General features: G+C 65.6%; 59 protein-coding genes and 6 pseudogenes (1 of these 65 cut by a window edge). 33 read left to right on the forward strand and 32 right to left on the reverse strand.

The genetic code is table 11. The annotated features are described in order from the left end of the window. Nucleotides 1-513, reverse strand: partial view of a DUF4010 domain-containing protein gene (locus ADT71_RS29065; RefSeq protein ID WP_231636303.1) — the 5' portion only. It extends 441 nt beyond the left edge of the window; 513 of the gene's 954 nt are visible here — the first part of the coding sequence; its start codon is at nt 511-513; the stop codon falls past the left edge of the window. 167 nt (nt 514-680) lie between these two features. Between ADT71_RS29065 and ADT71_RS29070 the strand changes: the two genes are divergently transcribed. Continuing rightward, the gene (locus ADT71_RS29070) at nt 681-3,155 is read left to right on the forward strand and encodes a ligase-associated DNA damage response DEXH box helicase (RefSeq protein ID WP_197283156.1); all 2,475 of its coding nucleotides are present in this window, start codon (nt 681-683) and stop codon (nt 3,153-3,155) included. A gap of 91 nt (nt 3,156-3,246) precedes the next feature. On the opposite strand, the gene ADT71_RS29075 is transcribed toward ADT71_RS29070, so the two are convergent. The 4 genes from ADT71_RS29075 to ADT71_RS29090 form a co-directional block, all read right to left on the reverse strand. Further along, a complete protein-coding gene (locus ADT71_RS29075) occupies nt 3,247-3,681 on the reverse strand; it encodes a biopolymer transporter ExbD (protein ID WP_054442164.1) in 435 nt (144 codons plus the stop codon). Nucleotides 3,682-3,710: 29 nt separating this feature from the next. Continuing rightward, on the reverse strand, nt 3,711-4,244 hold the full coding sequence (locus ADT71_RS29080) for a biopolymer transporter ExbD (protein ID WP_185998401.1): 534 nt from the start codon (nt 4,242-4,244) through the stop codon (nt 3,711-3,713). Between the two features lie 113 nt (nt 4,245-4,357). Beyond that, nucleotides 4,358-5,131 (reverse strand): MotA/TolQ/ExbB proton channel family protein, encoded by a 774-nt coding sequence (locus tag ADT71_RS29085; protein ID WP_054442166.1) that lies wholly within the window; start codon nt 5,129-5,131, stop codon nt 4,358-4,360. Between the two features lie 68 nt (nt 5,132-5,199). After that, entirely contained in the window at nt 5,200-5,874 is a 675-nt protein-coding gene (locus ADT71_RS29090; RefSeq protein WP_054442167.1) for a TonB family protein, read from the reverse strand. 357 nt (nt 5,875-6,231) lie between these two features. On the opposite strand from ADT71_RS29090, the gene ADT71_RS29095 reads away from it, so the two are divergent. Both ADT71_RS29095 and ADT71_RS29100 read left to right on the forward strand, forming a co-directional pair. After that, the gene (locus ADT71_RS29095; protein ID WP_369818367.1) at nt 6,232-7,164 is read left to right on the forward strand and encodes a hypothetical protein; all 933 of its coding nucleotides are present in this window, start codon (nt 6,232-6,234) and stop codon (nt 7,162-7,164) included. Between the two features lie 24 nt (nt 7,165-7,188). After that, the gene (locus tag ADT71_RS29100; RefSeq protein WP_054442287.1) at nt 7,189-8,496 is read left to right on the forward strand and encodes a homoserine dehydrogenase; all 1,308 of its coding nucleotides are present in this window, start codon (nt 7,189-7,191) and stop codon (nt 8,494-8,496) included. 56 nt (nt 8,497-8,552) lie between these two features. On the opposite strand, the gene ADT71_RS29105 is transcribed toward ADT71_RS29100, so the two are convergent. Next, nucleotides 8,553-8,987 carry a hypothetical protein gene (locus tag ADT71_RS29105; protein ID WP_231636304.1) on the reverse strand — a complete coding sequence of 145 codons (435 nt, stop codon included), beginning with the start codon at nt 8,985-8,987 and terminating at the stop codon, nt 8,553-8,555. A 129-nt stretch (nt 8,988-9,116) separates the two neighbouring features. On the opposite strand from ADT71_RS29105, the gene glpX reads away from it, so the two are divergent. Then, on the forward strand, nt 9,117-10,100 hold the full coding sequence (glpX, locus tag ADT71_RS29110) for a class II fructose-bisphosphatase (protein WP_054442289.1): 984 nt from the start codon (nt 9,117-9,119) through the stop codon (nt 10,098-10,100). Nucleotides 10,101-10,298: 198 nt separating this feature from the next. Continuing rightward, nucleotides 10,299-11,234 carry a ribose-phosphate pyrophosphokinase gene (locus tag ADT71_RS29115; RefSeq protein ID WP_054442168.1) on the forward strand — a complete coding sequence of 312 codons (936 nt, stop codon included), beginning with the start codon at nt 10,299-10,301 and terminating at the stop codon, nt 11,232-11,234. Between the two features lie 94 nt (nt 11,235-11,328). Here the strand turns inward: ADT71_RS29115 and ADT71_RS29120 are convergent, their stop codons facing one another. After that, on the reverse strand, nt 11,329-12,141 hold the full coding sequence (locus ADT71_RS29120; protein ID WP_369818368.1) for a helix-turn-helix domain-containing protein: 813 nt from the start codon (nt 12,139-12,141) through the stop codon (nt 11,329-11,331). Between the two features lie 305 nt (nt 12,142-12,446). Between ADT71_RS29120 and hisN the strand changes: the two genes are divergently transcribed. The 14 genes and pseudogenes from hisN to ADT71_RS29190 all read left to right on the forward strand — a co-directional run bounded on the left by hisN (nt 12,447) and on the right by ADT71_RS29190 (nt 25,826). Beyond that, complete coding sequence (hisN, locus tag ADT71_RS29125) at nt 12,447-13,229, forward strand: histidinol-phosphatase (RefSeq protein WP_054442170.1); 783 nt, start codon at nt 12,447-12,449, stop codon at nt 13,227-13,229. Between the two features lie 23 nt (nt 13,230-13,252). After that, a complete protein-coding gene (locus ADT71_RS29130) occupies nt 13,253-13,672 on the forward strand; it encodes a gamma-glutamylcyclotransferase family protein (protein WP_255351708.1) in 420 nt (139 codons plus the stop codon). 173 nt (nt 13,673-13,845) lie between these two features. Next, the gene (rpmI, locus tag ADT71_RS29135; protein WP_021232722.1) at nt 13,846-14,049 is read left to right on the forward strand and encodes a 50S ribosomal protein L35; all 204 of its coding nucleotides are present in this window, start codon (nt 13,846-13,848) and stop codon (nt 14,047-14,049) included. A gap of 13 nt (nt 14,050-14,062) precedes the next feature. Further along, nucleotides 14,063-14,422, forward strand: a complete 360-nt coding sequence (gene rplT, locus ADT71_RS29140; protein WP_054442172.1) for a 50S ribosomal protein L20 — start codon at nt 14,063-14,065, stop codon at nt 14,420-14,422. Between the two features lie 214 nt (nt 14,423-14,636). Beyond that, on the forward strand, nt 14,637-15,452 hold the full coding sequence (locus tag ADT71_RS29145) for an AraC family transcriptional regulator (protein ID WP_054442173.1): 816 nt from the start codon (nt 14,637-14,639) through the stop codon (nt 15,450-15,452). Between the two features lie 111 nt (nt 15,453-15,563). Next, entirely contained in the window at nt 15,564-16,718 is a 1,155-nt protein-coding gene (pheS, locus tag ADT71_RS29150; RefSeq protein WP_197283157.1) for a phenylalanine--tRNA ligase subunit alpha, read from the forward strand. Further along, nucleotides 16,681-19,089 (forward strand): phenylalanine--tRNA ligase subunit beta, encoded by a 2,409-nt coding sequence (gene pheT, locus ADT71_RS29155; protein WP_054442174.1) that lies wholly within the window; start codon nt 16,681-16,683, stop codon nt 19,087-19,089. The genes pheS and pheT overlap by 38 nt, the downstream gene beginning before the upstream one ends. Nucleotides 19,090-19,149: 60 nt before the next feature. Further along, complete coding sequence (locus ADT71_RS29160) at nt 19,150-20,031, forward strand: aldose 1-epimerase family protein (RefSeq protein WP_132468703.1); 882 nt, start codon at nt 19,150-19,152, stop codon at nt 20,029-20,031. Nucleotides 20,032-20,047: 16 nt separating this feature from the next. Next, nucleotides 20,048-20,797 carry an SDR family NAD(P)-dependent oxidoreductase gene (locus tag ADT71_RS29165; protein WP_054442176.1) on the forward strand — a complete coding sequence of 250 codons (750 nt, stop codon included), beginning with the start codon at nt 20,048-20,050 and terminating at the stop codon, nt 20,795-20,797. Between the two features lie 232 nt (nt 20,798-21,029). Further along, nucleotides 21,030-22,564: pseudogene (locus ADT71_RS29170) on the forward strand (peptide chain release factor 3). Between the two features lie 127 nt (nt 22,565-22,691). Continuing rightward, nucleotides 22,692-23,395, forward strand: a pseudogene (locus ADT71_RS29175) (endonuclease/exonuclease/phosphatase family protein). A gap of 151 nt (nt 23,396-23,546) precedes the next feature. After that, nucleotides 23,547-23,885, forward strand: coding sequence for a P-II family nitrogen regulator (locus ADT71_RS29180; protein ID WP_054442177.1), 339 nt, complete (start codon nt 23,547-23,549; stop codon nt 23,883-23,885). A gap of 29 nt (nt 23,886-23,914) precedes the next feature. After that, nucleotides 23,915-25,261, forward strand: a complete 1,347-nt coding sequence (locus ADT71_RS29185; RefSeq protein ID WP_054442178.1) for an ammonium transporter — start codon at nt 23,915-23,917, stop codon at nt 25,259-25,261. A gap of 226 nt (nt 25,262-25,487) precedes the next feature. Further along, the gene (locus tag ADT71_RS29190; RefSeq protein ID WP_054442179.1) at nt 25,488-25,826 is read left to right on the forward strand and encodes a P-II family nitrogen regulator; all 339 of its coding nucleotides are present in this window, start codon (nt 25,488-25,490) and stop codon (nt 25,824-25,826) included. Nucleotides 25,827-25,847: 21 nt separating this feature from the next. Here ADT71_RS29190 and ADT71_RS29195 read toward each other — a convergent pair whose 3' ends face one another. Further along, nucleotides 25,848-26,276, reverse strand: coding sequence for a TIGR01244 family sulfur transferase (locus ADT71_RS29195; RefSeq protein ID WP_054442180.1), 429 nt, complete (start codon nt 26,274-26,276; stop codon nt 25,848-25,850). Nucleotides 26,277-26,578: 302 nt separating this feature from the next. Between ADT71_RS29195 and ADT71_RS35305 the strand changes: the two are divergent. From ADT71_RS35305 to queC, 6 genes and pseudogenes are all read left to right on the forward strand, one after another. Continuing rightward, nucleotides 26,579-27,219 (forward strand): annotated as a pseudogene (locus tag ADT71_RS35305) (cold-shock protein). 147 nt (nt 27,220-27,366) lie between these two features. Next, on the forward strand, nt 27,367-28,557 hold the full coding sequence (locus ADT71_RS29205) for an aspartate aminotransferase family protein (protein WP_054442181.1): 1,191 nt from the start codon (nt 27,367-27,369) through the stop codon (nt 28,555-28,557). 2 nt (nt 28,558-28,559) lie between these two features. Beyond that, nucleotides 28,560-29,483, forward strand: a complete 924-nt coding sequence (gene argF, locus ADT71_RS29210) for an ornithine carbamoyltransferase (RefSeq protein WP_054442182.1) — start codon at nt 28,560-28,562, stop codon at nt 29,481-29,483. Beyond that, complete coding sequence (locus ADT71_RS29215; RefSeq protein WP_054442183.1) at nt 29,480-30,388, forward strand: Hsp33 family molecular chaperone HslO; 909 nt, start codon at nt 29,480-29,482, stop codon at nt 30,386-30,388. The genes argF and ADT71_RS29215 overlap by 4 nt, the downstream gene beginning before the upstream one ends. A 228-nt stretch (nt 30,389-30,616) precedes the next feature. Next, entirely contained in the window at nt 30,617-30,934 is a 318-nt protein-coding gene (locus ADT71_RS29220) for a hypothetical protein (protein WP_082370637.1), read from the forward strand. Nucleotides 30,935-30,986: 52 nt separating this feature from the next. Beyond that, complete coding sequence (queC, locus tag ADT71_RS29225; RefSeq protein WP_054442185.1) at nt 30,987-31,682, forward strand: 7-cyano-7-deazaguanine synthase QueC; 696 nt, start codon at nt 30,987-30,989, stop codon at nt 31,680-31,682. A gap of 169 nt (nt 31,683-31,851) precedes the next feature. On the opposite strand, the gene ADT71_RS29230 is transcribed toward queC, so the two are convergent. The 20 genes and pseudogenes from ADT71_RS29230 to ADT71_RS29320 form a co-directional block, all read right to left on the reverse strand. Next, entirely contained in the window at nt 31,852-32,814 is a 963-nt protein-coding gene (locus tag ADT71_RS29230; protein WP_054442186.1) for an OmpA family protein, read from the reverse strand. A 191-nt stretch (nt 32,815-33,005) separates the two neighbouring features. After that, nucleotides 33,006-33,464: a DUF2793 domain-containing protein gene (locus ADT71_RS29235; protein WP_054442187.1), complete on the reverse strand. Its 459-nt coding sequence runs from the start codon at nt 33,462-33,464 to the stop codon at nt 33,006-33,008. A gap of 16 nt (nt 33,465-33,480) precedes the next feature. Then, nucleotides 33,481-33,693, reverse strand: coding sequence for a hypothetical protein (locus ADT71_RS34760; protein ID WP_231636305.1), 213 nt, complete (start codon nt 33,691-33,693; stop codon nt 33,481-33,483). Next, nucleotides 33,657-35,675 (reverse strand): phage tail protein, encoded by a 2,019-nt coding sequence (locus ADT71_RS29240; RefSeq protein WP_231636306.1) that lies wholly within the window; start codon nt 35,673-35,675, stop codon nt 33,657-33,659. Before ADT71_RS29240 ends, ADT71_RS34760 begins: the two co-directional genes overlap by 37 nt. Before the next feature lie 10 nt (nt 35,676-35,685). Beyond that, complete coding sequence (locus ADT71_RS29245) at nt 35,686-36,090, reverse strand: NlpC/P60 family protein (RefSeq protein WP_054442188.1); 405 nt, start codon at nt 36,088-36,090, stop codon at nt 35,686-35,688. Further along, entirely contained in the window at nt 36,087-36,908 is an 822-nt protein-coding gene (locus tag ADT71_RS29250) for a DUF2163 domain-containing protein (RefSeq protein WP_054442189.1), read from the reverse strand. The genes ADT71_RS29245 and ADT71_RS29250 overlap by 4 nt, the downstream gene beginning before the upstream one ends. Further along, the gene (locus ADT71_RS29255; RefSeq protein WP_054442190.1) at nt 36,905-39,250 is read right to left on the reverse strand and encodes a DUF2460 domain-containing protein; all 2,346 of its coding nucleotides are present in this window, start codon (nt 39,248-39,250) and stop codon (nt 36,905-36,907) included. Before ADT71_RS29255 ends, ADT71_RS29250 begins: the two co-directional genes overlap by 4 nt. Before the next feature lie 19 nt (nt 39,251-39,269). Beyond that, a complete protein-coding gene (locus tag ADT71_RS29260) occupies nt 39,270-39,848 on the reverse strand; it encodes a hypothetical protein (protein ID WP_054442191.1) in 579 nt (192 codons plus the stop codon). Beyond that, a complete protein-coding gene (locus ADT71_RS29265) occupies nt 39,838-40,053 on the reverse strand; it encodes a phage tail assembly chaperone (RefSeq protein WP_054442192.1) in 216 nt (71 codons plus the stop codon). Before ADT71_RS29265 ends, ADT71_RS29260 begins: the two co-directional genes overlap by 11 nt. Further along, a complete protein-coding gene (locus ADT71_RS29270; protein WP_054442193.1) occupies nt 40,050-40,382 on the reverse strand; it encodes a gene transfer agent family protein in 333 nt (110 codons plus the stop codon). Before ADT71_RS29270 ends, ADT71_RS29265 begins: the two co-directional genes overlap by 4 nt. Continuing rightward, nucleotides 40,379-40,786, reverse strand: coding sequence for a phage major tail protein, TP901-1 family (locus tag ADT71_RS29275; RefSeq protein WP_054442194.1), 408 nt, complete (start codon nt 40,784-40,786; stop codon nt 40,379-40,381). Before ADT71_RS29275 ends, ADT71_RS29270 begins: the two co-directional genes overlap by 4 nt. Before the next feature lie 26 nt (nt 40,787-40,812). Next, nucleotides 40,813-41,202: a DUF3168 domain-containing protein gene (locus tag ADT71_RS29280; protein ID WP_054442195.1), complete on the reverse strand. Its 390-nt coding sequence runs from the start codon at nt 41,200-41,202 to the stop codon at nt 40,813-40,815. Nucleotides 41,203-41,205: 3 nt separating this feature from the next. Beyond that, a complete protein-coding gene (locus ADT71_RS29285; protein WP_054442196.1) occupies nt 41,206-41,385 on the reverse strand; it encodes a hypothetical protein in 180 nt (59 codons plus the stop codon). Then, entirely contained in the window at nt 41,382-41,930 is a 549-nt protein-coding gene (locus ADT71_RS29290) for a hypothetical protein (RefSeq protein WP_054442197.1), read from the reverse strand. The genes ADT71_RS29285 and ADT71_RS29290 overlap by 4 nt, the downstream gene beginning before the upstream one ends. A 154-nt stretch (nt 41,931-42,084) precedes the next feature. Continuing rightward, a complete protein-coding gene (locus ADT71_RS29295; RefSeq protein WP_054442198.1) occupies nt 42,085-43,227 on the reverse strand; it encodes a phage major capsid protein in 1,143 nt (380 codons plus the stop codon). 65 nt (nt 43,228-43,292) lie between these two features. Beyond that, nucleotides 43,293-43,714: pseudogene (locus tag ADT71_RS29300) on the reverse strand (HK97 family phage prohead protease). Next, a complete protein-coding gene (locus ADT71_RS29305; protein ID WP_054442199.1) occupies nt 43,711-44,019 on the reverse strand; it encodes a DUF6127 family protein in 309 nt (102 codons plus the stop codon). Before ADT71_RS29305 ends, ADT71_RS29300 begins: the two are co-directional and overlap by 4 nt. Continuing rightward, nucleotides 44,016-45,197 carry a phage portal protein gene (locus tag ADT71_RS29310; RefSeq protein WP_054442200.1) on the reverse strand — a complete coding sequence of 394 codons (1,182 nt, stop codon included), beginning with the start codon at nt 45,195-45,197 and terminating at the stop codon, nt 44,016-44,018. The genes ADT71_RS29305 and ADT71_RS29310 overlap by 4 nt, the downstream gene beginning before the upstream one ends. 35 nt (nt 45,198-45,232) lie before the next feature. Further along, nucleotides 45,233-46,560: pseudogene (locus ADT71_RS29315) on the reverse strand (DNA-packaging protein). Further along, a complete protein-coding gene (locus ADT71_RS29320) occupies nt 46,553-47,059 on the reverse strand; it encodes a hypothetical protein (RefSeq protein WP_054442201.1) in 507 nt (168 codons plus the stop codon). The pseudogene ADT71_RS29315 and the gene ADT71_RS29320 overlap by 8 nt, the downstream one beginning before the upstream one ends. 190 nt (nt 47,060-47,249) lie before the next feature. Here ADT71_RS29320 and ADT71_RS29325 point away from each other — a divergent pair. The 3 genes and pseudogenes from ADT71_RS29325 (at nt 47,250) to ADT71_RS29335 (ending at nt 49,142) form a co-directional block, all read left to right on the forward strand. Then, nucleotides 47,250-47,887 (forward strand): annotated as a pseudogene (locus ADT71_RS29325) (YqaA family protein). A 77-nt stretch (nt 47,888-47,964) separates the two neighbouring features. Further along, nucleotides 47,965-48,540: a nuclear transport factor 2 family protein gene (locus ADT71_RS29330; RefSeq protein ID WP_054442202.1), complete on the forward strand. Its 576-nt coding sequence runs from the start codon at nt 47,965-47,967 to the stop codon at nt 48,538-48,540. A 53-nt stretch (nt 48,541-48,593) separates the two neighbouring features. Then, nucleotides 48,594-49,142: an NADPH-dependent FMN reductase gene (locus tag ADT71_RS29335; protein WP_054442203.1), complete on the forward strand. Its 549-nt coding sequence runs from the start codon at nt 48,594-48,596 to the stop codon at nt 49,140-49,142. Between the two features lie 47 nt (nt 49,143-49,189). On the opposite strand, the gene ADT71_RS29340 is transcribed toward ADT71_RS29335, so the two are convergent. The 3 genes from ADT71_RS29340 to ADT71_RS29350 form a co-directional block, all read right to left on the reverse strand. Further along, nucleotides 49,190-50,425: an aminotransferase class I/II-fold pyridoxal phosphate-dependent enzyme gene (locus ADT71_RS29340; RefSeq protein ID WP_054442204.1), complete on the reverse strand. Its 1,236-nt coding sequence runs from the start codon at nt 50,423-50,425 to the stop codon at nt 49,190-49,192. Nucleotides 50,426-50,436: 11 nt separating this feature from the next. Next, nucleotides 50,437-50,676, reverse strand: coding sequence for an acyl carrier protein (locus ADT71_RS29345; protein WP_054442290.1), 240 nt, complete (start codon nt 50,674-50,676; stop codon nt 50,437-50,439). A gap of 114 nt (nt 50,677-50,790) precedes the next feature. Further along, a complete protein-coding gene (locus ADT71_RS29350; protein ID WP_054442205.1) occupies nt 50,791-51,153 on the reverse strand; it encodes a response regulator in 363 nt (120 codons plus the stop codon). A gap of 129 nt (nt 51,154-51,282) precedes the next feature. On the opposite strand from ADT71_RS29350, the gene ADT71_RS29355 reads away from it, so the two are divergent. Genes ADT71_RS29355 through ADT71_RS29375 form a run of 5 tightly spaced genes read left to right on the forward strand, consistent with a single transcriptional unit; the run spans nt 51,283 to nt 54,502 of the window. Further along, complete coding sequence (locus ADT71_RS29355) at nt 51,283-51,492, forward strand: DUF3572 family protein (RefSeq protein ID WP_054442206.1); 210 nt, start codon at nt 51,283-51,285, stop codon at nt 51,490-51,492. Continuing rightward, entirely contained in the window at nt 51,489-52,151 is a 663-nt protein-coding gene (locus ADT71_RS29360; RefSeq protein WP_054442207.1) for a hypothetical protein, read from the forward strand. Before ADT71_RS29355 ends, ADT71_RS29360 begins: the two co-directional genes overlap by 4 nt. A gap of 2 nt (nt 52,152-52,153) precedes the next feature. Continuing rightward, nucleotides 52,154-52,618 (forward strand): RidA family protein, encoded by a 465-nt coding sequence (locus ADT71_RS29365; protein WP_054442208.1) that lies wholly within the window; start codon nt 52,154-52,156, stop codon nt 52,616-52,618. After that, nucleotides 52,599-53,369 (forward strand): glycerophosphodiester phosphodiesterase family protein, encoded by a 771-nt coding sequence (locus ADT71_RS29370; RefSeq protein WP_054442209.1) that lies wholly within the window; start codon nt 52,599-52,601, stop codon nt 53,367-53,369. The genes ADT71_RS29365 and ADT71_RS29370 overlap by 20 nt, the downstream gene beginning before the upstream one ends. After that, nucleotides 53,366-54,502, forward strand: coding sequence for a GNAT family N-acetyltransferase (locus ADT71_RS29375; protein WP_054442210.1), 1,137 nt, complete (start codon nt 53,366-53,368; stop codon nt 54,500-54,502). The genes ADT71_RS29370 and ADT71_RS29375 overlap by 4 nt, the downstream gene beginning before the upstream one ends. 19 nt (nt 54,503-54,521) lie before the next feature. Here the strand turns inward: ADT71_RS29375 and ADT71_RS29380 are convergent, their stop codons facing one another. After that, entirely contained in the window at nt 54,522-54,872 is a 351-nt protein-coding gene (locus tag ADT71_RS29380; RefSeq protein WP_054442211.1) for a sel1 repeat family protein, read from the reverse strand. Between the last annotated feature and the right edge of the window lie 144 nt (nt 54,873-55,016).

Consider the following 55,016-nt stretch of genomic DNA (forward strand, 5'->3'; position numbering starts at 1 on the left):
CGGCCCGAAGTTCCGGTCCGGCAGCAACGGCAGGATGACGAGCGCGATGAGCGCGAAGCGGGCGATCGAGAGCACCTCGCGCTGGCTCAGGCGATCGATCCAGCCATGGAGCTGTTCCCGCATGGCGAGCAGCAGGACCATGACGACCGCGATCGCGGTGCCGATCAGGCGCTCTCCCATGCCCACGAGCAGCCCGCTCACCAGGGTGAGCAGGGCCACCACGCCCGAGGTTCCGCTCACGCGGTCGTTGACGCGGGCATCGCGGACGTAGCCGGCGATCACCAGCGCGGCGGCGGCAGCGATGAGCACGGTGGCAGGGCCGGGGGCATCGGCGAACATCACGCCCGCCACGCCTCCCGCCAGGGCAAGCAGGGCAAAAGTGCGAATGCCGGCGAAGCGCGTGCCGTCCGCCTGTTCGCGGGTCGCCCAGCCGCGCTGCAGGCCCACCAGCAGGCCGAGGGCAAGGCTGACGGCAAGGGCGATCAGGTGGCTGAAGTCCTGTCCGGTCGGCATCGGCGCGCGATCTCCTTGCGAGGGATGGGAATTCATCGGCCAAGCCCGCCCGGCGCGCAAGAAGATTGGACCTGCAACCTCGATGCGGGCTCGGGCTTTCCTCTTGGGCGCCGATATGCTCCACCTCGGATGATGTTCCAGACCGTGTTCTCCTCGAGACCGAAATCGTGACCGGCGGACCGCCGGTGCCTGTGGAGATAGCGGAGTGGTTCTCTGCGCGCGGCTGGCGGGTGCGTCGCCACCAGATGGAGATGCTGGGAGCCTCGGACCGGGGGAATCATGCATTGCTCGTCGCCGATACCGGCGCGGGCAAGACGCTGGCGGGCTTCTTGCCGACCCTCTCGGCGTTCTGCCCCTCGCGGCTGGGCGGTGCCAGGGCGCCGGATGGGCTGCACACGCTCTACGTCTCGCCGCTGAAGGCCCTTGCCCATGACGTGCAGCGCAACCTGCTCACGCCGGTGGAGGAGATGGGCCTGCCTATCCGCATCGAGACGCGCAGCGGCGATACGCCCTCGGACCGCAAGGCCCGCCAGCGGGCGCGGCCGCCGCATGTTCTGCTCACCACCCCGGAGTCGCTCTCGCTCCTGCTGAGCTATCCGGAGGCGCCGGAGCTGTTCGCCGGGCTCAAGCGCGTCGTCATTGATGAAATCCATGCCTTTGCCACGGGCAAACGGGGAGACCTGCTGGCATTGGCATTGTCCCGGCTTCAGGCGCTGTCGCCGGAACTGCAACGGGCCGGGCTGTCGGCGACGCTCGCCGATCCCGATGCCTTTCGCGGTTGGCTGGCACCATGGGGCGATATCGACGGGGTCGAACTCGTGGAGGGGGAGGAAGGGGCCGATCCCGACGTCTCGATCCTGCTGCCGCAGGAGGAGCGCATCCCATGGAGCGGTCACGCGGCAACCTGGGCGGTGCCGCAACTCATCGAACAGATCAAGGCGCATCGCACCACGCTGATCTTCACCAACACCCGCTTTCTCGCGGAGTACATATTCCAGGAAATCTGGAACGCGAACGAGGACAATCTGCCGATCGGAATCCACCACGGCTCGCTCTCGAAGGAGGCACGTCGCAAGGTGGAAGGCGCGATGGCGGAAGGGCGCCTCAGGGCCCTTGTCTGTACCGCCAGCCTCGATCTAGGTGTCGATTGGGGTGATATAGATCTCGTGGTGCAGATGGGTGCGCCAAAGGGCTCCTCGCGCCTGCTGCAACGCATCGGACGCGCCAATCACCGGCTGGACCAACCGAGCAAGGCGTTGCTGGTGCCGGGCAACCGCTTCGAATTCCTGGAGGCTTTCGCGGCCCGGGAGGCGGTTCAGGAGGGCCAGCGCGACGGTGAGGGCTTCCGCCCCGGTGGGCTCGACGTGCTCGCGCAGCACGTCATGGCCATCGCATGTTCCGGCCCTTTCCGGGAGGAAGACCTGCTGCGGGAAGTGCGCTCCTCGCTCGCTTACGCATGGGTGGACGAGGCCATCTTCGCAAGGGTGCTCGATTTCGTGGCGACCGGTGGATATGCCTTGCGATCCTACGACCGGTTCCGCCGTATCGTGCGGGAGAAGGATGGCACTTCAGGCTGGCGCTGGAGGCTCACCCATCCCGAACATGCCGCGCGGCATCGGCTCAATGCCGGGATTATCGTCGATGCGGAGATGCTGGATGTTCGGTTCCGCAACGGCCGTTCGCTGGGACGGGTGGAGGAAGGATTCGGTGCCAGCCTGAAGCCCGGCGATACCTTCCGTTTTGCGGGAATGGACCTCGAGGTGGAAGCCCTCCGCGATCTGGAACTGATCGTACGGGCCGCCCGGCGTTCGGCGACCATTCCCAGCTACATGGGGCAGCGGATGCCGATCTCCACGCATCTCGCTGATCGGGTACGCGCCATGCTTTCCGACCAGGCAGGATGGGCACGGTTCCCGGATGATGTCCGCGAATGGCTGGAGGTGCAGGGCTGGCGTTCCCACCTGCCGGCGCCGGGCCGGCTGCTGGTGGAGAGCTTTCCGCATCGGGGCCACGCCTACACGACCTATTACACGTTCGAAGGCTGGCCGGCGAACCAGTCGCTGGGAATGCTCATAACCCGGCGCATGGAAGACCGGGGGCTGGGCCCGCTCGGCTTCGTCGCCACGGACTATGCGCTGGTCGTCTGGGGGCTCAAGGCCGTGGACGACCCGGCGGCGCTGCTGTCGCCCGACATCCTCACGCATGAATTCGTCGACTGGGTACAGCAATCCTACCTGTTGCGCCGCGCCTTTCGCGAAGTGGCCGTCATATCGGGCCTCGTCGAACGGCAGCAGCCCGGGAAGCGCAAGTCCGGCCGGCAGGTCACGTTCTCGACCGATCTCATTTACGACGTACTTCGCAAGTACGAGCCGGATCACCTGCTGATCGAGGCTGCCTGGGCCGATGCGCGCGCCCGCATGACGGACGAGGCCCGCGTGGTGGATGTTCTGGACCGGGCCGCGCGTGAAATCGATCACGTCCACCTCGATCGGATCAGCCCGCTTTCGGTGCCGGCGCTGTCCATGATCGGGCGCGAATCGCTCCCCTCGGGCTCGGCTGACGAAGACCTGCTGGTGGAGGCGGAAAGCCTTGCTTCGCTGGCCATGAGAATGGATCCCGTGGCCCTGCCGGAGGAAGAGTAGAGCCCAACCCTGGAAGCTTTCGGGCAGCAAAAAAGGGGCGGATTGCTCCGCCCCTTCATTGGTCCTTGAGAGACCGGTTCCGCTAGTCGGCTTACTTGCCGAAGTCGCGGAACTGTTCGTTGCCCACGAAGCCGAACTTCGTGACTTCCGCAGCCTTGATGACCTGCAGCACGGAGGCCGAGAGTTCATAGCTGGCTTGCGGCTCCGGCTGGTACTGCAGCTCGGGTTCGACCGGGTAGCTGAGCGACTGCTTGAGCAGCTTGGCCAGACCCGGACCGTCAACCTGTGTGCCGTTCCAGAGGATCTTGTCATCCGCGGTGAGCACGACCTTGTTACGGATCGGGTCGACCGGCGGAGGATTGTTGTCCGGAGGAGTCGCGACCGGGAGATCGATATCGATCGAGTGGGTCGCAACCGGGATGGTGATGATGAACATGATGAGGAGCACGAGCATGACGTCGATAAGCGGCGTCGTGTTCATGTCCATCATCGGCGAGCCATCATCGCTACCGCCTGACATTGCCATGGAAAGTTACTCCTGTTCCTGCCTGAACGTCAGCCGTTCGGATCAACCGGGTTGGTGATGAAACCAACCGTCGGATAACCCGAGATCTGGACGTTGTAGATCGCACCGGCAACGCAGCGCCACGGGGCGTTGACGTCACCGCGAATGTGGACCTGCGGCACGAGATCGGGGTTGGCCTGAAGGGCCTGCGGGCCACCTTCGCGCTTCACGATCGCATCGAGACGCTTGAAGGCCTGGTCGCGCAGTTCCTGCGAGGTCACCGGCGTGATGTTGTTGAAGTAGACGCGGCATTCGCCGTTGCGCGAAGCACCGGCATAACCGGGTTCACCCGCAGCCTTGCCGGCATCGTCGGTGGTCGAAACGGTGAGGAGAAGGTTTTCGACCTTGTCCTTCGATTCGACAGCCTCGATGATCGGAATGCGCAGCTTTTCGATCGTCTGGATCGCAACCGGAACCGCGATCAGGAAGATGATCAAGAGCACCAACATGACGTCGACGAGCGGCGTAGTGTTGATTTCGGACATCGGTTTTTCGGCACCGCCTCCGCCCGTGGATATCGCCATAGTCTTATCCTAATCCTTGCGTTGCCTTGGGGAGGCGACGGACGCGCATGCAACGCACCGTCGCCTGGCCCCTTGGACGCGCGGCCGCTTGTGCGGCGCGCGTCCCGTGCTGCTTACGGCTTGGCCGGGGCAGCGGCGGGCTTGGCCGGAGCGGCGGCGGGCTTCGCCGGAGCAGCAGCAACGAGGGGCTTCACGGCGCCACGCGAGTTGATGTTCGCGAGAACGTCGCTCGAGAAGCCGGTCAGCAGTTCTGCAATGCGCTTGTTGCGGCTCTGCAGGTAGTTGTAGGCCAGAACGGCGGGAACGGCGACGATCAGGCCGAGTGCGGTCATGATCAGCGATTCACCGACGGGGCCGGCAACCTTGTCGATCGAAGCCGAACCGGCGATGCCGATGGCGATCAGGGCGCGGTAGATGCCGACGACGGTACCGAACAGACCGATGAACGGTGCGGTTGCGCCGACGGTGGCGAGGAACGGCAGGCCCTGTGCAAGGCGAGCGTTGATCGAAGCTTCCGAACGCGCGAGCGAAGCTTGCATCCAGTCATGGGCTTCGAGCGAATCGGTCATCTTGGCGTGCTGGTCTTCAGCGGCGATGCCGTCGTCGACGAGCTGGCGCCATGCGCTGTTCTTCTCGAGCTTGGCTGCGCCTTCGCGAAGGGTCGGGGCCTTCCAGAAGGTGGTGCGCACTGCGTTGAACTGGCGCATGATCTTGGCCTGCTCGAACCACTTGGTGAACAGGATGTAGAACGAACCGAACGACATGATGCCCATGATGATGACGGTGGCATACGAGATGAAACCACCGGCCTGAAGGGCTTCCATGAAACCGAACTTGTTCTGCGGCGCGGCATCGCCCGCGGCGGCAAGGATATCAACGATAAGCATGCGATTTACCTCTCAAGAAGAATGCAGGGACCGATCCGGGCGCGGGTGTGGGCCCGACCAGTCAGAAGTTAGTTGAGCTTGTAGACGATCGCCGTCGAAGTGCTGCCCGCGATCGGGTTGCCGGCATCGTCAAGCGCGGGGTTGTAGCGCGCATAACGGGTCATGCCGTCGCAAGCCGCTTCGTCGAGATCGGGGCTACCGCTCGAAGAAGTGACGGAGCAACTCGTGACCTTGCCGTCGGGACCGATCGCAACGCGTACACCGACGCGGCCTTCACGCTCTTCACGAGCAGCCTTGGTCGGGTAGTTGTTCTGAATGCGGGCAGCCCAGCCAGCCTGACCCTTCGGCGAAACGCCGCGAGCCTTTGACGGTCCGGGAGGCGCAGCCGGCGGTGCCGGCGGTGCCGGGGGCGCCGCGGTCGTGATCACCACCGGCGGTGCCGGCGGAGGTGTGATCACCGTCTGCACCGGCGGCGGTGCCGGGGCGATGTTGATCGGCGGCGGCGGCGCTACGATCGGAGGCGGCGGGGTATTTTCCTGCGGCTCCGGCGGCGGCGGCGGCGGCTCTTCCTCCTTCGGTTTCTCTTCCTTGATGTCGACTGTGGTCACCTTCTTGATGACCTGTTGCGCAGCCTGGTAGGCCAGGCCCGTGACGAGCGCATAGCCTACAAAGACGTGGATCAGCGCAACAATGACAAGCGCGGTAATCTTGTTACCGCTCATTTGCTGGTCAGCGTAAGCCATTCAAACGCATCACTCCATTACCAAGCCCCGGAAAAGCCCGAGCCGGACGTGTCCAAGGGCGCCCATGGCCCTCACCCAGAGGCAAGGTCCATGACGAAACTCCAAATTACCCACCCTGACGGCTGACAGTCAGCCTTTCCGTTGACATTTTACGGGAGGCGAACCGTGGGACTTTTTAGTTTTTTGGCCCCATTTTGCGAGTTTCTTAGCCGGGCAGTTGCACATGTGCAACGCCTTATCGGCACGTCAATCGTTAACGGTCAATTCAGCGCGGATAAGTTCCAATCGAAAAAGGGGGATTTTGTGGCCGAGCCCCAAGCCGCTATAGGCTGGCCTTTTCCACGGAGTTTGCCTCGCATGTCATCGAAGTTGCACCGACTTGTCGCGAATCTCGGGGGAGTTGCGCTGGCCGTGCAGGCAGTTCCGGCCCTGGCGCAGTTAACCGCATCCGCGCCCGCAATGGATGCATCCGGCCCCACTTTCGCCGACATAGCCGATCTCGCCGAATCGGCTGGACTCGTGGTTAAGGCGCAGGTCCGCAAAATGGTCCGTGTCGAGGATGAACGCGCGCCGGGACGGGCGCCGGGAATGGGGCGATTCTATGTCACGGCCCAGACCCGTGCGCTGATCGCCGGCAAGGCCCCGATCGGCGAATCGCTCGTCTATCTGGTCGACCTGCCGCTCGATTCGAGGGGCAAGGCACCGAATCTCAAGAAGCAGGACGTTCTGCTGTTCGCACGCGCCGTTCCGGGGCGGCCCGGAGAGCTTCAACTGGTGACGCCGACCGCCCAGCAGCTCTGGACCGATCAGGCGGAAGCGCGCGTGAGGGGCATTCTCAAGACGCTGCTCTCTCCCGACGCGCCTGTGCACATCACCGGGGTACGTGAACTGCTCTATGTTCCGGGCAATCTTGCGGGACAGGGGGAGACGCAGATTTTCCTCAACACCCGCGAAGGCGCGGCTGCTTCGATCACGGTCCATCACGAGCCGGGCTCGCCTCCGGCCTGGGGGGTGTCCTTCTCCGAGCTGGTGGCGGACATCGGCAATCCGCCACAGCCCGAGACCATCGAATGGTATCGGCTCGCCTGCTTCCTGCCGAACAATCCGCCGCCTCGCGCCAATGTTTCCGAGGGGATCGAGGACGCCGTCAGGCCGATGCCGACTATCGCACGGTTCTGGGCGAACTCGGCCCATGCCGCAGGACGCTCGGGCAGGGTTGAGCCGGGCCGGCGAGAGGTTTCGCCGATGGGGAGCGCGAAGGTACTGGAATTTCGCCGTGGGCTCCCCTAGGTGCCGCTCCCGAAAGGGAACTCCATGGTTGAACCGCTGAATATTGCGCTGGCCGGTCTGGGGACCGTCGGCACGGGTGTCGTCCGTCTCATCGAGACCAATGCCGAACTGATTGCCCGCCGTGCGCGGAGGCCGATTCGCATTGCCGCCGTCAGCGCGCGTGACCGTACGAAGGATCGCGGTGTCGACCTTTCGCGCTATGACTGGGTAGACGACCCCGCTGCGCTTGCCGCTCGCCCCGATGTCGATGTGGTGGTGGAGATGGTCGGCGGCTCGGACGGTCCTGCACTGGCGCTGGCGCGCAATGCCATCGGCCAGGGCAAGGGCCTTGTCACCGCCAACAAGGCGATGATCGCGCACCATGGCCTGGAACTGGCTTCCGCTGCCGAAAAGGCCGGGGTTGCGCTCAAGTTCGAGGCGGCGGTGGCGGGCGGAATCCCGGTGATCAAGGGCCTTAGCGAAGGCGCTGCAGCCAATGCCATAGAACGGGTCTACGGCATACTGAACGGCACCTGCAACTACATCCTGTCCACCATGGAGGATACCGGGCGCGACTTTGGTGATGTTCTCGCCGAGGCCCAGCGCATGGGTTATGCAGAGGCCGATCCGACCTTCGACGTCGAGGGCATCGACGCCGCGCACAAGCTCTCTATCCTGGCTGCGATCGCCTTCGGATCGCGTCTGCGCTTCGATGCGGTGGAGACGACCGGCATTTCCCGCGTGAAGGCTGCCGACATCGAGCAGGCGCGTTCGCTGGGCTATGTGATCCGCCTGATCGGCATGAGCGAGGTTGACCGGGCAGACGGTTCCAGCCGCCTGTTCCAGCGGGTCCATCCGCATCTGGTGCCGTTCGACCATCCGCTGGCCCATGTCGATGGTGCGACTAATGCGGTTGTCGCCGAGGGCAATTTCATGGGGCGCCTGCTGTTCCAGGGTGCCGGTGCCGGTGACGGGCCGACTGCCAGCGCCGTCGTTGCCGATATCATGGATATCGCGCGCGGTGAGAAGGGGGCGGCGTTCTCGATGCCCGAGGGCGAACTGGAGGCGATGGAGCCGGCGCCGACCGGGCACCGCCGCGGACGGTGCTACATCCGCTTCACCGTGCCGGACCGTCCGGGCGTGCTGGCCAACATCACGGCGGCCATGCGCGATGCCGGCGTCTCGATCGCCAGCATGATCCAGAAGGGCGAGGCCGAGCAGGCTGGCGAGGCGATCCTTGCCATCGTCACGCATGATGGCCCCGAATCGGCCGTGAACGAAGCGCTGCGCATCCTCGACGGATCGGACAGCCTGACCGCCCGGCCGCTTGTGATGCAGATCATCGAGGGGTGAGAGAATGAACGGGCGCCATGATGCGCCCGTTCGCTCCCGCCAGTCTTTCGCGCCCTTCAGTGCGCGCGCATCTCGCCTTTGGCGATCTTGTCCGCGTCCGAGCCTGCCGGCGCCTCCGGGATGGAGGACAGATCGATCAGGTAGGGCGTTTTCGGACAGGGCGGCACGAGGCACATCCCGCCCATCGTGGCCTTGCCCCTGAAGATGCCGTTGCCGGCAACGTCGGGCGGATGGAGCCTGCCGTCGTTCAGCGCTTGCGGCGATTCCGGATCTTCCTGCGAAGTGGACGGGATCCGGTACTTTTCCTCGTCCGGGGCGCAGACCACGATTTCACCCGGACGGCCTTCGCGCAGGCAGCGCTTGCGGGCCGATTCCGGCGTTATCCGGCCTCCCTGGGACATCATCTTCTGCGCCACGGCGCGATCTTCATCGGATATGGAGGGGGTGTTGGAACCGGCGCCTGAAGTCGTCGTGGCGCCGCCGGTATTCACCTGTGCGATCGCCGGAGCGGGGGCTGACAATGCGATTGCGAATAGTATCCGCCATCTTCTCGACAATTGAAATTCCTCTGTCTAAGCCGCTCCCCGAACCTTTCCTCCTCGGATTAATCCGGAGTGAACATGCCTGAAAACAAGACTCCTGCAAGTAAAGTTCTCGACCGCGTTCTCGTGCTCGAAATGGTCCGTGTAACCGAAGCGGCGGCGATCGCAGCCTCGCATCTCATCGGTCGCGGCGACGAGAAGGCTGCGGACCATGCCGCAGTCGAGGCAATGCGCAAGGCTTTCGACACGCTTTACATGGACGGCACCGTCGTCATCGGCGAGGGCGAGCGCGACGAGGCGCCGATGCTGTTCATCGGCGAGAAGGTGGGCGGCGCCCCGGATCGCGGTCCGAAGATCGATATCGCGCTCGATCCGCTGGAAGGCACGACGATCACCGCCAAGGCAGGCCCGAACGCGCTGGCGGTCCTTGCCGCTGCCGAAGAGGGCGGCCTGCTGAACGCTCCCGACGTCTACATGCAGAAGCTGGCGGTCGGCCCCGGCTATCCCGATGGCGTGATCGACCTGCGCAAGACCGCGACCGAGAACGTCGCGGCGGTGGCGGCGGCCAAGGGCGTGAAGCCGGAAGAGATCATCGTCTGCGTGCTCGATCGTCCGCGCCATGCCGATCTGATTGCGGAGCTTCGCGACATCGGCTGCGGCATCCACCTGATTCCCGATGGCGACGTGGCCGGCGTGATCGCGGTGACGGACGAGAACACCACGATCGACATCTACATGGGCTCCGGCGGTGCTCCGGAAGGCGTGCTGGCGGCAGCCGCCCTGCGCTGCGTCGGCGGCCAGATCCAGGGCAAGCTCCTGTTCCGCAACGATGACGAGCGCAGCCGCGCCCGCAAGTGGGGCATCGAGGATCTCGACCGGATCTACACGCTCAAGGATCTCGCCAAGGGCGACTGCATTTTTGCGGCCACCGGCGTTACCGATGGTTCGCTGCTCTCCGGCGTCAAGCGCCTCAAGGGCGGCAAGATGACGACGGAGAGTGTCGTCATGCGGGCCAGCTCGGGGACGGTGCGCTGGATCAAGGGCGAACACCGTCACGGCTGACGGCGTGATGGATGGGCGCGGGGCGCTTTTCCAATCAAGCACTTGTACATTCGAAAGGCCGGTTCCGGGATATCCGGGGCCGGCCTTTTCGCGTTGGCTTCACGGTGAAAAGCGCCGCTTTCTATTGCAATCCGATGACTCATGGCTAGAGGCGGGCGCGTTCAGCCATAGCCCAATCGGCCGTCTCGGGGATTCGCAATGAAGATCATGTCCGGCAACAGCAACCTTCCGCTCGCTCGTGCGATCGCGGGGTATCTCGAACTGCCGCTCACCGATGCGGCGGTGCGCCGCTTCGCCGACGAGGAAATCTTCGTCGAAATCCACGAGAACGTGCGCGGCGAGGATGTCTTCATCGTCCAGCCCACCAGCTATCCCGTGAACGACAATCTCATGGAACTGCTGATCGGCATCGACGCGCTGCGCCGCGCTTCGGCCAAGCGCATCACGGCGGTCATCCCCTACTTCGGTTACGCCCGCCAGGACCGCAAGCCCGGCCCGCGCACGCCGATTTCGGCCAAGCTGGTCGCCAACCTGATTACCGAAGCCGGCGCCGACCGTGTGCTCTCGGTCGATCTGCACGCTGGCCAGATCCAGGGCTTCTTCGACATCCCCACCGACAACCTCTTCGCGGCCCCCGTCATGGCGGCGGATATCCAGGCCCGCTACGGCGACCAGTCGCTGATGGTGGTTTCGCCTGACGTCGGCGGCGTGGTGCGCGCCCGTTCGCTGGCCAAGCGCCTCGACAATGCGCCGCTCGCCATCGTCGACAAGCGTCGTGACCGTCCGGGCCAGTCGGAAGTCATGAACATCATCGGCGACGTGAAGGGCCGCGCCTGCATCCTGATCGACGATATCATCGATTCGGGCGGCACGCTCTGCAACGCCGCGCAGGCCCTGATGGACGAAGGCGCCACCAGCGTCACCGCCTACATCACCCACGGCGTGCTGTCCGGTGCGGCGGTTTCGCGCGTCACCAACTCGGCGCTGAAGGAACTGGTCATCACCGATTCGATCCAGGCGACCGAAGCCGCGCAGCAGTCGGACAAGATCCGCATCCTGACCATCGCGCCGCTGATCGGCGAGGCGATCCGCCGCATCGCCGACGAAAGCTCGGTTTCGAGCCTGTTCGACTGATCGGCAATCTGCCTCCCTCGGGAGGCGATTGTCACACGTGGAACGTTGCTATCAAAAACGCTCCGCACGCGCCGGAGGCGTTTTGCGTTCCGCGTCACTCCCACGGCCTGCTCTGTCCGGGCCTGAGCCGCTTCAGCGCTTCCAGCCGCCGGGACTGGCGCGATTCCAGGGCAATCGTCAGGATCGGCTGGGGCGTTATCACGAACTGGCGGGGCGATATCCCGAACAGCTCGGTGAATTCGTGGATGAGGTGGCTCTCGTCATAGTAGCGCAGGGCGATCTCGTCCGCTTCCTCCCTGTCGGCCACACCGCGAAGGCAGCTTGCCATGTCTAGCGCGCGGGCCCGGCGCAGGACCTGCTTGGGCGCCATGCCGAAATCGCGGCTGATCACGCGCTCCAGCTTGCGTCGTTCCACGCCGCATTCGATCGCGGCCCTGCCCACCGTCATGGTCGGATCGCGGTAGCAGATTTCTTCGAAGCGGGCGGTGACCGGATCGGGCGCATCGCAGCCGAGCTCCAGAACCCGCGCACGGATGATGTCCTCGATGGCCTGGAGCCAGTCCTCCGGTTCGCCATCCGGGGGAAGCATCGAGAGTATCTGGTCCGAGGGCATCGCGATCGCGTCGGTCGGGACGATGCGGTCGACATATTCGGCGATATGCGGACCGCGCAGCGCGGTACAGGCGCCCGGCCGGAAAGCCATCCCGACGCTGATGAAGCTTCCCGTCATCGCGATCGGCATCCGGCGGGAATGCGGACCGAAGAACATCGCCCCGTTTCCCGCCTCCACGCGGCCGTCGGCGGTCCGGGCTTCCCACAGGCCGGCAAGCTGGACGCGCAGGAATGCCGCGTCGCACAGCAGGCCGCAGGAAACGGTGTGATCCACCGGCGCCGCAATCCTGGTCACGTAGAGCCGTGAGAGTCCAGGGGGCGAGGTCCGGCGCCGAGCCCGGTTGTAACTGATCGGCTGACCCTCTCGGGGCAACCCTTGTTCCGGCGCGATCGACCTGTCGATTGCCGGACGCATTCTGTAGTGCATGCCCTGCCCGTCTTGAGTGACGCTCCCCGCTCCGGAAAACTAGGTCCCTCGCGCTTCGGCTGCAATGTGGGAAAACCATATAAGAGGCGAAAACGCGTGCTGTTTTCTCCCATTTCCGGGGTTTTTTCGATGGTCCCTTGACCAGTCCGCGCGGCGACGGGCAGAGCGGGGGCATGAAACTGGATAACGACATTGCCCTCGCCCTGCGTCTCGCCGATGCCGCCGGTGACGCGATTCGCCCGCATTTCCGATCCGGCGTCGGTATCGAGCGAAAGGGCGATGCCTCGCCCGTAACCGTGGCCGACCGTTCCGCCGAGGAAGTGATGCGGCGCATTCTCAAGGCAGAAGTGCCGCGCGACGGTATCATCGGCGAAGAGTTCGGCACGGAGGAAGGCTCGTCCGGCCGGACCTGGGTTCTCGACCCGATCGACGGTACGGTCTCGTTCATTGCCGGAAGGCCTATCTTCGGCACGCTGATCGCCTTGCTGGTAGATGGCTGGCCCGTGCTCGGGATCATCGACCAGCCGATCCTGCGCGAACGCTGGGTGGGCGCGAGCGGCTTCGCCACCACGTTCAATGGGCAGGAAGTGCGGACCCGTTCGTGCCGGGAACTTTCCGAGGCCATGCTGGCGACGACCGGTCCGCATTATTTCGATGACCATCAGGGCGAGCATTTCATGGCGCTGGCGGCGAAGACCGACCACAAGCGCATGGTCATGGGGGGGGACTGCTACAACTACGGCCTGCTCGCCTCCGGCCATCTCGACGTGGTGTGCGAAGCGGGGCTCAAGATTCACGACTGGGCGGCGCTGGTGCCGGTGGTCGAGGGTGCGGGCGGCACCATGTGCGACTGGAACGGCGAACCGCTCAACGCGCAGTCGGACGGGCACGTCCTGGCGCTGGGCGATCCTGCGCGGCTTGAGGATGTCGTCGAAGCGCTGGACTGCCACCACTGACGCGGGAGGGGCGCACGCTGCGGCTGTTCGTCTACGGCACCCTGCAGCCCCACGCCGGTACGCGGATGGGGCGCTGGGTTGCCGAACGGATGGTGCGCGGGGAACCGGCCAGCGTGCCGGGGCACATCCATGCCGTCTGCGGCGGCAACGGCTGGTTTCCGGCGCTCGTGCCCGCCAAGTCCGCGGCACGCGTGCGCGGAACGCTTTGCGAGCTTGCCCTGAGGCCCGGCGACCTGGCGACGCTGGATCGGTACGAGGGGCGGGAATATCGCCGGGCCAGCCTGCCGGTGCGGACGCAGGAAGGGCGCCGGACCCGCGCGGGGCTTTATCTCTGGCGCATCGAACTTCCCGGCGGATCGCGGCCCATCCTTGGCGGAGACTATCTCGCCTGGCTGGAGCGGACCGGACGGCAGGCATTCACGACACCGCGAAACGGCGCCTGACGGCGGGCGCACGCTGCAGGCGTTGTTGCAGGGGTTGCCATCCGGCCCTTCTCCAACTAAAGGCCCGCGCTTCAATCGACACGGTTGAGTCTTTACCAAAGAGATTCGCGCGTCCGCCTGGCGAAAAGGGCTGCCATGGCTGACCGGACGTGTCCCTGTGAAAGGAGACGAAAATGCCCAAGCTGAAGACCAAGAGCGGTGTGAAGAAGCGCTTCAAGCTCACCGCCACCGGCAAGGTGAAGCACGGCGTTGCCGGCAAGCGCCACCGCCTGATGAGCCATAACGGCAAGTACATCCGCCAGAATCGCGGCACCGAAGTCATTTCCGACGCCGATGCCAAGACGATCAAAAAGTGGGCGCCCTACGGGCTCAACTGAGGAGTACTGACCGATGAGCCGTATCAAGAGGGGTGTTACCACCCGCGCCAAGCACAAGCGTCTTCTGGAACAGGCCAAGGGTTACCGCGGCCGCCGCAAGAACACGATCCGCGTTGCCCGTCAGGCCGTCGAAAAGGCCGGCCAGTACGCGTATCGCGACCGCAAGATCAAGAAGCGGACCTTCCGCGCGCTCTGGATCCAGCGTATCAACGCTGCCGTCCGCGCCGAAGGCCTGACCTACTCGCAGTTCATGCACGGCATCAAGCTTGCCGGCATCGAACTCGATCGCAAGTCGATGGCCGACCTCGCCATGAACGAGGGTTCGGTGTTCTCGACTGTGATCGCTCAGGCGAAGGCCGCTCTTCCGGCCTGATCCGATGAAGACCGGCGCTGGCCGCCGGGCTTCTCGATCGCGAAGAACATGATTCGGGGGCGTGGGTGCGATGGCATCCGCGCCCCGAATTTTTTGCCCTTCGAAGTATTTGCGCTCCTGTCGAAGTGGCTTTACGACCGGGGATGGGGGGTTTTCTGGTGCGAAGAATAGACAGGGAATGACGGCAAGAAGGGTGGTAATACAATATTGTCCAGTGCCTTCCGGGCTGGATCGCTACGTTTCGGTGCTGTTTTATTGCGAAATCGATCTGGGCGAGGGGGAGCGTCTTCATGACGTATTGTTTCCCGATTGGGCCAGTTTGCGATTTCACTACGGTGCCAGCATCGAGGGGACGATGCGGAGCGGATCGTCGATTGCCGGCTGCCGATTTACCGTAGCGGGGCCGCGTTCGGAAGAAGTGCGCTTCTCGATGGGGCCTGCGCGGCAGTGGGGCTTTCGCCTGACGCCATTGGGATGGGCCGCCCTGGTCGGCGTATCCGCCGATCGCTATGCGAACGTGCTCGCAGATGGCGATCAGGACGAGGCTTTCGCCCGGTTGCGGCCGCTTTACGATCTCCTCGCACACGAAGAATCTCCCGGTGAGCAACTCGATCTGCTGATCGCATTCCTGGAGGCGGTTCCCCGCCGCGTCGTGCCCCATGAGGGGCTGATTCTGGCGCTTTGCGATGCGCTGACCGATACGGAAGTGCGCTCGGCAACCGATCTCGCGGCCCGGGTGCGCGCGCATCCCCGCATGGTGGAGCGTATCTGCAGGGCGGCGTTCGGCTTCACGCCCAAGCTCCTGCTGCGTCGCCAGCGCTTCCTGCGCAGTATCGAGCAGTTCACTCTGGAACCCAAGCGCAAGTGGATCGGTGCGATCGACGCGGCCTATCACGATCAGGCGCAGTTCGTTCGCGATTTCCGCGCATTCATGGGCATGACCCCGCGGCAATATGCGCAGCTTGAAAAGCCGGTTACAGGCCCCCTCATGCGAGAGCGGGCCCGCCATGCGCGGCTCATGGGAAGATAGCGGCCTTTTCGGCTCGATGATGGTCGCGGGACTTACCCTCGGCGTTGCGATTTGCCCGCCGGCCCCCTAAGGACCGCGCTTCCAGATTCAGCAACAGTCAGGCAGACACCAGTGGACTACGCAGCAACCGGCCAGGAGGCGCTCTCGCGGATTGCGGAAGCATCCGATCTCGAAACGCTGGAGGCCCTGCGTGTCGAGTTTCTGGGCAAGCAGGGCTCGATTTCCGGCCTGCTCAAGACGCTGGGCAAGCTCGATCCCGAAGAGCGCAAGGTCGAAGGACCGAAGATCCACGCCCTGCGCGAAAGCGTGAGCGATGCGCTCGCCGCCCGAAAGGATGCGCTGGAAGGCGCCGCGCTGGAAGCCCGGCTTGCTGCCGAGACCATCGACCTTTCGCTGCCCGCACCCGAAGCACCGCGCGGCACCGTCCACCCGATCTCGCAAGTGATGGACGAGATTGCCGAGATCTTCGCCGACCTCGGCTTCTCGGTCGCCACCGGACCGGAGATCGAGGACGACTGGCACAACTTCACCGCGCTCAACATGCCGGAAAGCCACCCGGCGCGCGCGATGCACGACACTTTCTATTTCCCGGACCGCGATGCGCAGGAACGCGAGATGCTGCTGCGCACGCATACCTCGCCGGTGCAGATGCGCACGATGCTCAAGCAGGGCGCGCCGCTGCGCATCATCGCGCCGGGCCGGGTCTACCGTTCGGACAGCGACGCCACCCACACGCCGATGTTCCACCAGGTCGAAGGTCTGGTGATCGACAAGGACGTGCACCTCGGCCACCTCAAGTGGACGCTGGAGACGTTCCTGAAGGCGTTCTTCGAGCGTGAGGACATCGTCCTGCGCCTGCGCCCCAGCTACTTCCCCTTCACCGAACCTTCGGTGGAAGCGGATATCGGCTTCACCCTGATCGACGGCAAGCGCGTGATCGGCGGCGACCCGTCGAAGGGCGAGGGCGGCTGGATGGAAGTGCTCGGCTCGGGCATGGTCAACCGCCGCGTCATCGAATTCGCCGGGCTCGATCCCGACGAATGGCAAGGGTTCGCCTTCGGCATCGGCATCGATCGCCTGGCCATGCTGAAGTACGGCATGGACGACCTACGCGCCTTCTTCGACGGCGATGTGCGCTGGCTCTCCCACTACGGTTTCTCCGCCCTCGACGTGCCGACCCTTTCGGGCGCGTCGGCACTCCGGCCTGAGCGCGGGAAGGATCTAGAAAATGAAGTTCTCGCTTTCCTGGCTCAAGCAGTACCTTGAGACCGACGCCTCGCTTGAGGATATCGCCCTGAAGCTCAACGCCATCGGCCTAGAGGTCGAAGGCATCGAAGACCCCGCCGCCAAGCTTTCGGGCTTCCGCGTGGCGAAGGTGCTCACCGTCGACAAGCATCCGCAGGCGGACAAGCTGCAGGTCCTCACCGTCGATACCGGTGAAGGCGTACTGCAGGTGGTCTGCGGCGCGCCGAACGCGCGGGCTGGCCTTGTTGGCGTGCTGGGCCTGCCCGGTGCGACCGTGCCCGCCAACGGCATGGTGCTGAAGGTCGCTGCCGTGCGCGGCGTCGAATCGAACGGCATGATGTGCTCCACGCGCGAACTGGAGCTGGGCGAAGATCACGACGGCATCATCGAACTGCCCGAGGACGCGCCGGTCGGCACGCCTTTCGCGGACTACCACGGCGCCGATCCGGTGATCGAAGTGGCCATCACCCCGAACCGTCCGGACTGCATGGGCGTCTACGGCATCGCCCGCGATCTGGCTGCTGCCGGCCTCGGCACGCTGAAGCCGATCGAGGTGCTGGACATCGCCGGCAGCTTCCCCTGCCCGGTGGACGTGCGCACCGACGATGCCGAGGGTTGCCCGGCGTTCCACGGCCGCGTGATCAAAGGCGTGAAGAACGGCCCCTCGCCGCAGTGGCTGCAGGATCGCCTGAAGGCGGCCGGTCAGCGTCCGATCTCGGCGCTGGTGGATGCCACCAACTACCTGATGCTGGCCTATGGTCGCCCGGCCCACGCCTATGACCTGGCCAAGCTGAACGGCGCCGTCGTCGCGCGCCGGGCGAAGGATGGCGAAACGGTCGTTGCGCTGAACGAGAAGACCTACACGCTCGACGCCGAGATGACCGTGATCGCCGACGATTCGGGCGTGCACGACATTGCGGGCATCATGGGCGGCGAGCATTCGGGCTGCGGGGACGAGACCACCGACGTCCTGCTCGAAATCGCTTATTTCGATCCCGAGCGCATCGCCCGGACCGGCCGCAAGCTCAACCTCACCTCGGACGCGCGCAGCCGTTTCGAGCGTGGGATCGATCCGAATTTCCTCGATACCGGCCTCGACCACCTGACCCAGCTGATCCAGACGCTGTGCGGCGGTGAGGCTTCGCAGGCGGTGCGCAGCGGTGCAGCGCCGAGCACGCCGAAGATCGTCCACTTCGATCCGGCGCTGACCGAGAAGCTGGGCGGCGTCCGCATCGAAGCGGCTGAGCAGCAGCGCATTCTGGGAAGCCTCGGCTTCTCGGTGGTGGCCGAGCAGGCGAACTTCGACACGTCGTGGGCCGTTACCGTCCCCGGCTGGCGCCCGGACGTGGATGGCGCGCCCGATATCGTCGAGGAAGTCGTCCGCATCCACGGTCTCGACAAGGTGACCAGCGTGGCCCTGCCGCGCGCTGACGGTGTCGCCCGTCCGACCGCCACGCCGACGCAGGCGCTGGAACGCCGTGTTCGCCGTGCGGCTGCTGCGCGCGGTCTGCACGAGGCGGTAACCTGGTCGTTCCTGCCCTCAGCCGAGGCCGATGCCTTCGCGGATGGAAACGCCCTGTGGTCGCTCGCCAACCCGATCAGCGAGGACATGAAGGTCATGCGGCCGTCGCTGCTGCCGGGCCTGCTGATGGCGGCCAAGCGCAACCTCGATCGCGGCGCTTCGTCGCTTCGCCTGTTCGAACTCGGCCGTCGCTATCTGCGCGGAGAGGGCGGCGCGAGCGATGAGCGTCTGGCGCTGGGCTTCGTGCTGGCTGGCGAGAAGGTCGCGCGCGGCTGGGCGACGGGCAAGGCGACTGCGTTCGACGCCTACGACGCCAAGGCCGAAGTCACGGCACTGCTGGCCGAAGCCGGTGCTCCGGTGGAGAAGCTGCAGGTCATGGGTGAGGCCGGTCCGCAGTTCCATCCCGGCCAGTCGGCCACGCTGCGCCTTGGCCCCAAGAACGTGCTGGCGCGCTTCGGCATGCTGCACCCGACTGTCGCCAGGCAGTTCGACATCGAAGGTCCGGTGGCGATTGCCGAGATCTATCTCGACGCGATCCCCGGCAGGAAGGGCGCCGCAACCTTCGCCCGTACCCGCTACGCGCCCCCGGCGCTGCAGGCGGTGACTCGCGACTTCGCGTTCCTCGTCCCGGTCGAGCAGGCTGCGGGCGATCTCGTCCGCATGGTTGCCGGTGCAGACAAGGCGAATATCGTCTCTGCCCGCCTGTTCGACGACTTCCGTGGGGCAGGCGTGCCCGAAGGCCAGAAGTCGCTCGCGCTCGAAGTCACTCTCCAGCCGCTCGAAAAGAGCTACAAGGAAGAAGACTTGAAGGCGATCAGCAGCAAGGTGACTGCCGCCGCCGCCAAGCTTGGCGCCGTGCTGCGCGGTTGATGCATTACGTCGTCCCGGACCGGGTCCGGGAGACGCTTCTGGAGTGAGCCGGTGACCGACATGGAATTCGTGACCATTTCTTCCGGCGAACTCACCGCGCGGGTCACCCCGTTCGGGGCCGAACTCTGGTCTCTGACCGACCGCTTCGGCCGGGAATACATGACAGACGCCGATCCGGCGTTCTGGACCGGACATGCGCCGATCCTGTTCCCGATCGTCGGCGCGCTGAACGGTAATCGCTATCGCCTCGATGGCCGCGAATACGAACTGCCCAAGCACGGCTTCGCGCGCCATTCGTTGTTCGACGTGGTCGAAACCGCGGCCGATCGCGCCGTCTTCCGCCTCCGCGACAGTGCGGCAACCCGCAAGGTCTATCCTTTCGCCTTCGCGCTGGATCTGGAATTCCGCCTCGAAGGCATGTGCCTGCACACCACGGCGACGGTGATCAACGCCGGAGACGGGGCCATGCCGTTCAGCTTCGGCTATCACCCCGCTTTCGCCTGGCCGCTGCCGGGCGGCGCCGCCAAGGCCGATCACACGATCGCTTTCGAGCAAGCGGAGCCCCAGCCGATCCGCCGCATCGACCTGCCGACCGGTCTCGTCCAGCCCGAACCTGTCGCCACTCCGGTCGAGGGGCATCTGCTCATGCCCGAAGCCGCGCAGTTCGAGACCGATGCCCTGATCTGGGATCGGCTTGCCAGTCGCTCGCTCACGTTCGGCACGCCGGGCGGGACACAGCTTGCCGTCGCTTTCCCGGATATGCCGATGCTGGGCATCTGGCAGAAGCCGGGCGCGAACTATCTTTGCATCGAGCCCTGGCAGGGCATGGCCGACCCGCTGGGTTATTCCGGCGATTTCCGCGCCAAGCCCGGCGTGCTTTCGCTCGAACCCGGCATGAGCCGGAGCTTCCGCATGGACGTCAGCGTCCTGACCGCCGACTGAAGGAGACCTATTTCCGATGAAGACCGCACTCGTAACCGGGGCTACCTCCGGCATCGGCGAAGCCTGTGCCCGCGCATTCGTGGTGGCGGGCTGGCGTGTGATCGGCACCGGTCGCCGGACCGAGCGTCTGGACGCGCTGAAGGCCGAACTGGGCGCGGACCAGTTCCACGCCGCCATTTTCGACGTGCGCGATGAAGCGGCGCGCGATGCTGCTCTGGCCGCCCTGCCTGCCGAGTTCGCCGGGATCGACTGTCTCGTCAACAATGCCGGCCTCGCGCTCGGCACCGAACCGGCACAGAGCGCGTCGCTCGAAAGCTGGAAGACGATGATCGATACCAACGTAACCGCGCTGGTCTCGCTCACTCACAAGCTTCTGCCCGCGCTGGTCGCGCGCAAGGGCGCGATCGTCAACTTGTCCTCGGTGGCGGCGACTTACCCTTACACGGGCGGCAACGTCTATGGCGGCACCAAGGCCTTCGTGCACCAGTTCTCGTTGGGCCTGCGTTCCGACCTCGCGGGAACGGGCGTGCGCGTGACCTCGATCGAGCCGGGCATGGTGGAGACCGAGTTCACCCTCGTGCGGACCGGCGGCAACCAGCAGGCTTCGGACAACCTCTATGGCGGCGCGAATCCGATGACGGCCGAGGATATCGCCGGAACCGTGCTCTGGGTGGCGACCCTGCCGCCGCATCTCAACATTAACACGCTGGAACTGATGCCGGTGAGCCAGTCCTTCGCCGGCTTCCAGGTCGCGCGCGAGGGCTGACTTCCTCTACTTTCGTCATTGCGAGGAGGCGAAGCCGACGCGGCAATCCAGAGCGGCGTAACGCGCCCTGGAATGCTTCGCTACGCTCGCAGTGACGAAGGTTAGGTGCAGGGGGCGAGTACAGGGGCCGAGCGCGGGGCAGGAAACGGTCCACTCCGCAGGCCGTAGTGAGGGGGGCTCCCCCTTTTTTCCGCCCTTTCCATCTGGCCCCGCGCCCACTAATAGCGCGCCGATGAGCAATGTTCCCCACCAGTCCCGGCGCACTTTCGCGATCATCTCGCACCCTGACGCCGGTAAGACCACCCTGACCGAGAAGCTGCTGCTGCAAGGCGGTGCCATCCATCTGGCAGGACAGGTCAAGGCACGCGGCGCGCGCGGCGCGCGCGGTCTGACTGGATGAAGATCGAGCAGCAGCGCGGCATCTCCGTGACCAGCTCGGTCATGACGTTCGAGCGGGACGGGATCACCTTCAACCTGCTCGACACGCCGGGCCACGATGACTTCTCGGAAGACACCTACCGCACGCTCACCGCAGTCGATTCGGCGATCATGGTGATCGACGCGGCCAAGGGTATCGAACCGCAGACCCGCAAGCTCTTCGAGGTCTGCCGCCTGCGTTCGGTGCCGATCATCACCTTCATCAACAAGGTCGACCGCGAAGGCCGCGCCTGCTTCGACCTGATGGACGAAGTGGCGGACATGCTGGCGCTGGACGTCTGCCCGATGTCCTGGCCTGTCGGCATGGGCGGCCTGTTCGAGGGTATCCTCGACATCGCCAGCGGCAAGATCAGCCGCCCCGAAGGGCCGAGCAAGGAATTCCTCGGCAAGGTCGACGAAGGCGCGGCGCTTCCCGATGCCGTCGCCGAGGAGCTGGAACTGGCGCAGGCCGGCTATCCCGAATTCGATGTGGAGGCCTATCGGGGCGGCGACCTTACGCCGGTCTACTTCGGCTCGGCGCTCAAGAACTTCGGCGTTACCGAACTGATCGACGCGATCGAGAAGTTCGCGCCCCCGCCGCGGCCGCAGCCTTCGAACGAAGGCACGATCGAGCCGGACAACAAGGAAGTCACCGGCTTCATCTTCAAGGTCCAGGCCAACATGGACCCGATGCACCGTGACCGCATCGCTTTCATGCGTCTGGTCTCGGGCACCTTCAAGCGCGGCATGAAGCTGACGCCCTCGGGCCTTGGCAAGCCGATCGCGGTCCATTCGCCGATCCTGTTCTTCGCGCAGGACCGCGAGATCGCGGACAATGCCGAGCCGGGCGATATCATCGGCATTCCCAATCACGGCACCCTGCGCGTGGGTGATACCCTCTCCGAAAAGAACCAGGTTCGCTTTATCGGCCTGCCGAACTTCGCGCCGGAAATCCTGCGCCGCGTCGCGCTGAAGGACCCGACCAAGACCAAGCAGCTCCGCAAGGCGCTCGATGACCTTTCGGAAGAAGGCGTGATTCAGGTCTTCTACCCGGAAATCGGCTCGCAGTGGATCGTCGGCGTGGTCGGCCAGCTTCAGCTCGATGTGCTGATCAGCCGCCTCGAAGCCGAGTACAAGGTGGAAGCCGTGCTCGAAGCTTCGCCGTTCGACACGGCCCGCTGGATCAAGGGCGACGAAAAGACGCTGCGCGACTTCGGCGAAATCAACAAGATGAACCTCGCGAAGGACCGTGACGGCGATCCCGTGTTCATGGCCCGCTCGGCGTGGGACGTGAACTATCAGCAGGAACGCAACCCGGACATGACCTTCAGCGCCACGAAGGAACGCTGAAACCTTTCGTCGTCCCGTCTCCGCAGCCTGCGCTTTCGCGCGTGCGGGCAAGTCCGGGACGACGGACAGGGAACCTCATGCTATTCCGGCGGATTGCTACGCTATCCCATTCGCCGGAAGTCCTTCGTTGCAGATCAAGTTCGCCAGCTACAACATCCACAAGGCCGTCGGGCTTGACCGGCGCGCGATCCCGAGCGCATTCTGACGGTGCTGCGCGAGATCGATGCCGACATCGTGGCGCTGCAGGAAGTGGATCGCCGGTTTGGCCGCCGGATGAGCGCGCTGCCGCTGGAGGTGATTCACGGGGCAACCGATTATGTCCCGGTGCCCCTGTCGATGAAGCCGGACAGCCTGGGCTGGCACGGCAATGCCCTGCTTGTGCGCAAGGGCATCGAACTGCTCGAAGCCAAGCCCGTGGCCCTGCCGGTTCTCGAGCCGCGCGGCGCGATCCGTGCGGATCTTTCGGTTCATGGGCGGAAGGTTCGGGTGGTCGGCATGCACCTCGACCTGTCCGGTCTGCGCCGACGGTTGCAGGTGCGAAGCGTGCTGTCCCATGTCGGCGCCTGCGATGAACATGTGCCGACCGTGATGATGGGCGATTTGAATGAATGGTCCAGCCACGGCGGCTGTTTCCGAGAGTTTCATGCCCCCTGGCAGGTGCTGGTACCGGGTCGGAGCTTTCCTTCCCGCAGGCCTCTGGCAAGGCTGGATCGCATCATCGTATCCGAACAGTGGCGGATTCTGGGAACAAACGTTCACCACAGCCCCCTTGCGGCGATAGGATCTGACCACCTGCCGGTCTTTGCGTCGCTTGAGTTGCCTAAAAAATAGGCAACTGCTCAGGAATCGAGCGATGCGTCATGCTGCACTTGCGTTGAACGGAGCGATCAGGCCCTTGAATCCCGTCGTTTGGTAAATTGGCACGGCCTTTGCATTCACTGTTTGGAGCCGGCGCGGGGCCGGTGACAAACAGGGGATAGGCATGAAGTTCATCATAGCCATCATCAAGCCCTTCAAACTCGACGAAGTGCGAGAAGCGCTGGGCGCGATCGGTGTCGCCGGGATGACCGTTTCCGAAGTGAAGGGCTTCGGGCGCCAGAAGGGTCAGACGGAAATCTATCGTGGGGCCGAGTATTCGACCAACATGCTCCCCAAGGTGAAGATCGAAGTGGCAGCGCCCGACGATCTGGCGCCGAAGATCGTGGAAACGATTCAGCAGGTTGCCAGCACCGAAGCCATTGGCGACGGCAAGATCTTCGTCCTCGACCTGGCCTCGGCCGTGCGCATCCGCACCGGCGAATCCGGCGATACCGCGCTTTGACCGGCGCTTCCGACAGGAGGGAAACCACGATGAACCGCAAAATTCTTTGCGGCGCCGGCGCTCTTGGTGCGTCGCTGTTCGCCGCCATGCCTGCATGGGCGCAGGAAGCCGCTGCCGCGGCCGCGCCCGTCCCCAATCCCGGTAACAATGCCTGGATGATGACCTCGACCATCCTGGTCCTGCTCATGATCCTGCCCGGCCTCATGCTGTTCTACGGCGGCCTCACCCGCTCGAAGAACATGCTTTCGACGATGACGCAGATCGGCGCGGCCGCTGCGCTCGCGATGCTGATCTGGGTCATGTACGGCTACGGCCTCGCTTTCGGTCCGGAAGGCAATGCCTTCATCGCCTGGGGCAAGTTCTTCCTCGCCGGCGTCACGCCTGACAGCACGGCGGCGACCTTCACCAGCGAAGTCATCAGCGAATACGTCTTCATCAGCTTCCAGATGACCTTCGCCGCGATCACCGTCGCGCTGGTCCTCGGTTCGACCGTCGAACGCATCAAGTTCTCGGCCGTGATGGTATTTGCGGTCGTCTGGCTGACGATCACCTACTTCCCGATCGCGCACATGGTTTGGGCAGCTGGCGGCTTCCTGTTCGAAGGCAAGATGTTCGGCACCGAACTCCCTGCCGCTCTCGACTTCGCCGGCGGTACCGTCGTTCACATCAATGCCGGTGTCTCGGCGCTCGTCGCCGCGCTGATCCTCGGCAAGCGCAAGGGCTACCCGAACGAGCCGATGCCCCCACACTCGCTGACGCTGACGATGGTCGGCACCGGGCTGCTGTGGGTGGGCTGGTTCGGCTTCAACGCCGGTTCGGCTCTCGAAGCCAATGGCTCTGCCGCCCTTGCCATGATCAACACTTTCGTCGCCACCGCTTCTGCGGGCCTGTTCTGGATGCTCGCAGAGCGTCTCAGCGGCCACAAGGGTTCGGCTCTCGGTTTCTGCTCGGGCATCGTGGCGGGTCTCGTCGCCGTTACCCCGGCAGCGGGCAACTCGGGCCCGTTCGGAGCGATCGTTCTGGGCGCCGTCGCTTCGATCATCTGCTTCTTCGCGGTCAGCAAGCTCAAGCCCGCTCTCGGCTATGACGACGCCCTCGACGCCTTCGGTGTCCACGGGATCGGCGGCATCGTCGGCGCCATCGGCACCGGCATCGTCTATGCGCCTTCGCTGGGTGGACCCGGCGGCGCCGACTTCTCGATGGGTTCGCAGGTCGCAACGCAGATCATCGCCGTTCTCGTCGCAATCGTCTGGGCCACCATCGGCACCGTCATCTCGATCTACGTTGCCAAGGCAGTCACCGGCCTGCGCGTCGCTCCGGAAGTCGAGCAGGAAGGCCTCGACATCGGCGAACATGGCGAGCGTGCCTACAACTAAGTTTCAAATCTCCTAGAGCTTGGCGGCGGCGGATACTTCTTCCTCTCCTTACATCCGTCGCCGCCTCCCGGTGTTCCTCCTGCGAACACAAACTCAAGGGCCGGAGCCAGCCGCTCCGGCCCATTTTTCATTCTTTTTATTGTCGCGGATTTGCCCAGATTTGTCTTTGTCGCGATGCCGACAATGTGTGATGTTCTGCCCACAGCCTTCCACCGGGAGATCGGGCGTGAAGTACATCATCGCGATCATCAAGCCGTTCAAGTTCACGGAAGTAAGGGATGCCCTCTCGGCCGCCGGCGTTTCAGGGCTAACGGTTTCTGAGGTAAGCGGCTTCGGTCGGCAGAAAGGTCAGACCGAAATCTACCGGGGGGCGGAATATGCCTCGAGCATGCTTCCGAAGCTGAAGCTGGAAATCGCGGTTTCCGACGCTTTTGCGGTCACGGTGATCGAGATCGTCAAAGCAGCCGCAAGCACCGACGAAATCGGTGACGGCAAGATCTTCGTTTTCGATCTGGCAGACGTGCTGCGAATCCGGACCGGCGAACAGGGCGACATCGCGCTCTGAACACCGGAAACCGGCGTCGGGTCACTTCCCGGCGGACAGCATGTCGATGAGTTGGCGAATCGGGGAAACGTCGTAACCCGCAGCGGCCGCCTTCGAAGCAATCACGGCAGGGCTGTCGCCTGCCTTGGCGCGGGCAAGCGCCCAAAGCAGAGTCGAGCGCGTACCCGAACGGCAGTAGGCCAGAACCGGACCTTCCGCAGTATCGAGCGCATCGGCCATGGCATCGACCTGAGCCTGGCTGAAGCCGCCGTGGCCCACGGGAATCGCGACATAATCGATCCCGGCTGTAGCGGCTTCGGCGGCGATGACGTCCCCTGCGACCTGGTCTTCGCTTTCGCCCTCGGGACGGTTGTTGATGATCCGCACGATCCCCAGAGCTTTCGCCTCGGCGATGGCATCCGTTCCGATTTGCGGGCTCGCGAACACGGTCTCGGTGATCTGGCGGAACATGGGCGCGATTCTCCGGTGTCGAATGGTGTTTGTGGGCACCGGTTCGGCCTGAAATGAGCGCTCGTCAAGCTCCCAATTCCGACGAAAAGCAAGGTGGAATGCACGGAAAACGCGATATTTCGTCCCTGGCGCGGGAGAATGGGACGTAAATGTGTTCGCCATGTGGCAGAACCTCGTGTATGAGTCCGGCCTGCAGGTAAAGGTCCGGGGCTTTTCTCGGCTGTTTGCCTGACGGTCGGCGCGGTTCGTCCACGTGTCCGGGTGTATGCTTTTTGGGGCGCAGCGAAGGTACGTTCGTAAACATGGGTTTTGACAGAGGTCGTCGCGGAAGGGGACGCGACAAGCGCGATAGCTTCGGGGAGAACGAGTTCGATCCGTTCTTTGCCGGGCAAGATCGCTTCGGTGGCGGTGACCGCTTCGGTGGCGGCGATCGTTTCGGCGGTGGCGGTATGCCCGCTCAGGTCGTCGGCCAGGGTCGCGGCGTCGTGAAGTTCTTCAACGGAGCGAAGGGTTTCGGCTTCATCCAGCGCGATGAAGGCGGCGAAGATGTGTTCGTTCACATCAGCGCTGTCGAGCGTGCCGGCCTTGAAGGCCTGGCCGAAGGCCAGCAGCTCGAATTCCAGCTCGTCGATCGTGGCGGCAAGATTTCGGCCAGCGAACTCGTCGTTGTCGGCGACGTGATTCCAGTCGCCAAGCGCGAGCCTGCACCGCAGCGTCAGCTGACCGGTGAAAAGGCCAGCGGCACGGTCAAGTTCTTCAACTCCATGAAGGGCTTCGGCTTCATCACCCGTGATGATGGCCAGCCGGACGCATTCGTTCACATCAGCGCAGTTGAGCGTTCGGGCTTGGCGGTCTGAACGAAGGCGATCGCGTGGAGTTCGACATCGAGGTCGATCGACGAGGCAAGTACTCGGCGGTCAACCTGGCGCCGCTCCAGGGCTGATCCTGCCTGCAACGCCCCCGGTGTTTGACCGGGGGACTGCAAACACCTAAAAGCGCGCAAATGGCGGTCCGGTTAGGGCCGCCATTTGTCGTTTCCGATTCACGTTTTCACGTTCACGTCACTGATTCGTTATCGAGGAATTCCATCATGTCGATCACTCCGCTGATGCCCGTGTATCCCCGGTGCGGCGTTCGGCCCGTTCGCGGCGAGCATTGTCACCTCATCAGTGAAGACGGTCGCCGATTCCTCGATTTTGCAAGCGGGATAGCGGTCAACCTGCTGGGTCATTCGCATGAAGGCCTGATCGGTGCGATCCAGAAGCAGGCCGAGACGCTCATGCACGTTTCGAACCTTTACGGTAGCCCCCAAGGCGAAGCGATTGCCACCCGCCTGACCGAACTGACCTTCGCCGATACGGTGTTCTTCACCAACTCGGGCGCCGAAGCGGTCGAATGCGCTATCAAGACTGCGCGTGCTTATCATCAGCACGTCGGCAACGATCACAAGTTCGAGCTGATCACGTTCAAGAATGCCTTCCACGGCCGGACGATGGCGACGATCAGTGCGTCCAATCAGGACAAGATGCACAAGGGCTTCCTGCCACTGCTGCCCGGTTTCAAATATGTCGAGTTCGACGATCTGGAAGCCGCAAAGGCCGCTATCGGCCCGAATACCGCAGGCTTCCTGGTTGAGCCGATTCAGGGCGAAGGCGGCATCCGCATCGCTTCGGACGAATTCCTCCAGGGCCTGCGCGCACTTTGCGATGAGCATGACCTGATGCTGGTGTTCGATGAAGTTCAGAGCGGCGTCGGTCGTGCCGGTACGCTCTACGCCTACGAGCAGTACGGGATCGTGCCCGATATCATGTCTACCGCGAAGGGCATCGGCGGCGGCTTCCCCGTCGGCGCCTGCCTTGCCACCGAAAAGGCCGCGCGCGGGATGGTATTCGGAACGCATGGTTCGACTTATGGCGGTAATCCTTTCGCCATGGCGGCGATCGGTGCGGTGCTCGACGTCGTGGCCGATGAGGCATTCCTTGCCGATGTGCGCGCAAAGGGCGAGCGACTGCGTTCGCGGCTCGAACAGTTCATCGGCAACTATCCCGATCTGTTCGATTCGGTGCATGGCCGCGGCCTGTTCATCGGCATGAAGCTGAAGATGGAGCCGCGGGCTTTCGTTGCCCATATGCGTGACAACCATCAGGTGCTCACCGTTTCGGCCGGTGACAATGTGGTCCGCGTTCTGCCGCCGCTCGTCATCGACGACAGCCATATCGACGAATTCATGGAGAAGCTGTCCGCCGCGGCGGCGAGCTACCAGCCCCAAGAGGTCGCCTGAAGATGCGGGATTTCCTCAATCTGAGTGATGCCGGCGGGCCTGCGCTCGCCGCGATGATCAACGATGCGATCGACCGGAAGTCCGCGCGCAAGGCCTGGCCGAAAGGCCAGGTCGACGCCGATGCTCCGCTTGCGGGCCATGTGCTTGCCATGATCTTCGAGAAGAACTCGACCCGCACGCGCGTCTCGTTCGACATGGCGATGCGTCAGCTCGGCGGCAGTGCGCTCATTCTCGAAGCGGGCAGCACCCAGATCGGTCGCGGCGAGACGATCGCCGATACCGCCCGCGTGCTCAGCCGGATGGTCGATGCGATCATGATCCGTACCGACGATCACGCCAAGATCGAGGAACTGGCGCACTATGCCGAGGTTCCGGTTATCAACGGGCTGACGGATCTTTCCCACCCCTGCCAGATCGTTGCCGACTTGCTGACGATCGTCGAGGGCGGCTTTGCGCTTCCGGGGCTCCAGCTGGCCTGGCTTGGCGATGGCAACAACGTTGCCAACTCGCTGATCGAGGCGGCAGGGCTGATGAAATTCACGATCCGCATCGGCGGCCCTGCGGGCTACGAGCCGGATACTGAATTCATCGCGCGCGCTCGTGCGGCGGGCGGCGAGGTCATTCTGACGCAGGACCCGGCCGAAGCGGTTGCAGGTGCCCAGGTCGTGGTTACCGATACCTGGGTGTCGATGGGGCAGCCGGGCGGCGAGAAGCATGTTGCAGCCATGCAGCCCTATCAGGTCAATCAGGCGCTGATGGCGGCTGCGAATCCGGGCGCCATGTTCCTCCACTGTCTTCCCGCCCACCGCGGCGAGGAAGTGACGGATGACGTGATCGACAGCACTCAGTCCGCAGTATGGGACGAGGCCGAAAACCGCATCCATGGACAGAAGTCCGTGCTGCTGTGGGCGCTTGGCAAGCTGTGAGCGACGATCTTCTCCCTCGGGACGACGATACCGGCTTCGATCGGGTGCTGGCGTTCACCGTGCCTTCGCGCCATGCGCGCGGTCGTGTGGTGCGCCTTGGCCCTGTGCTGGAAACGGTACTCTCGGCCCATAGCTACCCCAAGGCGGTCAAGCACGTCCTGGCCGAAGCATTGGTGCTGACGGCCCTGATGGGGTCGCTTCTGAAGGAGGAGGGCGCTCAGCTGACCTTCCAGGCGCAAGCCGAAGGCGGAGCTGTGGATCTGCTCGTTTGCGACTATCGGGGCGGCGAACTTCGCGGTTATCTGCGACATGACCCGGTTCTGGCCGAGAAGCTGGAAGAGGACTGCTCGCTCGAAACGATCTTCGGCAAGGGCTATCTTGCGATCACCTTCGATCTGGACGTCTCGAACGAGCGCTACCAGGGCGTGGTGCCGCTTGAAGGCGCATCGCTTGCCGAAGCCTGCCAGAGCTATTTCGCCCAGTCCGAGCAGGTTCCGACGGTGATCCGCATTGCCGTCCGTTCCAATGGCCCGCGATGCGTTGCGGGCGGCCTGCTCGTCCAGCATTTCCCGGATGGCGAGGAAGGCAAGGAGCGCCTTCACGTCAAGGAACAGCACCCCGATTGGGAGCATGTCTCGATCATGGCGGGCAGCGTTCAGGCGGGAGAACTGGTCGATCCGGTGCTCAATCTGGAGCAGCTCGTCTGGCGCCTGTTCCATGAAGAGGATATTATCCGGGTGGAGCCGCTGGCGCCGTTGACGCGGGGCTGCCGATGCTCGGTGGAATACTACCAGAATATCCTTGGACGGTTTCCCGAGACCGAGCGGGCGGATATGCGCGATGAAACCGGTATGGTTCCGGTAGATTGCGCGTTCTGTTCGAAGATATTGCACGTCCCTGTCTGAACATATCGGGCCGTTGCGGACCTGTCGGTGCGGGGCATGCTTGTCTTGCCGGTCGGGAGTACCGATATGGGGCGGATGACCACGGGTAAAGCACGAGGTCTTGCGCCAACGCGCGCGAGGGGCCGCAAATTCGACTGGACGAAACGCAGGGCAGCGACGGTAGCATTGGCAGCCGGGGCATTGCTGCTGCTTGGATCGGGCGCGCAAGGGCAGAAGCGATCGCTTGCGATGCTGGACCAGCTGGAGCCGGGCTCCTGGGAACTGCGTGAGCACGGCGAGAGCAGCGTCACGCGCAACCTTTGCATCGGAAATGGCAGGCAGCTGATTCAGCTCCGGCATCAGGGGATTCCTTGCCGCGCGGTCGTGGTTGAGGACACGGCGAACGAAGTCGTCGTCCAGTATACCTGTCGCGGGCAGGGCTATGGCCGAACGCGGGTTCGGCGTGAGACCAATGGGCTGATCCAGATCGACAGTCAGGGGATCGTCAGCGGACTTCCCTTCGTTGTCACCGCTGAGGGACGGCGGACCGGTTCCTGCCGGAACTGACGCTGCCGGCTGGTGGTTGTCATCGCTTCGGCGAAGGCTTAGCGAAAGAACCATGCAGGATACTTCAACGCTTTCAGGCCGCAAGGCGGTCGTCCTTCTCTCAGGAGGACTGGATTCGATGGTTTCGGCGGGGCTCGCACGAGAGGCGGGCTATTCCATCAATGCGCTGACGATCGACTATAACCAGCGTCATCGGTGCGAAATCGATGCCGCCGGCAAGATCGCCGCTTTCCTTGGCGCCGAACGTCATGTCGTGCTTCCGCTCGACTTGCGCCAGTTCGGCGGGTCTGCGCTGACGGACGATATCGAGGTGCCGAAGGATGGCGTCGGTCCCGGTGTTCCGGTGACGTATGTTCCCGCGCGTAACCTCGTTTTCCTGTCGCTTACGCTGGCTTGGGCCGAGGCGATCGGGGCTTCCGATATATTCATCGGCGTGAACGCGCTGGACTATTCGGGCTATCCCGACTGCCGTCCCGAATTCATCTCGGCGTTCGAGAACATCGCGACCCTGGCGACCAAGGAAGGCGACGAGGGCACGAAGTTCAGCATTCACGCGCCGCTGCAGTTCCTCGGCAAGGCGGATATCGCCCGCGAGGCGGATCGCCTTGGGCTGGATGCCGGCATGAGCTGGTCGTGCTACGACCCGCAGCCGGATGGCCGCGCCTGCGGAGAGTGTGACAGCTGCCGCCTGCGAAAGGGCGGCTTTGCCGATGCGGGGCTGATCGATCCTACACCTTACGCCGCCTGATCTTTTTCAGAGCTGAAATTACGAACGCTCCGCCTGACCCGCGGGGCGTTTTCGTTTGTGCGGCCGGCCCACGGATGCCCGGGCTGCCGGGAACATGCTGGCGCAAGTTCCATAAGAAAAGGGGGCCGGATTGCTCCGACCCCCTGATCTGTAACCGTTGCCGGTTCGCTTACATGCCCGAACCCGGACCGTAAGTGATTTCGACGCGGCGGTTCTGCAGCTCGCGCACGCCGTCAGCAGTCGGAACGCGCGGGTTGGCTTCACCGAACGCCTGGCTCGAGATCGAGCCGTCCGGAATGCCGTGGCTGGTCAGATACGCGCGGGTAGCGTCGTTACGACGAGCCGACAGGCCAAGGTTGTACTTTTCGGTACCCGAACGGTCGGTGTAACCGGCCAGCATGATCGGAACGCTGTTGCAGTTGCCATAGGCACTGATCGCGCTGTCGAGAATGGTGGCGGCTTCCGGCGTGATGTCCGACTTATCCCAGTCGAAGAACACGATGTACGGACCCTTGTTGCATTCCACAACCGGCGGCGGAGCTGCCGGTTCGCCGAAGTTGTACGCCAGGGTGCCCATGAGCGAGTGCGAACGCCAGCGGGTGCTGACCGACGAACCGTCCACGTCGACGAGGTCGACATTGGCGACGTTCATGAAGCGATACTTCAGGCCCACGTCCCAGTGGCTGCTGATCGGAGCGCGAACGCCCGCGATAGCCTGCCATGCGAAGCCGGTGTCGGAATCGTCGATGAAGTCGGCATCGACGCGAGCGACGCCCGCACCACCGCCGACGAAGCCCTGAAGACCGTCATCGGGACCGAAATCGAGCAGGCCGTTGACCATGAACGACAGGTTGCTGGCGTCACCGCCGAAGGACTTGACCGGAGCCTGGCGATAGCTGGCTTCGGTTTCAAGACGGAACGGACCGAAGTCGTAACCGAGAACGGCGCCGCCGTCGAAGCCGGTCTTGAAGTCGGCAGTTGCGGCATTGCTGACGCCGTCGACCTTAAGATCAGCGTCTTCGACGATCATGCCGCCGAAGTCGAGTTCAAGATACCACGACTTGTCACGCGCAAGCGCGGGCGTGGCGATAGCTGTCGAAGCCAGCGCCAGACCAAGGACGAGTTTCCTCATACGTTTCCCCTACTAAGAGATTTGGAGCCACCGAGTGCGTCGAGTGTCTACCCCCTCAGCATTGCGTGTGCAAGCGCACATTGAAAGCGACTGTTGCAAGAATGTCGCGATTTCGGAGGGTTGGTGCCGCCTCGTGACCCCATTTATTGGAAATCGACTGCACTGTTCCTACCCCTGTTCAATGTGCCGCGTCATGCTGACGGGAAGATACCCAAGGCTTGCAGGGCAGCAACCAGTTGACCGATCACCGCCCGAGCCTGAACATCAACTGTCGATCCGCCAAGTGGTTCCATGGGAAGGGAAGCTTTTCTCCATGAGCCCCAAAATAGTTGCTCCTGCCGGGTCGACAGATCGAAGACGCGCATTCCGTCCCGTGGTTTGACGAAAATCCAGTTTCCGCCCTGAAATGTGGCAAGCGTGCCCGCCTGCCCGTTCCAGGCCCCGCTCGCTTCCATGCCGACCAGCCAGCATTCTCCCTCCGAGGGGGAGGGAGGCGGGAGATCGGTTTCGCCCTCGATCGCGGGGTGCAGCAGCATGTCGCAGCGGGCCAGGGCTTCGTTGACGAAGACCTCTTTCTGGGACTGGCCGGCATAGAGAAACGGCAGCGAGAATCGCGCGCTGGCGCTGTCGAAAGTGATGGTATCGCTCATGCTGGGCTCCTTGGGATCAGTTCAGCGAAAGGACGGGAAGGGGTTCGGAAAGGGCGTGGGTTCCCTGCTGCCTCACGCGCAGCCATTCGCCGGGGGCTCCCGCGGACAGGCGTGCCACGAGGTCGGGGGCGAGATCGATCGAAGGGGCGGCAAGGGTCCACGTGGCCAGCGGGCTCCCGATCGCACCGAACGTCACGAGATAGCTCTCCGTCTGTTCGACCAGGGGCACGTCGAGCCCGTCCTGCCATGTCCAGTTGCCCCGTGCGCGGCGTGTCCACGCCGCGCGCAAGGTGCCGTCCGCCAGTCTTGTGACACGAGGGTGGACCGGTGCCAGCGGGCGCAATGTGATGCCTTCAAGGCGGATCGGGACGGCGACCGGCTCGGGATCTCCGCGCCCTGCCGCCACGATCGGCGTTCGCTGCCGGTTCCGACGATGGCCGGATCGAGCGCGACGGCCTTGCGGTCGAGCAGGACGAACGGTTCGCCGGGCAGGTGCGTGCCGATTGCGGTTTCCGTTCCGCCCCTTCCGCGCAGAAAGCCGGTGAGCCGCCAGGTGCCGCCGCCAAGCGGCAGGGCGCCGGCGAACTGGATGATTTCGTCACCCACGAGGGCAAGGTTGGCGCCTTCCGCGAGCTGGCGTAGCGATGCCGATGCCAGTTGCAGGTCCGCCCCTGTCAGGCGAACCTCCAGGGTGGAGGCGCGATCGAACAGCAGCGCGCTTGCCGGTGGAAGCGCCGTCGAGGCCGTGCCGACGATCGAGCGCATCCGGCCGCTGGGGCCGAGCGGCAGCAGGCCCCCGTCGCCGCGGTCGGCAAAGAGCGCCGCACCGCTCCAGTTTGCAGTGGAGGAGGACAGTGCGGCAATGGGCCGGGCGCTGTCTGGCGTGCCCGTCGCGGCATCGTAGGGAAGTTCGAGCGCCACGAGCGCGGTCTGGCCGGGGGGGAGATCCGGCTGGGGGTTTATCCGTCCCGGGTCGGTTGCAAGCCGTGGCGGAGCGTCTGCTCCGGTCGGCACGCGGCGGGTGGCGGAAATCTCGATGCCGCTGTCTCGCCACTCCCACGCCTCTACGCGCCACAGGCCGGGAAGGCCGGGAAACGTCACGGAGGCACCGGGCGCGACATCGCAGTCGAGTTCGCTGGTCCGCCAGGAAATGCGGTCCCTGCTCCAGTCGATCCTTCTGCGGATGCGTTCGATCAGGCTGCGGGCGGTGGCGGCATCGAGCGCGGCCGGAAGTTCCAACGCGCGGGGTTCTCCGGCAATGGCGCGGCCGGTGGCATGTTGCACGCCGGGCAGATAGTCGCGGTCGCGGTCGAAATAGCGCAGCACCGACAGCGGCTGTTCGCCGGGGGCGGCACGGCTGCGGGAAAAACCCGTCGCGGCGCCGAAATCGCCGTCCTGGGCGGATATCGCGGCTTCGGTGAGGGCGATCGGGCTCGTCTGCAGCCGTTCCCTGGCAATCACCAGACGGTCCCGCCCGGCATCGGTGCAGAGCGGCTCGACCTGGGCAATGACCTGCAGGATATCCGCCAGCGACCCGTCACAGCTCAGCCCGCCGAAGCTTTCGAGCGGGACTGCCGCGTCGATATCCTCCACCAGATCGCCGATCACCCCGGAGAGATCGAAGCGTTCGTCGGCGATGACCTCGAAAGTCAGCGCGGGGATGTGGTTGTAATATTCCGAAAGGTCGAGATCCTCGAACACCACGTAGGCCAGATCGCGGTGAGCGGGACAAAGGGCTTCACCCTCTGCCGCAAGGATCAGCGGATCGCAGGCCTGATCGCCGTGCCCGGTATGGATGCGCAGCGTACCGCCGACCTTGAGGTCGCCTTCCGCGCCGCGCAGCAGTCTGCCGTCGGCCCAGATGCGGCCGAGGGCCAGGATCGGGCGGCTGGAGAGTGCCACGGCAAAGCTGGCCGAATAGCTGTAAGTGGTGACGGAGGGAGCGCCCTTGCCGCCGCCCAGCGTCTCGCTGTGCTCGGTGAGTTCCGCCGCCCAGATCATCTGGCCGGCAACGCGCATCCGGCCGAAATGACGGGGGAGGGGCTGGCCGTAGCTGGAAGTGGTCACTTCCAGTTCCTTGAGCCTTGCACCCTGCCGGTTGGGAGATCCGAAGATCGCGGCATCGAACTGACTGCCTACGAGCGAACCGATCGCACCGCCGACCGGGCCGCCCAGCGCCGTGCCTACCGTGCTGAAAACGAGCGTTGCCATGTCTTGTCCTTCAGGAAAGGGAGCCGAAGCGGGCACGCCAGTGCCCGGTGAGCGGCCATTCACGCGGGAGCGGGGCGATTACGACGCGGCGCAGGCCCGCATGGGCATGAACGATGCGCGCCTCGCCGAGCGCGATGGCGAGATGGTATTGGCAGGGGCCGGGGCGCAGCATCAGCACATCGCCCGCCGCGATTCCGCCGGTGGCAGCTTCCAGCCCCAGCGCGGCGGCAACGGCATCTGCGCGGTCGATCCGCATGGCGCGAAGGCTGTAGCCGTTGGGAACGGCCATGGGCCTGCCCGCGGCGACCGCGACGAGGCCGAGGCAATCGAGCCCGGCCGCCGGATCGCGGCCATGAAGTCGAAACGGCACGCCGATCAGTGCCCGCGCCGCCCCGGCCAGATTCTCGCCAGTCATTGCGAGGGCGAGGGGTAGCGGGTGAGCAGGTCGTTTCCGGGAAGATAGGGTTCGCCGCGAAAGTTCACGGCATTGCCGAACCGTTCCGCGCAGGTGCCCAGCGTATGATCGCACCCTTCGCGCAGGAAGGCGCGGGTGCCGGGCGGAATACTCCCGTCCAGCGGGACATCGAGGATCAGCCTGCCGTCTTCCCCGCCTACGATGCCCATCCGCACGCCCGCTTGCGGCCCTTCGAGCCACCGCAGCGTGCCGCCAGCGAACAGGTCCGGAGAGGCCGGTTCGGCAAAGGAGACCGTATTGCTGGCGGTATCCACCAGTGCGACGGCCAGTTCGCGGGTGAAGCGCTGGGGATCGAGATTGCATCCCGGCCCGCAGAACCCGGCGCGACAGGCGGGGCTTGTGCGGGGGACCGGATCGCGCGCCAGTTCCGCCTTGCGCGACGCGAGTTCGGCGGAGAACGCACCGTCTTCCTCGGCAACGGCGCCGATCGTGCCGGTGTAGAGGGTTTCGCGTTCCAGCGATTCCCAGTCGATCAGCCCGATGCGGACACGGGCACCGTCGAAACGCCCGGTGGCCAGATCTTCCGTGGAAATCTCCTCATGCGTGATCGTGCCGCGCACTTCGGCGCTGTCTGCCTCGAAGCCGGCGGACTTGCGGATCGATGAGGGAACCATGCCGGGTGACGCCCGATGCGTGAGACCGTCGAACCAGAGATCGGCATCGTGCGTGGTGAAGCCCAGGGTTACGCCGTCACGCCGGTCGATGCGCCAGAAGGTGGCGACCGTTTCCAGGTCGCCCGAGAACCACTTGCGGCTCATGATGCCTCCCGGATTTCGACGACGGGCACGCTCGGCGCCTCGCCTGCCGCGAAAGCAGCGCCCGCGACTTCGAGCTGGTCTTCCGCAAAGCGCACCGGCACGTCGAACAGGAAGCCTGCCCGGACGGCCGCGCCCAGGGGCGGCGGATCGTCGAAGGCGATCACGCCTTGCGGTTCGAGCGTCCAGTTGCCGACCTGCACGGCGCCGCCGATCGAGACGAGCAGGGTGTCGAACAGCGGCCGGGTCACGCGGCGGACCTGTTCGGCGCTTCCTTCGCCGTAGCGCTTCACGAGCGGGAACCGGGCGGTGATGCCGTCACCGATGCCGAGCGGCTGGTCGAGCGGGCTTGGCGTGCCGACCATGCCGTTCGAACTGTAATCGCTCGGATCGCGCAGGCGAAAGCCGCGCGCGGGGCCGCGACGGGCGCGATAAAAGGCGATCAGTTCGCCCAGTTCCGCTTCGGAACGCACGCCGGGGCCGACATCGAAGCGCAGGCGGGCGTTGGACCAGAGACTGTTGCGCCGTTCGAAGCCGGATGCGGTGACGGAGATCGAAGTGGAGAACTCCGGGATCACCGTGGCATCGCGGCCCAGCGCGAGGGGATAGAGCACGTCGTCGAAGGCCTGCATCTGATCGGCTCCTGAGGCTTGCGGAGAGAGGGGGGGAAGGCGGACGAAGCCGTCGCGCGCGACCTGGGGCAGTGCCCAGACCACCACTTCGCGCGGCGAGCGGGCGAGGGCCTCGTCCAGCCCGGCGTCGATGCGGCGCCACTGGTCGCCTTGCGCCGGCGTCAGCACGAAACCGGCGAGGTAGTCCTGCTCTTCGGGGGGATAGCCGAGCCGCTCGTTCACTGCGGCATAGGCGGAACGGCGCAGGGTATCGGCACCGGCGGTGAGCCAGTCATAGTCCTCCACCTGCAAACGGTCGAAGGCGGGCGAGGCCCAGCCGACCGGGAGATTGGCACGGCGCATCTCGGGCATCGCTGGGTCGAGCAGGGTGGGCGTGAAGACCAGCGCCAGCGCTTCGACCGGCGCCGGAGCGGCGGCAGCGCGGACCGCATCCACGAGATCGGCGGTGGACTGCGCAAGAAGGGCACCGGCTTCGTCCAGCAAGGCCTTTTGCGCGGTATCCAGAGGGGCGCGCATGTCGGGAATGGCGGTAGGCGCACCGCCAAGCCGGGCGGTCGCCTCGGCATCGTAAAGGCAGATGCGGCCGTCCGCGAAGCACCACCACCAAGGTTCGCCGACCTGGAACCGCACCGCGGCGCCTGCCTCGGTCATGAGCTGCGCGAAAGCGGCGCCGACCGATTGCAGCCAGCCCATTGCGGCACCGTTCGCGGGGGAGAGCAGGGTTGAGGGCGGGTCCCATCCGGTCAGCGCCGGATTGCCCTCCAGGTCGCGCTGCTTCCACGCGGGGGGGCAGTGCTGGTCGAGCAGTTCGTAGGACAGCGAGGCGATCGGGTTGAAACCGAGCTTCACGCATTCCGCGAAGAAAGTGCGATGCCAGACCCGCGTCGGCGCGTTGAGCGGGTCGCCCCCCATGCCGGCGAGATAGGCTCCGTCTGCGGAAGCGAGCCGGAAGTAATGGCTCATGCCCAGATAGTGGACCACCGAGCCCCGGTAGCCGAGCTGGCGCACGCCGCGCAGGAGCCGGGCGGGGGTCTGCACGCCCTGATCGTCGAATCCGGTCGCCATGGCGAGGCCGTTCGGCGGGAGGATGACGTCGCCGATCTCCAGCATGGCGCGCGCGCCGTCCACCGCGATCTCGCTCAGTTCGATCCAGCCTTCGGCCTCGGCCGGCAAGGGGGCGGTGCTGCCGTCGTAGCCCGGCGGACAGAAGGAAATGAACATGCGGTCGATCGCATGGGGCCATATGCGCTCTGCTTCGGCAGGGAGCGCGAAGCCGGCGTCCAGCTCCGAAAAGCGCAGGCTGATCCGGGCATCCTCACCCGTCCCCTCGGCATAGTTCCAGAGCCGGACGTACCAGGCACGCGGGGCGCCGCTTGCGTCCTGTCCCTCTATCGTCAGGGTCGGACCGTTCCCGGCGTCGAGCGGGATCACCCCCGAGGAACGCCAGCGGAAGCTGAGCGAGGTATGGGCGTAGTCGCGGTCGGCCTTGTAGGCGAGCAGCGGGTGGTCGAGCCGGTCCTCGCTCTCCCAGATCAGTCCGCCGAGGTCGCCCTTGCGCAGGAACGCGGCGTCCACCCGTAGGGAGTCGGGGCCGGTCGAGATGACGGAGGCCATCATCGGGCGCGGGAAGTTGACGGTCCAGAAGCGCGGGTCGAAGCGCCTGATCCAGTCGCTCTCCTGTCCGTTGCGCTTGTCAGCAAGCCAGAATGCCATGTCGGGTGCTCCGGTGAGATCAGCGGCTGGAAAGGGCGCGGCGCACCGCGCTGGCGACCTGGCGGGACGAGCGCTGGAGCGATTGCGGCGTGCTGGCGCCGCGCGGCCCGGTGAGGTTGATGGCCACTTTGACGTCGCGGGCGCCGGTGCCGGTGCCGGAGCCAGTGCCGGTCTCGATCCGCCCGGCGGAAGTCGGCACGAAAAGCTCCGGTCCGCGCTCGCCGACGAGATAGCCCCGCCCCGGCGAGACATTGCCCCCGGTCGCGCGCCCGGGCAGGCCGAGCACGCTGGAAAACAGGCCGGAGAGATCGAGCGCGCCGGTGGCTGCGCCCCCCGTGCCCGCCGCGCCGAACAGGCCCTGCAGCGATTGTGCCGCGATTTCGCCAAGCGTGCTCAGGGCGACGCGCTTGAGGTCGTCGAAGCCGAGGCTGCCGCGGCGGATCGCGCCGGTCAGGCCCTTTTCCAGCGCCTGCCCGGCCTGGGTGAAGCCGGAGACGAGATCGCCGTCGATGCTGCCGCGCATCTGCGCGATGTCGCGCGTGAAGCCTTCGGTGCTGGCGCGGACTTCCACCAGCAGGCTGTCGATGTCATCGCTCATTGTCGTGTTCCATCAGCTTGTCGAGCAGGGACCGGTCGACTCCCGGTGCATCGGCGGCGCCAGCTGGCCCAAGGGGCAGCAGGCCGAGCGCGGCGGCGAGTTCGGCGGGCGTGGCGGCCCAGAAATCCCGTGGGCGCCAGCCGAGCTGTCGCGCGGCGAGACCGCAGAGCCTGAGCGCCGCCGGGGCGAGCCGGGTTTCGCTCATCCGCTGCCCTTGAGGATCTGGCCGAGCAACACCCGCAGCGGTGCGGCGCAGGCGGCAAGGCCCTGGGCAACCACCGCCTCTCCCACCGCTTCGCGCGGGACGGCGTGCAGCGGGTCAAGGCAATGCCAGAACAGCGCGGCCAGTTCGGAAAGGCGAAGCTGGCCCGCGCCCGCCCGCTCGACGAGGGCGAAGAGCGGGCCGAGTTCCTCCTCGGCGGCGACCAGCGCGGTGAAGCTGGGGCGCAGGACATGCGCGGCGCCGCCGATCTTCAGCAGCGCCTCGCCGCGCAGCGCGTTGGCCCGCTCCCCCTGAGCCTGTCGAAGGGTCATGCCGGCGCCACCAGGCCGGAGCTTTCGAGCTGGAGCGTGTAATTGCGCTCGCCGTTGAAATCCCCGGCATAATCAAGCCGCTGGACAAGGAAGCGGCCACGCAGCCGCTCGCCGTCCTCGAAGCTCAGTTCGTAGTCGTCGAGGGTGCCGGCCATGGCATTGGCGCGAATCTTCGCCTCGGCCGTGCTGCCGAGGAAGATGCCCGCCGCGCTTACCGAGACCGAGCGGACCCCGGCCCCCGAAAGCAGTTCGCGCCAGCCGCCGCTGTCCTTGCTGGTGACGACGACCGCGTCGCCCGTGACCGACATCTGCGTGGTCCGCAGCCCGGCAACGGTCTGGTAAGTGGCGGGAGAGCCGCCATTCGAGATCTTGAGAAGGAAGGCGCTGCCTTTCTGGGCGGGCATGGTGAGGCTCCTTTGAAGCGGTTGGGTCAGGCGGCGAGCAGGCGGAAGCGGTATTCGAGCAGGATCGCGCGGCGGCTTTCCCCGCGCTGTTCGGCGCGGGCCCGCAGGAACTGGATGGAGGCGGCGGAGAAAGTCGGCTGCGTGCGCGGAAGGCTTTCCACCCGCGCCTCGATGGCCGCGACCAGTGCCGCCGCCGCATCGGGCGCGTCACCCCGGCAATGGAGTTCGAGCGCGACGCGCACTTCCCGGCCCGGTGCGGTCTTGCAGCTCCAGTCGGCGCTGGCGCTGGAGGCCAACGCCAGCCACGGCAGGCTGGTGCGCAAGGGCGTTTCCTCGGTCACCGAGTTCAACTCGGCCGCGAGCGCGGGATCGGCGGCGAGCCATTCGATCAGCGCGGCGCGCAAGGCGATTTCCATCACTTATCCTTTCGCGAAGAGCGGCCAGACGAGGTCGGCGCGGCGCCAGCGGGTTTCATCGCCGCGTGCGGCCATCCGCCGGGCTTCGGCATGGGCGGCGGCAAGCGCTTCGGCGCGGGAGGCGAGGCGGCGGAAGAGGGCGGCGAGCGATGGTCCGGCATCGGCCGAGATCATGCCGGTCACGCCAGCCGCATCCGCCGCCAGGGCCGCCAGAGCGCCGCGACGGAGGCAGGCGGAAGCGGCGCGGCGCCGCCGCTTTCGCGCTCGCGGTGCTGGTGCGCGGCGAGCCGGACGATGCCGTGGCGCAGCCCGTCCGGCAGGCTGTCCCAGTCATCGGCGAGCCCGGCCGTGAAGCCGATGGCGATGCGGGTGGCGGGCGTGCCGAAGGGAAGGCGGACACGGCCGGTGCCGTCGGCATCGAGGTCAATCTCGTAAGTCCCGGCCGAAAGCGGGAACCGGGTGCCATTGGCATCGACCCCCTCGATCAGGGTGATGGCCTGCACCGGACGGGTGGACAGCGCATGCCAGCCTGCTTCGGCGGGCAGCATTTCTTCGCACGGGGCGACCAGCGGCATCCGGCCGGTGAAGGCCTCGCAAGTCTCGACCGCGCTGGCGAGCAGGGCAACGAGCGGAAGATCGTCGCGCGTGGTGGTCACGCCGAGCCACTGCTTGAGCTCGGCGAGTGCCGAGGACGGAAGCACGGGCGGGGCGGGAATGGCCCGGTTCATGGGTGTCTCCGATCAGGAAGGAAGGAGGCGGTTGGCCCGCGCCGCCGCCCGAGGTGAGGGAGCGGGGAGACGGCGCGGGCCGCTGCTCAAGACGTGCGGGGCCGGGAAGGAGCGGGCTCCTTTCCAAATGCGGCCCCGCACGGCCCGGATGGCGTCAGGCCGAAATCTTGAGCAGCTTGATCGCGTCGGAATCGAGCACCTGCCCGCCGATCCGCTTGGTCGCGTAGAAGTGGACGAAGGGCTTGTTGGTGAAGGGATCGCGCAGGATCGAGGTCGCGCTGCGTTCGGCGATCAGGTAGCCGGCGCGGAAGTTGCCGAATGCGATCGGGAAGGCATTGGCCGCCACGTCGGGCATGTCCTCGGCTTCGACCACCGGATAGCCCAGCAGGCGGTTCGGCTGTCCTTCCATGAGGCCCGGCTGCCACAGGAACGAGCCGTCAGCGGCCTTGAGCTTGCGGACCACTGCCAGCGTCTTCGAATTCATCACCCAGCTCGCGCCCTGGCGGTGGCCGCCCTTGAGCGAATGGACGAGGTCGATCAGCTTGAGTTCGGGCGACGTGTCGAACCCGGCGGCATTGCCCGAGACCAGGAACTGGAGCGTGCCGAAGGGGCGGGCGGCGTCGGCAGTGGCGGCGTTGGGGGCGGCAAGGAAGCCCTTGGGCTGGTTGGTGCCGGTGCCGTTCACGAAGGCGGCACCTTCGGCACGGGCGAATTCCATGGCGATCTCGTCCGCCAGCCAGGACTGGATGTCGAAGGCGGAATCATCGAGCATGGCCTGGCTCGCGGCCGGATTGGCGTAGAGTTCGCCGGCGGGCGGGGCGATCTCGGCGAAGCTGGGGGTGGCGGTTTCGGTGCGGGCGCCGGTCTCGCTCACCCAGCCAGAGGCGGTGCCGCCGGTGGTGATGAGCTTGCGGTAGCCCGCCGTGCCGGTCTGCACGACTTGCGCGATCGAGCGGATCGGGCTGATGTTCTTGAGGCGGGCGGAGATCAGCGCATCGACTTCGCGCGGGACCGCATAGCCGCCATCCGAGGCGACGATGCCGGAGATCGACTTGATCTCGGTCTCGCGGCCCATGCGCAGGTAGCCGTCCACGAAGCCCTTCACTTCGAGGCTGGCGGTGGTCGTGGCGCCGCCTTCGATCACCGGCCGGGACGCGGCGCGGCTGACGCGGTCGAGGCGGGCCTTCACGTCGTCGACGTCACCGCGCAGGGCTTCGACGGCGGCTTCGGTGGCGTCCTGTCGGGCGACGAGGTCGAACGAGGAGTCGAGCGCTTCGACCGGGGCAATGGATTCCATCGGGCATTCACCTTTCGGTTGGAGCCGCCCGTCGGGGCGGCGGGAAAATGGGTCGGGGGAGGTCGTCAGGAGATCAGGTGCACCCGCGCGCCATGCTGCATCGGGTGCGTGACGAGGCTGACCTCGAACAGCTCCAGGTCGAGCAGTTCGCGGCCTTCGGCGCTGTTGCGGCTGGCGCGGGCGCGGTAGCCGAACGAGAGCCCGTTCACGGTGCCGCGCCGAAGCGCGAGACCGGCGGCGCGTCCGGGTTGTCCACCGTGGCGACCACGCGCAGGCCGCGATCGTCTTCCGCCACGGTTTCGATCCAGCCGATCCTGAGATCCGGCCGGTGCTGCCAGAACAACGGGATCGGATCGCGCCGCTCGGCCAGCGTCCGGGCGAAGGCGCCGGGGCGGATCGTGTCGCGTCCGGCGTCGCGCTTGCCGAACAGCGCCGCATAGCCGGCGAAGCGGAGGGTGCGCTCATGCAGAGCCGGTTGCAGCGTCATCGCAGCAGCTCGCCCGCGCCGAGGCGCACCGCCAGGCCGAGCAGCAGCAAGGCCAGCACGCCGCGCACCAGCCAGCCGATCGCGGCGGCCTGCGCGCTGGCCTTGGCGTCGCGCCAGGCCTGGAGCAGTTCGCGCAGTTCGGAGAGGTCGCCCGGCGCGGTCGCGTCGTCGAGGCCGATCCGCGAGAGCATCCGCCGCGCGCCGACTTCGCTGGCTTCCTCGACGATGGCGCGCAGCGTCACGAGTTCGCTGCCCTCCGTCGTCGCCTGGGCGAGCAGGCCGGCCAGCATGTCCTTCTGGTTCATGATTTGTTCTCCTCATCCTTCGAGGCCGAAACGGGGGGCAGCCCCAACAAGGATCGCTTTTCGTCGTCGCCAAGGAAGTCGGCGGCGCTGACCTGGGCCCAGAGCCGCTCGCGGTCCTCGGCAAGTGCGGGAACCCGGTCCAGGTCGATGGCCAGGATGTTCTCGCGGCAGTCGTTCGGGAACCACGGGGCCAGCCCTTCGCAGAGCCCGGCGAAGATCTTGCTCGCCAGCGGCAGCAGCGTGAGCCGCCAGAGCGCGCGGTTGGCCTCGCGGTAATTGGCGTAAGTGGCATCGCCCGGCAGGCCCAGCAGCATCGGCGGCACCCCGAAGGCGAGCGCCACGTCGCGCGCGGCGGCGGCCTTGAGCGTGGCGAAATCCATGTCCGCCGGGGTCATCGCCATGGCCTGCCACTTGAGCCCGCCTTCCAGCACCATCGGCCGTCCGGCATTGCCCGATCCGGCATAGGCGCTGGCAAGTTCGGCCTTGAGCCGGTCGAACTGGTCGCCGGTCAGGGTATTGCCGTCGCCCGCCTCGTAGACCAGCGCGCCGGAAGGGCGGGCGGCGTTTTCCAGGAGCTGGCGGTTCCACTGCGCGGCGGCATTGTGCGTGGCGATGGCTTCGTCGGCGGCGGTCAGACAGCCCGCGCCGTAGTGATCGTCCGCCGGGTGGAAGTGGCGGATGTGGATCACGTTGGGCGAGGCGTCCTCGTCCAGCAGCGGGATCGTCAGCCGGCGGCCGGCCACGTCATAGGCGAAGGCGGCGGGCCAGCCGTCCTCCCCGGCCTGGATCGACACGCGCTCGGGGCGCAGGGCGAACAATTCGACCGGGCGGCCCCGCGCATCCTTGAGCACCTGCACATAGGCATTGCCGTGAAGCAGGAGATGGCAGGCGAGCGTTTCCAGCAGCGATTGCCCGGCGCTGGTTTCGGTGACGAGCGCGATGAGCGCGGGGTCGGCGGGCCGAAGCGGGGTGCCGCCGATTCCCTCGGCCACCAGGCGCACCGCACGCTGGGCGACGGGATTCTCGAGATAGGCGCGGCGCACTGCCGAACCGTATTCGAAGGGGGCACGCCCGCCGCCGCTCTCGGCGAAGAACCATGGCGAGGCCGGCCCGCGCGCCAGTGGCACGCGGGCACTCTCGCCCTTGAAGGCGGCGACGAGCGTATCGATGAAGGACATGTCGATCCTTTCGGAAGAGTTTCGAATTCGGCGGTTCACGCCAGCCTGACCCGAGGCTCGCCGCTTTTGCCGAGCATCAGTTCGGTAAGCGCCCAGACCAGCGCGTCGGCACGGTCGGGAGAACGCCCCGGCCCCTGGTAGGCGCCGCCGGCGATCAGCCCGCACATCTCGTCCTCCAACCGGGGGAACTGCCCCGCGTGGCGGACGCGTCCGGCTTCGTAGAGCGCGGCGACGGGCTCGGCACGGGCGACCTTGCCCCGGCAGGCGTGCACCAGCCGCAACGGCAGGGAGAGGCGCGCCGCGCGCAGGACCGAGGCGACCATCGCGCCGCCCTGGTTCGCCTCGGCGACGACGCGGTCGGCGCGCCATGCTTCGGCGGTTCCGGCAACGGCGCGGGCCCAGCGCTCGGGGCCGGCCTTTTCCACCGAGGCATCGGCCATCACATGCGCGGTGCGTCCTCGGCCATGCCGACCACCACGATGCCGCAGGCATCCCCCCCGGCCGATGCCGGCGGATCCACGCCGACGACGACGCGGCCGCATTCGGGCGCGCGTTCCTCGCGGCTGGTTTCCAGCAGGGCGCGGCTCCAGAGCGCGCCTTCGACCTCGGCGATCAGTTCGCCGTCCAGTTCCTGCCGCCCGAGCAGGCTGCGCGAGAAGGTGCGGCGCATGGCCTTGAGGAAGCGCGCGGGCAGGTTGGCGGCATTGTCGAAAGTGCTGCCGCGCGTCACGATCACGTCGCCCTGTTCGCTTTCGGCCAGCAGGCGCATGACCAGCGGCACGCTGCGCGGAGTGGTGGTGGCGACGAGGCGCGGATCGTGGCCGAGCCGCAGGCCCATCAACAGGTTGTCCCAGGCCGAGACGGCCCGGCCCGAGGCATTGTCCCACTTGGCGATCTCGTCGCACCAGGCGTGGCTGTGCTGGGGGCCGCGCAGGGCTTCCGGCTCGGCGGCGGAATAGAGCGTGGCCTGCGCGCCGTTGGGCCAGGTCAGCCGCCTGAGCGAAGGCTCGAACACCGGACGCCGCCAGGGCGCGCCGACGGAAAGCAGCCCGCTCTCGCCCTCCACCATGACCGAGCGCGCCTCGCCAAGATGAGCTGCGACCAGCGCGATCCGGGCTTGCGGGTGGCGTTCGGCGATTTCGTTGACCCATTCTGCGCCGCAGCGGGTCTTGCCGAAACCGCGCCCCGCCATGACCAGCCATACGCGCCAGTCACCGGCGGGTGCGATCTGTGAGGGACGACCCCATACCCGCCAGTTCCAGCGCCATTCCTCCTGTTCGCGCGGGGCGAGCCTGGAGACGAAGCCGTCAAGGTCACTGGCATGAGCCTTGGCGAGCCAGTCCAGGGGATCTGCTTCAGCCATCCTCTTCCTCCTCTTCGCGGGCGGTGCGGCGCGCCAGGACCTGTTCGCGCAGCTGCGCCAGCTTGGTCTGGATCGAGGCGCGGACAGCGCCGAGATCCTCGTTTTCGCGGATGGCCCGCTCGCGCGTCACCGTTTCGCGGTGAAGCCCCAGCAGGCGCAGGGCATTGGCGTTGTCGAACTTGACCTCGCCATCCTTGGGCTCCCCGAAGCGCAGGCGGTAAAGAACCTCGATCTCGAGGTTTTCGTAGCCTTCGAGCAGGGCGGTGCGCCATTCGCGGGCAAATTCGGGTTCCGAGCGGCGCACTTTGTAAGGCCGGCTCGGGTGGACGCCGGCGGCGGCGCTCGCCGCGCTGACGTTCGACGTTTCGGCCAGCGCCGCCAGGAAGACGGCGCGCCAGTGCCGGTTCAACTTGTCCTCGGCTTGGGCGATGACGGGACTGATCTTCGTCCGGGGCCTGCGCGGGGCAGCACCCGGCGAAGCCGCTTTCGGCTCGGCCATGGGGATGATCCTGTTTCTGGAAAATTCCGGGGCGGAAGAACGTGCCGCGATGAGCGACCCGTTTCACTCGCTGTTCCTGTTTTGTACCAATTACGATAGGCGATGTCAAGCGGATATAACCAAATGGGTTATAGCTTGCCGCCTCATTATCGGCCTACTAAGCACGCCACGTCACTTCCCGGAGAACTCGATGCTGCGCCGCCTCTACGACTGGACCATGGCCAAGGCGGCGCACCGCCACGCCGAATGGTGGCTGGCGCTGTTCGCCTTCATGGAGGCAAGCTTCTTCCCGGTTCCGCCGCATCCGCTGCTGGGCCTGATGTGCCTGGCAGAACCGAAGAAGGCGATTCGCTTCGCCCTGATCGCCACGCTGGCCTCGGTGGTGGGCGGGCTGCTCGGCTATGCCATCGGCCACTTCGCCTATGCCGCTTTCGGCGAGGCGCTGCTCAAGGCGCTGGGGCTGGCGGCGAGCTTCCCCAAGGCGGCGTGCTACTTGCGCGAATATGGCGCCGAGATCATCGTCGTGAAAGGCGCGACGCCGATCCCGTTCAAGCTGCTGACGATCACCGCGGGCTTCATCGGCATGAACCTTGCCGTGTTCATCCGCGCCTCGATCGTCTCCCGTTCGATCAGCTTCCTGATCGTGGGCGTGCTGTTCCGCCTGTTCGGCGCGCCGATCAAGGCGTGATCGACAAGCATCTCGGTAAAGTCACGGCGGCCTTCGCGGTCGCGGTCGTCGCGGGTTTCCTCGCCGTGGCCTTCCTTGGCGGCGGCGCCAAGGAGACCAACGAGAAGTGCGACGTGATCGCCGCCGCGAAAACGGCGTGATCCCGGCCTGAGCGGACTTACAGGGGCAGGGCGGACGACCTAGCTTCGCGCGAAAGAACGCGCGAAGGAGAGATGCCGTGACCGATCCTGCCTCGAAGCTGGCCGAACTGGCCGATCGGCATGAGATCCACCAGGTGCTGCTGCGTTATGCGCGCGGGCTCGACCGGCTGGATAACGCGCTGGTCCGCTCCTGCTACTGGGACGATTGCATCGAGGACCACGGCCAGTTCGTGGGCATGCCGGACCAGTTCGTGGCCTGGGCGGACGGCACCACGCTGCTTTTCGAATCGACCCAGCATGCGATCCTCAACCATGTCTGCGAACTGGCCGGGGAAGAGGCCTTTTGCGAGACCTACTACCACTTCTCGGGCGTGACGGCGCAGGGACCGAACTTCATGTCCACGGGGCGCTACGTCGATCATTTCCGCAAGCGCGCAGGAGAATGGCGGATCGCCAACCGGGTCACGCTGGTCGAGGGGGCCTACGACGTGCCCAAGGCCGCCCATGCGCCGAGCCCGGCCAGCGCCTATACCGCCGAAGAGCCCTGCCAGGCCCGGCGGGATCGCGGTGACGTGAGCTATCACCGTCCGCCGGTGCCGCGCCGCCCCCGCGCGGTCCGGGGAACCGGGGCCGAACCGGGGACTTCCAACTGACACCTTTTGCACCGATACCTGTGATCGGCTGCAACCAGTCATGAGGAGTCGTCATGTCGAAGATCGTCGTCGTCGTCGGAAGCCTTCGCGCCGAATCGTACAACCGCCGGTTCGCGCAGGCGCTGACCCGCCTCCCCGCCGCATCCGGCCATGAATTCGTGTTTGCGGATATTGCCGCCCTGCCGCTCTACAACCAGGACGATGACGGCGATCAGGCTCCTTCGGTCAAGGCGCTGAAGGAACTGGTGCGGGGAGCAGACGGCGTGATCTTCGTGACGGCGGAGTACAACCGCTCCATCCCCGGCGTACTCAAGAACGCCATCGACAACGCCTCGCGCCCTTACGGGGACAGCGCCTGGGCGGGCAAGCCTGCGGGGGTGATCGGCGTTTCGATCGGGGCGATAGGCACGGCGCTTTCGCAGCAGCACTTGCGCAACGTGCTGGCCTACCTCGACATGCCGACCCTCGGCGCGCCGGAAGCGTTCATCCAGTGGAAGGACGGCCTGATCGGCGAGGATGGAACCGTTGGCGCGCAGTCTGCCGGGTTCGTCGGCGGCTGGCTGGAGGCATTCCTCGCACTGGTGGACCGCCACAAGGGCTGATCCTAGGCGCGTCCCGGAAACGGGTCCGGGACGGCGCCGGATCGGCGTCAGAGAAAGCCGGCCGTCTTGCCCGCGCGGGTGAACATGCCGATGATCTGCTGGACCTGTTCGGCCGAATGCTCGGCGCAGAGCGAGCAGCGCAGCAGGGTCATGTTCGCAGGGGTTGCCGGCGGACGTGCAAGGTTCACGTAGAGACCCTCGTGCAGAAGGGCTTCCCACATCGCCGCGCCGCGTTCGAGGTCGGGCATGATCACCGCGATGATCGCGCTCTGCGGCTCTGCCGTGCCGAGCTGGAAGCCGGCATCGGTCAGGCCCTTGTGCAGGGTCCGCGAGCTTTCCCAGAGGTGCGCGCGCTTCTCGGCCGCCGTCATCAGCTTGCGGATCGAGGTCGTCGCGGTGGCGACAACGCTCGGCGGGAGGCTGGCGGTGAAGACGTAAGGGCGGCAGACCAGGCGCATGATCTCGAACTTGGGGTGGTTCGAAACGCAGAAGCCGCCGACGGTGCCGACCGACTTGGAGAACGTGCCGATCACGAAGTCCACATCGTCAAGACAGCCCTGGTCCTCGGCCACGCCGCGACCGTTGGGGCCGATGAAGCCCATCGAGTGCGCTTCGTCCACCAGCACCATCGCGCCGTACTTCTTGGCGACCGCGATCATCTCCTTGAGCGGAGCGATATCGCCCAGCATCGAGTAGACGCCTTCGAGCACGACGAGCTTGCCGGCACCTTCCGGGATACGGCGCAGGCGCTTTTCCATGGCCTCGATGTCGTTGTGCTTGAACGGCACGACTTCGGCATCGCCCATCTTGCAGCCGTCCCAGATCGAGGCGTGGCTGTCGATGTCGAGGACGATGTAATCGCCCTTTCCGGCGATCGTGGAAATGATCCCGAGGTTGGCCTGGTAGCCGGTCGAGAACACCATCGCGTGCTTCATGTCGTAGAAGTCGCATAGCGCTTCCTCGACCGCCTTGTGCCCGGCGTAGGTGCCGTTGAGCACGCGGCTGCCGGTGGTACCGGCGCCGAAATCGTCCAGCGCCTGCTTGCCCGCCGCGATCACGTCAGGGTCGAACGTCATGCCCATGTAGTTGTAGGTGCCGAGCAGAATCGTCTCGCGCCCGTTGCACATGGCCACGGTAGGCGAGATCACCTTCTCCATGACGAGGCCGAACGGGTCGGTCACGCCGGTGGACAGCAGGCCGCGGCGCATTTCGATCAGGGGATCGAACTTGCTGAACAGGTCGGTTGCGGCTTGCGTTTCGTTGTCGCTGAGCATGTCGGTCATCGCGAAGTCCTTCAGCCCTGGAGCTTGACCACGGCGTCGACGAGCTGGCCGTAGTTCTCGATCTCGGCCTGCTGGTTCATCGAGATGATGATGTCGAAGCCGTCTTCGATCTCGGCCACGAAGTCCATGACGGTCAGGCTGTCGAACTCGAGGTCGTCGGTGAAGCGGGTCGCGTCGGTAATCTCGACGCCCTTCTTGTTGAAGGGCTCGATCAGCGCGGCGATGCGGGCCGAGGTCTCTGCGCGGTCCATGGTCATTTCAACTCCGGTAATTTCGGGCGGCTCTCTGGCCGGGAATTGCGGCGCAAAAGCGGCGGCGAGGGGTAAAGTCAAGCGAAGGCCGGATTCGCCTGGTGCTTCGCCCTATCACAGAAGGGCGCGAACCGCCTGCATGAACGGGCCGATCGACACCGGCTTGGCGAGGTAGCCTTCCGCGCCTGCTTCGCGGATGCGCTCCTCGTCGCCCTTGCCGGCATAGGCGGTGACGGCGAGCACCGGAATCGTGCGCAGGACGGGGTCTTTCTTCGCCGCCTCGATCAGGTCCAGCCCCGAGACATTGGGCAGCTGGATGTCCATGATGACGAGGTTGGGCACGAACTGGCGCGCCCTTTCCAGCGCGTCCAGTCCGTCGGCCACCGGCTCCACGGCATAGCCCTGGCTCTTGAGCACGTCGCAAAAGAGCTTCCGATTGAGGTCGTTGTCCTCGACAACAAGGATACGCTTTGCCATTCGACGCCTGAACACCATCTAGGGCTGGGACTTCCCGCTCTATGACACGCAAGCGAGACTGACAATTCTTCGAGAGTCGCCATCCCCATCGCAGGACCCCCAGGCGCTCGCGCTCAATGCGCTCGGCTGGTGCTGGGCGATCCCGACCGCGCCGAACGCTTCCTGGCGCTGACCGGGCTGACGCCCGACGAACTGCGCGCCTCGCTGGGGGAACCCGCGACGATGGCGGCCGTGCTGGAATTCCTGTGCTCGCACGAGCCTGATCTCGTGGCGGCGGCGGAAGCACTGGCGGTTTCGCCGATGGCGCTGGCCTCGGCGCGCGAAAGGCTCGGCTCATGAACCGCCCGCTGCTCATCACCGATGACGAAGTGCTGCTCTACATGGTATCGCATTTCAGGGACTGGCTGGCCGAGGAGGAAGGCGTGGCCTTCGACATGGGCCGGGGCGAGTTTTCGAGCGCGATGCGGCGAATCAAGACCGGCGACCTGCTCGAACAGGCCGAGATGTGGTCGTTGCTCAACAAGTTCTTCGATGGCCAGATGCACCGGCAGACCCCGGTGGAGGGCGCTGTCGAGGCGATCCGCGCGATCGGCGAACATGCCGACGTGGTGGTGCTCACCAACCTCATGGATTTCCGGCAGGAGGCGCGCCGCCTGCAACTGGCCGATCATGGCATCGACGTGCGCGTCTTCACCAACCAGGGGCCGAAAGGCCCGGCGTTGAAGGCGATCCTTGATGAATATACGCCCTCTCGCGCGGTTTTCGTCGACGATCTCGCCCAGCATCACGGCTCCGTGGCCGGGGTTGCGCCGGAGATCGGCCGCCTGCATCTCTGTGCCGAGCCCTTGCTGGCGCCGCACATCGCCTGTGCCCATCTGGCCGGTCATGCCCATGCGCGGATCGACCGATGGGATGCCGCAACCCCCTGGCTTATCGACTGGTTGACCCAGAACCCGACTGACGCCCCGATTGAAGGCCCGATTGAAGGAAAGCCCTGAACATGAGTGAGATCGAAACCCGCCTTTCGCAGCTTGGCCTGACGCTTCCAGAGCCCGCCGCGCCGGTCGCGGCCTATGTGCCAGTCGTCGTCGCGGGCGGCCTGGCGCATGTTTCCGGCCAGTTGCCGTTCGTCGAGGGCAAGCTCGTGACCGGCCGGCTGGGCGATGACTTGAGCCTCGAATCGGGTGTGGAGGCGGCGCAAGCCTGCGCGGTGATGATCCTGGCGCAGCTGAAGGCGGCGCTCGGTTCGCTGGATCGGGTGGAGCGCGTGGTGAAGCTTGGCGCCTTCATCAATTCCACCGGCGATTTCACGGACCAGCCCAAGATCGCCAATGGCGCCTCGGAACTGATGGTGGCGGTGTTCGGCGAGGCGGGCAAGCATGCCCGAAGCGCTGTGGGCGTGCCGGTGTTACCGCTTGGCGCCGCTGTCGAAGTGGACGCCATCGTTGCCGTTCGCCCTGCTTGACCGCTGGTGTTCGCCGCCGCCCGATCCGCGCAAGGTCGGGTGGATCGGCGGACACGACTATGCCCATCGTGGGCTTCACGGCGCCGTCATTCCCGAAAACTCGCTCGCGGCTTTCCGGCTCGCGGTAGAGGAGGGCTACGGCGTCGAACTCGACGTGCAGCGAGCCGGTGACGGTACGCCGGTCGTATTCCACGATGGCGAACTGGACCGGCTCACGGGCGAGACAGGGTCGGTGTTCCGCCGGAGTGCCGCCCAGCTTGCGGGCATCACGCTGGGCGGGACGGCGGAGACGATCCCCAGCCTGCGGCAGGCGCTGAACCAGATCGCCGGCCGTGCGCCTGTGCTGATCGAGCTGAAGTCGTCACGCAGCACGCGAATTGCCGCCCTGTGCCTGGCGGTGCGCCGCGTGCTGGAGGGCTATACCGGCTCTCATGCGGTGATGAGCTTCGATCCGCGCGTCTCGCGCTGGTATCACCGTCATTCGCCGCACACCGTGCGCGGACTGGTCGTATCCGAGGGCGAAGACCGCGCGCTTCCCGGCAAGCTGCGCCGCCGTCTCGCGCTCTGGCAGGCTCGTCCCGATTTTCTTGCCTATGACGTTCGCGACCTGCCGAGTCGTTTCGCCGCCGCGCAGCGCAAGCGCGGCCTGCCGGTCGCGACGTGGACGGTGCGGCGGCCTGAACACCACGCACGCGCAGGGCTTCATGCCGATGCGGTCATCTTCGAACGACCAGCGGAAGAAACGGCATGAGTGCGGGGGAATTCACGGCCCGCATTCACGGCAGCGTCAGTGAACTCCCCGCAGCCGAATGGGATGCGCTGAGCGGCGGCGGCAATCCATTCGTTTCCCATGCTTTCCTTTCCGCCATGGAAGCGTCGGGTAGCGTTGGCGGGCGCAGCGGCTGGACGCCGGTGCCGATCACCGTGGATGGCCCCGGAGGCAGGCTCGCGGCGGCGCTTCCCGCGTACCTCAAGGAACATAGCCAGGGCGAATACGTGTTCGACCATGCCTGGGCCGATGCGTGGCACCGTGCTGGCGGTTCGTATTATCCCAAGCTGCAGATTTCAGTGCCCTTCACGCCCGCGACCGGGCCTCGCCTGCTCACGCCTCACCCCGAGCTTGCTCCGGCGCTGCTGGCCGCCGCCGAAACGCTTTGCCGCGAGAACGGGCTCTCCTCCGCTCATGCGACTTTCATCGCACCCGATCAGGTTCCCGTGTTCGAGGCGGCCGGGTGGCTGCTGCGCGAGGATATTCAGTTCCACTGGGAAAATCGCGGCTACGAAAGCTTCGATCAATTCCTTGGCGCGCTCTCATCCCGCAAGCGCAAGGACATCCGCAAGGAGCGGGGGAAGGCCTGCGAGGGGCTGGAGGTCCGCGTGCTCACCGGGGATGAACTCGGTGAACGGCACTGGGACGCGTTCTGGGCCTTCTATCAGGATACCGGCGCGCGCAAGTGGGGGCAGCCTTACCTGACGCGCGAGGCGTTCTCCCTGCTCGGAGAGACCATGGGGGACCGGATTCTGCTGCTGCTCGCCTACATGGACGGCCGGCCGGTGGCGGGCGCGCTCAACTTCATCGGCGATCAGGCGCTTTACGGACGGTACTGGGGCGCGCTGGTGGACAAGCCGTTCCTGCACTTCGAACTTTGCTACTACCGGGCCATCGACGCGGCGATCGCGCTCGGGCTTTCGCGCGTGGAGGCGGGGGCGCAGGGCGGGCACAAGCTGGCACGAGGCTATGAACCGGTGCGCACGATCTCGGCGCACTACATCGTCCACGAGGGGCTGCGAGCCGCTATCGCCGACTATCTCGAACAGGAACGCGCGGGAATCGCGCAGGACCAGCTCCTGCTGGGCGGGCGGACGCCATTCAGGAAACCCTGAACACGGCCTGCTTCCGATGTCAGGCGGCCCCGGGTAACGGGGAAGAGGGCGAGGCGGCAAGCCACTGACGCGCGCGGCGCTGGGCTTCGGCGATCTCGCGCGCGGTCATCTCATCGGCCAGTTCGGCCCGGCATGTCGCGGCTTCCTCATGCCCGTTCACGGCGGCGAGGTTGAACCACTTGTGCGCTTCGACAAGATCGCAGGCCATGCCGTGGCTTCCGGTCGAATAAGCCACGCCAAGGTCGAAGCAGGCCGAAAAATCGCCATGTGCCGCCGCTGCAAGCCGGTCGGCCACTAGCAGGTCGTTACCCTTCAGGTCGGCCACGCCGGCAGCGGTAAGGCGGCTCTCCTTGATCCAGACATCCTTCATCGTTCGTATCCCGAGACATTTCTGCCGCGGTCTGCGGCCTGATGAGGGAACAGTGACCTGCGCATGGTCAACAAACGGTTAAGGATAAATCTGCAAGGTTCCTTGTAGGGATACGGAGCAAAACCGTCCCGAACCGAACTAGCG

Source organism: Novosphingobium sp. ST904 (genome assembly GCF_001298105.1).
Classification (GTDB): Bacteria; Pseudomonadota; Alphaproteobacteria; order Sphingomonadales; family Sphingomonadaceae; genus Novosphingobium.

Coding starts and splice junctions, on each gene's coding strand:
- ADT71_RS29100 (WP_054442287.1), top strand. CDS start 7,189: ATGGTTGAACCGCTGAATATTGCGCTGGCCGGTCTGGGGACCGTCGGC.
- ADT71_RS29205 (WP_054442181.1), top strand. CDS start 27,367: ATGTCGATCACTCCGCTGATGCCCGTGTATCCCCGGTGCGGCGTTCGG.
- ADT71_RS29265 (WP_054442192.1), bottom strand. CDS start 40,053: ATGAGCGAAACCCGGCTCGCCCCGGCGGCGCTCAGGCTCTGCGGTCTC.
- ADT71_RS29290 (WP_054442197.1), bottom strand. CDS start 41,930: ATGAACCGGGCCATTCCCGCCCCGCCCGTGCTTCCGTCCTCGGCACTC.
- ADT71_RS29075 (WP_054442164.1), bottom strand. CDS start 3,681: ATGGCAATGTCAGGCGGTAGCGATGATGGCTCGCCGATGATGGACATG.
- ADT71_RS29195 (WP_054442180.1), bottom strand. CDS start 26,276: ATGTTCCGCCAGATCACCGAGACCGTGTTCGCGAGCCCGCAAATCGGA.
- ADT71_RS29360 (WP_054442207.1), top strand. CDS start 51,489: ATGAACCGCCCGCTGCTCATCACCGATGACGAAGTGCTGCTCTACATG.
- ADT71_RS29160 (WP_132468703.1), top strand. CDS start 19,150: ATGGAATTCGTGACCATTTCTTCCGGCGAACTCACCGCGCGGGTCACC.
- ADT71_RS29375 (WP_054442210.1), top strand. CDS start 53,366: ATGAGTGCGGGGGAATTCACGGCCCGCATTCACGGCAGCGTCAGTGAA.
- ADT71_RS29365 (WP_054442208.1), top strand. CDS start 52,154: ATGAGTGAGATCGAAACCCGCCTTTCGCAGCTTGGCCTGACGCTTCCA.
- ADT71_RS29305 (WP_054442199.1), bottom strand. CDS start 44,019: ATGAACCAGAAGGACATGCTGGCCGGCCTGCTCGCCCAGGCGACGACG.
- ADT71_RS29310 (WP_054442200.1), bottom strand. CDS start 45,197: ATGTCCTTCATCGATACGCTCGTCGCCGCCTTCAAGGGCGAGAGTGCC.
- ADT71_RS29295 (WP_054442198.1), bottom strand. CDS start 43,227: ATGGAATCCATTGCCCCGGTCGAAGCGCTCGACTCCTCGTTCGACCTC.
- ADT71_RS29220 (WP_082370637.1), top strand. CDS start 30,617: ATGCTGGACCAGCTGGAGCCGGGCTCCTGGGAACTGCGTGAGCACGGC.
- ADT71_RS29185 (WP_054442178.1), top strand. CDS start 23,915: ATGAACCGCAAAATTCTTTGCGGCGCCGGCGCTCTTGGTGCGTCGCTG.
- rplT (WP_054442172.1), top strand. CDS start 14,063: ATGAGCCGTATCAAGAGGGGTGTTACCACCCGCGCCAAGCACAAGCGT.
- ADT71_RS29235 (WP_054442187.1), bottom strand. CDS start 33,464: ATGAGCGATACCATCACTTTCGACAGCGCCAGCGCGCGATTCTCGCTG.
- ADT71_RS29380 (WP_054442211.1), bottom strand. CDS start 54,872: ATGAAGGATGTCTGGATCAAGGAGAGCCGCCTTACCGCTGCCGGCGTG.
- hisN (WP_054442170.1), top strand. CDS start 12,447: ATGAAACTGGATAACGACATTGCCCTCGCCCTGCGTCTCGCCGATGCC.
- ADT71_RS29280 (WP_054442195.1), bottom strand. CDS start 41,202: ATGGAAATCGCCTTGCGCGCCGCGCTGATCGAATGGCTCGCCGCCGAT.
- ADT71_RS29230 (WP_054442186.1), bottom strand. CDS start 32,814: ATGAGGAAACTCGTCCTTGGTCTGGCGCTGGCTTCGACAGCTATCGCC.
- ADT71_RS29345 (WP_054442290.1), bottom strand. CDS start 50,676: ATGGACCGCGCAGAGACCTCGGCCCGCATCGCCGCGCTGATCGAGCCC.
- rpmI (WP_021232722.1), top strand. CDS start 13,846: ATGCCCAAGCTGAAGACCAAGAGCGGTGTGAAGAAGCGCTTCAAGCTC.
- ADT71_RS29275 (WP_054442194.1), bottom strand. CDS start 40,786: ATGCCCGCCCAGAAAGGCAGCGCCTTCCTTCTCAAGATCTCGAATGGC.
- queC (WP_054442185.1), top strand. CDS start 30,987: ATGCAGGATACTTCAACGCTTTCAGGCCGCAAGGCGGTCGTCCTTCTC.
- ADT71_RS29250 (WP_054442189.1), bottom strand. CDS start 36,908: ATGAGCCGCAAGTGGTTCTCGGGCGACCTGGAAACGGTCGCCACCTTC.
- ADT71_RS29090 (WP_054442167.1), bottom strand. CDS start 5,874: ATGGCTTACGCTGACCAGCAAATGAGCGGTAACAAGATTACCGCGCTT.
- ADT71_RS29115 (WP_054442168.1), top strand. CDS start 10,299: ATGAAGATCATGTCCGGCAACAGCAACCTTCCGCTCGCTCGTGCGATC.
- ADT71_RS29255 (WP_054442190.1), bottom strand. CDS start 39,250: ATGGCATTCTGGCTTGCTGACAAGCGCAACGGACAGGAGAGCGACTGG.
- pheT (WP_054442174.1), top strand. CDS start 16,681: ATGAAGTTCTCGCTTTCCTGGCTCAAGCAGTACCTTGAGACCGACGCC.
- ADT71_RS29350 (WP_054442205.1), bottom strand. CDS start 51,153: ATGGCAAAGCGTATCCTTGTTGTCGAGGACAACGACCTCAATCGGAAG.
- ADT71_RS29340 (WP_054442204.1), bottom strand. CDS start 50,425: ATGACCGACATGCTCAGCGACAACGAAACGCAAGCCGCAACCGACCTG.
- ADT71_RS29335 (WP_054442203.1), top strand. CDS start 48,594: ATGTCGAAGATCGTCGTCGTCGTCGGAAGCCTTCGCGCCGAATCGTAC.
- ADT71_RS29085 (WP_054442166.1), bottom strand. CDS start 5,131: ATGCTTATCGTTGATATCCTTGCCGCCGCGGGCGATGCCGCGCCGCAG.
- ADT71_RS29260 (WP_054442191.1), bottom strand. CDS start 39,848: ATGAGCGATGACATCGACAGCCTGCTGGTGGAAGTCCGCGCCAGCACC.
- ADT71_RS29320 (WP_054442201.1), bottom strand. CDS start 47,059: ATGGCCGAGCCGAAAGCGGCTTCGCCGGGTGCTGCCCCGCGCAGGCCC.
- argF (WP_054442182.1), top strand. CDS start 28,560: ATGCGGGATTTCCTCAATCTGAGTGATGCCGGCGGGCCTGCGCTCGCC.
- ADT71_RS29245 (WP_054442188.1), bottom strand. CDS start 36,090: ATGACTGGCGAGAATCTGGCCGGGGCGGCGCGGGCACTGATCGGCGTG.
- ADT71_RS29095 (WP_369818367.1), top strand. CDS start 6,232: ATGTCATCGAAGTTGCACCGACTTGTCGCGAATCTCGGGGGAGTTGCG.
- glpX (WP_054442289.1), top strand. CDS start 9,117: ATGCCTGAAAACAAGACTCCTGCAAGTAAAGTTCTCGACCGCGTTCTC.
- ADT71_RS29270 (WP_054442193.1), bottom strand. CDS start 40,382: ATGACCCTTCGACAGGCTCAGGGGGAGCGGGCCAACGCGCTGCGCGGC.
- ADT71_RS29165 (WP_054442176.1), top strand. CDS start 20,048: ATGAAGACCGCACTCGTAACCGGGGCTACCTCCGGCATCGGCGAAGCC.
- ADT71_RS29240 (WP_231636306.1), bottom strand. CDS start 35,675: ATGGCAACGCTCGTTTTCAGCACGGTAGGCACGGCGCTGGGCGGCCCG.
- ADT71_RS29080 (WP_185998401.1), bottom strand. CDS start 4,244: ATGGCGATATCCACGGGCGGAGGCGGTGCCGAAAAACCGATGTCCGAA.
- ADT71_RS29180 (WP_054442177.1), top strand. CDS start 23,547: ATGAAGTTCATCATAGCCATCATCAAGCCCTTCAAACTCGACGAAGTG.